The sequence below is a fragment of the Methylobacter sp. BBA5.1 genome, from assembly GCF_000746145.1.
In the GTDB taxonomy this organism is placed as follows: domain Bacteria; phylum Pseudomonadota; class Gammaproteobacteria; order Methylococcales; family Methylomonadaceae; genus Methylobacter; species Methylobacter marinus.
In genome coordinates this window covers 1-46451 of sequence record NZ_JQKS01000038.1, presented here as the reverse complement: position 1 = coordinate 46451, position 46451 = coordinate 1, and the positions used below count along the sequence as shown (strand labels likewise).

The 46451-nt window shown below is 52.2% G+C and carries 41 protein-coding genes and 1 tRNA gene; 21 read left to right on the top strand and 21 right to left on the bottom strand.

The genetic code is table 11. The annotated features are described in order from the left end of the window. The 6 genes from EK22_RS18935 to EK22_RS18910 form a co-directional block, all read right to left on the bottom strand. Positions 1–363, bottom strand: a 363-nt coding sequence (locus EK22_RS18935) for a DUF3450 family protein (RefSeq protein WP_235209453.1), incomplete at its 3' end; no start/stop codon positions are given. A gap of 90 nt (positions 364–453) precedes the next feature. Continuing rightward, positions 454–1644 carry a sialidase family protein gene (locus EK22_RS18930; RefSeq protein ID WP_036253545.1) on the bottom strand — a complete coding sequence of 397 codons (1191 nt, stop codon included), beginning with the start codon at positions 1642–1644 and terminating at the stop codon, positions 454–456. Positions 1645–1883: 239 nt separating this feature from the next. Next, complete coding sequence (locus tag EK22_RS18925) at positions 1884–4172, bottom strand: TonB-dependent receptor (protein ID WP_235209452.1); 2289 nt, start codon at positions 4170–4172, stop codon at positions 1884–1886. A 278-nt stretch (positions 4173–4450) separates the two neighbouring features. Next, positions 4451–6826 carry a TonB-dependent receptor gene (locus tag EK22_RS18920; RefSeq protein WP_036253539.1) on the bottom strand — a complete coding sequence of 792 codons (2376 nt, stop codon included), beginning with the start codon at positions 6824–6826 and terminating at the stop codon, positions 4451–4453. Positions 6827–7291: 465 nt separating this feature from the next. Beyond that, positions 7292–8176 carry an SEL1-like repeat protein gene (locus tag EK22_RS18915; RefSeq protein WP_020159547.1) on the bottom strand — a complete coding sequence of 295 codons (885 nt, stop codon included), beginning with the start codon at positions 8174–8176 and terminating at the stop codon, positions 7292–7294. A gap of 378 nt (positions 8177–8554) precedes the next feature. After that, a tRNA-Leu gene (locus EK22_RS18910) sits at positions 8555–8641 on the bottom strand. Between the two features lie 225 nt (positions 8642–8866). On the opposite strand from EK22_RS18910, the gene EK22_RS18905 reads away from it, so the two are divergent. The 4 genes from EK22_RS18905 to ftsH all read left to right on the top strand — a co-directional run bounded on the left by EK22_RS18905 (position 8867) and on the right by ftsH (position 13596). After that, positions 8867–9541 carry a DUF3047 domain-containing protein gene (locus EK22_RS18905; RefSeq protein WP_036253535.1) on the top strand — a complete coding sequence of 225 codons (675 nt, stop codon included), beginning with the start codon at positions 8867–8869 and terminating at the stop codon, positions 9539–9541. 7 nt (positions 9542–9548) lie between these two features. Continuing rightward, positions 9549–10523: an arsenosugar biosynthesis radical SAM (seleno)protein ArsS gene (arsS, locus tag EK22_RS18900; protein WP_036253532.1), complete on the top strand. Its 975-nt coding sequence runs from the start codon at positions 9549–9551 to the stop codon at positions 10521–10523. Positions 10524–10870: 347 nt separating this feature from the next. Next, a complete protein-coding gene (locus EK22_RS18895) occupies positions 10871–11575 on the top strand; it encodes a hypothetical protein (RefSeq protein ID WP_036253529.1) in 705 nt (234 codons plus the stop codon). Positions 11576–11697: 122 nt separating this feature from the next. Next, on the top strand, positions 11698–13596 hold the full coding sequence (ftsH, locus tag EK22_RS18890) for an ATP-dependent zinc metalloprotease FtsH (protein ID WP_036253526.1): 1899 nt from the start codon (positions 11698–11700) through the stop codon (positions 13594–13596). A 66-nt stretch (positions 13597–13662) separates the two neighbouring features. On the opposite strand, the gene EK22_RS18885 is transcribed toward ftsH, so the two are convergent. The 5 genes from EK22_RS18885 to EK22_RS18865 form a co-directional block, all read right to left on the bottom strand. Beyond that, positions 13663–15087, bottom strand: coding sequence for a sodium/proline symporter (locus tag EK22_RS18885; RefSeq protein ID WP_036253524.1), 1425 nt, complete (start codon positions 15085–15087; stop codon positions 13663–13665). A gap of 30 nt (positions 15088–15117) precedes the next feature. Further along, positions 15118–15525 carry an ectoine synthase gene (locus EK22_RS18880; protein ID WP_036253521.1) on the bottom strand — a complete coding sequence of 136 codons (408 nt, stop codon included), beginning with the start codon at positions 15523–15525 and terminating at the stop codon, positions 15118–15120. Then, the gene (ectB, locus tag EK22_RS18875; protein WP_036253518.1) at positions 15522–16799 is read right to left on the bottom strand and encodes a diaminobutyrate--2-oxoglutarate transaminase; all 1278 of its coding nucleotides are present in this window, start codon (positions 16797–16799) and stop codon (positions 15522–15524) included. Before ectB ends, EK22_RS18880 begins: the two co-directional genes overlap by 4 nt. Beyond that, entirely contained in the window at positions 16796–17326 is a 531-nt protein-coding gene (gene ectA / locus EK22_RS18870; protein WP_036253516.1) for a diaminobutyrate acetyltransferase, read from the bottom strand. The genes ectB and ectA overlap by 4 nt, the downstream gene beginning before the upstream one ends. Before the next feature lie 673 nt (positions 17327–17999). Next, positions 18000–18932 carry a serine hydrolase gene (locus EK22_RS18865; protein ID WP_152565150.1) on the bottom strand — a complete coding sequence of 311 codons (933 nt, stop codon included), beginning with the start codon at positions 18930–18932 and terminating at the stop codon, positions 18000–18002. A gap of 474 nt (positions 18933–19406) precedes the next feature. Between EK22_RS18865 and EK22_RS18855 the strand changes: the two genes are divergently transcribed. The 5 genes from EK22_RS18855 (at position 19407) to EK22_RS18835 (ending at position 26852) form a co-directional block, all read left to right on the top strand. Next, positions 19407–22658 (top strand): DEAD/DEAH box helicase, encoded by a 3252-nt coding sequence (locus tag EK22_RS18855; protein WP_051961972.1) that lies wholly within the window; start codon positions 19407–19409, stop codon positions 22656–22658. A gap of 137 nt (positions 22659–22795) precedes the next feature. Further along, positions 22796–24784, top strand: coding sequence for an integrase (locus tag EK22_RS18850; protein ID WP_235209451.1), 1989 nt, complete (start codon positions 22796–22798; stop codon positions 24782–24784). Then, entirely contained in the window at positions 24750–25439 is a 690-nt protein-coding gene (locus tag EK22_RS18845; RefSeq protein WP_036253510.1) for a TIGR04283 family arsenosugar biosynthesis glycosyltransferase, read from the top strand. Before EK22_RS18850 ends, EK22_RS18845 begins: the two co-directional genes overlap by 35 nt. Next, positions 25427–26218 carry a sterol desaturase family protein gene (locus EK22_RS18840; protein WP_036253508.1) on the top strand — a complete coding sequence of 264 codons (792 nt, stop codon included), beginning with the start codon at positions 25427–25429 and terminating at the stop codon, positions 26216–26218. The genes EK22_RS18845 and EK22_RS18840 overlap by 13 nt, the downstream gene beginning before the upstream one ends. A gap of 4 nt (positions 26219–26222) precedes the next feature. Further along, positions 26223–26852, top strand: coding sequence for a TIGR04282 family arsenosugar biosynthesis glycosyltransferase (locus EK22_RS18835; RefSeq protein WP_036253505.1), 630 nt, complete (start codon positions 26223–26225; stop codon positions 26850–26852). 689 nt (positions 26853–27541) lie between these two features. Here the strand turns inward: EK22_RS18835 and EK22_RS18830 are convergent. The 5 genes from EK22_RS18830 to amoA form a co-directional block, all read right to left on the bottom strand. Beyond that, positions 27542–28486, bottom strand: coding sequence for a hypothetical protein (locus EK22_RS18830; protein ID WP_036253502.1), 945 nt, complete (start codon positions 28484–28486; stop codon positions 27542–27544). 361 nt (positions 28487–28847) lie between these two features. Continuing rightward, on the bottom strand, positions 28848–30077 hold the full coding sequence (locus EK22_RS18825; protein WP_036253499.1) for an MFS transporter: 1230 nt from the start codon (positions 30075–30077) through the stop codon (positions 28848–28850). A 7-nt stretch (positions 30078–30084) separates the two neighbouring features. Beyond that, positions 30085–30858: a bacterial ammonia monooxygenase, subunit AmoC gene (gene amoC / locus EK22_RS18820; protein ID WP_036253497.1), complete on the bottom strand. Its 774-nt coding sequence runs from the start codon at positions 30856–30858 to the stop codon at positions 30085–30087. Between the two features lie 15 nt (positions 30859–30873). After that, the gene (gene amoB, locus EK22_RS18815; RefSeq protein WP_036253495.1) at positions 30874–32112 is read right to left on the bottom strand and encodes a bacterial ammonia monooxygenase, subunit AmoB; all 1239 of its coding nucleotides are present in this window, start codon (positions 32110–32112) and stop codon (positions 30874–30876) included. A gap of 12 nt (positions 32113–32124) precedes the next feature. Then, positions 32125–32877, bottom strand: coding sequence for a bacterial ammonia monooxygenase, subunit AmoA (gene amoA, locus EK22_RS18810; RefSeq protein WP_020159526.1), 753 nt, complete (start codon positions 32875–32877; stop codon positions 32125–32127). A 243-nt stretch (positions 32878–33120) separates the two neighbouring features. Between amoA and EK22_RS18805 the strand changes: the two genes are divergently transcribed. Beyond that, positions 33121–34056, top strand: coding sequence for a LysR family transcriptional regulator (locus EK22_RS18805; protein ID WP_036253493.1), 936 nt, complete (start codon positions 33121–33123; stop codon positions 34054–34056). On the opposite strand, the gene EK22_RS18800 is transcribed toward EK22_RS18805, so the two are convergent. Further along, positions 34053–35147 carry an L-dopachrome tautomerase-related protein gene (locus EK22_RS18800; protein WP_081917971.1) on the bottom strand — a complete coding sequence of 365 codons (1095 nt, stop codon included), beginning with the start codon at positions 35145–35147 and terminating at the stop codon, positions 34053–34055. The two genes, EK22_RS18805 and EK22_RS18800, sit on opposite strands and share 4 nt — an antisense overlap. Positions 35148–35209: 62 nt before the next feature. Between EK22_RS18800 and EK22_RS18795 the strand changes: the two genes are divergently transcribed. Continuing rightward, the gene (locus EK22_RS18795; RefSeq protein ID WP_235209450.1) at positions 35210–35866 is read left to right on the top strand and encodes a DUF924 family protein; all 657 of its coding nucleotides are present in this window, start codon (positions 35210–35212) and stop codon (positions 35864–35866) included. Between the two features lie 362 nt (positions 35867–36228). On the opposite strand, the gene EK22_RS18790 is transcribed toward EK22_RS18795, so the two are convergent. From EK22_RS18790 to EK22_RS18780, 3 genes are read right to left on the bottom strand one after another with little or no spacing between them, the layout of a single operon-like run. After that, on the bottom strand, positions 36229–36492 hold the full coding sequence (locus EK22_RS18790; protein ID WP_020159522.1) for a hypothetical protein: 264 nt from the start codon (positions 36490–36492) through the stop codon (positions 36229–36231). Continuing rightward, a complete protein-coding gene (locus tag EK22_RS25615) occupies positions 36413–36679 on the bottom strand; it encodes a hypothetical protein (RefSeq protein ID WP_369798231.1) in 267 nt (88 codons plus the stop codon). The genes EK22_RS18790 and EK22_RS25615 overlap by 80 nt, the downstream gene beginning before the upstream one ends. 23 nt (positions 36680–36702) lie before the next feature. Then, positions 36703–36966: a hypothetical protein gene (locus tag EK22_RS18780; protein ID WP_051961970.1), complete on the bottom strand. Its 264-nt coding sequence runs from the start codon at positions 36964–36966 to the stop codon at positions 36703–36705. 247 nt (positions 36967–37213) lie between these two features. Here EK22_RS18780 and EK22_RS18775 point away from each other — a divergent pair, with 247 nt between their 5' ends. Continuing rightward, complete coding sequence (locus tag EK22_RS18775; protein ID WP_036253488.1) at positions 37214–39121, top strand: DUF4034 domain-containing protein; 1908 nt, start codon at positions 37214–37216, stop codon at positions 39119–39121. Positions 39122–39299: 178 nt separating this feature from the next. Here the strand turns inward: EK22_RS18775 and EK22_RS18770 are convergent, their stop codons facing one another. Further along, positions 39300–39560 (bottom strand): hypothetical protein, encoded by a 261-nt coding sequence (locus tag EK22_RS18770; protein ID WP_036253484.1) that lies wholly within the window; start codon positions 39558–39560, stop codon positions 39300–39302. Positions 39561–40058: 498 nt separating this feature from the next. Between EK22_RS18770 and EK22_RS18765 the strand changes: the two genes are divergently transcribed. The 9 genes from EK22_RS18765 to EK22_RS18725 all read left to right on the top strand — a co-directional run bounded on the left by EK22_RS18765 (position 40059) and on the right by EK22_RS18725 (position 45987). Continuing rightward, positions 40059–40763 (top strand): hypothetical protein, encoded by a 705-nt coding sequence (locus EK22_RS18765; RefSeq protein ID WP_036253482.1) that lies wholly within the window; start codon positions 40059–40061, stop codon positions 40761–40763. Positions 40764–40833: 70 nt separating this feature from the next. Further along, entirely contained in the window at positions 40834–41427 is a 594-nt protein-coding gene (locus tag EK22_RS18760) for a HEPN domain-containing protein (protein ID WP_161786469.1), read from the top strand. A gap of 227 nt (positions 41428–41654) precedes the next feature. After that, positions 41655–42098: a Tse2 family ADP-ribosyltransferase toxin gene (locus tag EK22_RS18755; protein ID WP_036293082.1), complete on the top strand. Its 444-nt coding sequence runs from the start codon at positions 41655–41657 to the stop codon at positions 42096–42098. 11 nt (positions 42099–42109) lie between these two features. Then, a complete protein-coding gene (locus tag EK22_RS18750) occupies positions 42110–42349 on the top strand; it encodes a Tsi2 family anti-toxin (protein WP_036253474.1) in 240 nt (79 codons plus the stop codon). 539 nt (positions 42350–42888) lie between these two features. Next, a complete protein-coding gene (locus EK22_RS18745) occupies positions 42889–43347 on the top strand; it encodes a hypothetical protein (protein WP_020159513.1) in 459 nt (152 codons plus the stop codon). A gap of 125 nt (positions 43348–43472) precedes the next feature. Further along, complete coding sequence (locus EK22_RS18740; RefSeq protein ID WP_020159512.1) at positions 43473–44045, top strand: dihydrofolate reductase family protein; 573 nt, start codon at positions 43473–43475, stop codon at positions 44043–44045. A 25-nt stretch (positions 44046–44070) separates the two neighbouring features. After that, entirely contained in the window at positions 44071–44853 is a 783-nt protein-coding gene (blaOXA, locus tag EK22_RS18735) for a class D beta-lactamase (RefSeq protein WP_369798230.1), read from the top strand. Positions 44854–44960: 107 nt separating this feature from the next. Beyond that, complete coding sequence (locus tag EK22_RS18730; protein ID WP_152565148.1) at positions 44961–45425, top strand: hypothetical protein; 465 nt, start codon at positions 44961–44963, stop codon at positions 45423–45425. A gap of 103 nt (positions 45426–45528) precedes the next feature. Then, positions 45529–45987, top strand: coding sequence for a hypothetical protein (locus tag EK22_RS18725; protein ID WP_036253472.1), 459 nt, complete (start codon positions 45529–45531; stop codon positions 45985–45987). Positions 45988–46451 lie beyond the last annotated feature (464 nt).

The following is a 46451-nucleotide window of genomic DNA, read 5'->3' as shown; positions in this document are numbered from 1 at the left end:
CAGGAAAGGCAGGTCCATGCGCACGAACTGCTCCAGACTGTCGAGCATGTGCAGGATCAGCGGCACAATCTCCTGCTTGGTCACCTCGATGTCCTTCAGTTGTTGTTCCAGCGAGGTTTTTTCCTGCGCTTGCGAGGCGAGCAGGTCCTGCAGATGCCGGTTGTAAATCGTCAAGGCCGCCGTTTGCCGGGACACGGCGCGGTATTGGGCCAGCAACGGGTTGTCCGGGGCGCCGGGCGCCTCGGCCTGGGGTGCGGTGCTCGCGGCGCCCGCTGCGCTGACGGCCTGGCCGGGCGCGGCCAGCGCGCATAGCGCCAGCATAGCCGCGGCCAGGCAGGAAGGGGGTCGGCAAGAAATAAGCATAGATAGTCCAAATGATCGTATTAACAAATAAAAAGCATCAAAGTGCCGCGTTTGCGGCCAATGCGGATCTCTTAGATGGTGTGGGGCTCTTTATTCATCAATTGGTTTTAAATGATAGGTTTGCTGTTGAGGATGCCAGGAAAGATAAAACTTCCGCCCGTCACTGATCAGAAAAGGTTCATCAATCATTTCGGTTGTTTGCGCGATCACTTCGGGCTTGGTCCAGCTTTTCCCGGCATCAACGGATTTCATTAGCTGAATCAGGTTATGGCTGCCGTCAAACTCCTGCCACACGATCATCACGCGATCGCCTACTGCCAGGACATGCGGATGGCTGGCGCCGTCATTGCCAAAGTTAAGCGGCTCGGAAAAATGCTCGCCGGCGTCGTTTGAATACGCATAAAACAGGCCCTGCTGAGTGTCGGAATTGCTAAACCATACGGCGTGATAGCTATCGGTATCGGAAATGGAAAGCCCGGGGCCATGGTGAGGACAGGCATCTATCTTCCAGTTCTCATGACCTAAGTGCTGGATATCGCCCGGTGTGCTCCAGTCTGTAAATCGATTGATGCCGTGGTCGCGGATGCCGCCTTCAAAAATATGCCGCCAGACGATAACGGGCAGGTTGGCATTGTTAATGGCGGTATCCAGTCGACAGCATTGACAAGTATGCGCGGCGATTCTTTTGTTGGGATAAAAATGCTTGCCGCCGTCATCAGACCAGGTGTAGTACAAGGACGACCCCTCAAACGTCTGCCCTGCCTTTTTGGCCGTCTGGCCGTCTCGGGCATCCAGCCAGGCGACAAGAATCTCTCCGTTTTTGCCGACAGCCAGACTATCAAAACGATGACTGATGATCTCAAGATTGTCGTTTAGAGTCACTGGCTCAGAAAAATGTTTGCCGCCATCGATAGAGCGGCTAAAACGGATATTTCCACTATGGGGCTTGTCCAGTTTGTTCGTCCAGGTAAGATAAATGTTACCCTGCGCATCCAATTTTATTTTTGGACGGTATTCGCCCTTGGCGATGACCGGTTCAGGATCGGCGTTGACAAGCGTAGGGGAAGAAAAACTTACGCCGTTATCCAGGGATGACTGTACATAAAGATGATCATTGTTCGCCCAGGTAATCCATAACACGCCCTTATTGTCGAAAGTGGCCGTGACCGTATTGGCGCACTGACTGGAAGGCAGCGCATCGGAATCGGTACAGGCTGTCTGTTTTTCCGCATGCCCTTGCACGGACTTTTGCGTGCTATCGCCGGCGTGATCGGCCGTCATGTCGGTTGCGCATCCCGAAGCCGTGAATAGAACAAGAACAAGGCAAGAAGTAAGCGTTTTCATAGGCAATTGATATAAAGAGCAAAAATAAAAAGAAAGAATTCGCATTATAAAGATTCATTACTGGATTGGCTGGTTTTGTTGCCAAGCCACTTCACTAAGTCATCTCATCCAAAGAAAAATCAAATCCCGATTCGGCAGCGCATCCCTGCGTTGCCGGAACGTTTTGGCAGTCGGTCTCAATAGTCCAGAGCGGCCTTAACAAAAAAAGTTCGTTGCGGATAGGGATGATTTTCATAAGCATTGACATCAAAGAGATTATCGATCCCCGCCGACAGCGTACTCTTCAGTTTTGGATGCAGATTCAGCCGGTAATTGGTTCTAAGATCGACAAATGTCGACTCATCGGTGCCGCCGAATACGTTGGCCTCCGTATCCGAATTATCCAGTTGTTGGAAGGAATCGCTGCGGTAACGCACGCTGACCGACGAATCCCACGCCGGCATTATATGATAAGTTAGCGACGCGTTCGCCTGCAGTTTGGGGATGCGGTCCCATTGGCTGCCGACCAGATCCGTATTTCTTGAGTTTTTGGTGATCTGCTTGTCGATGTAGGTACCGTTCAGCATCAAGTCCAAAGGCAGATCGAAGATTTCGTTCTGCAAAAAGGTCAAATCCACGCCAATAGCTTCGGTTTGCTCGATGGGCAGGAACGTCGTGACGCTATCCGATCCGAAGTTCTGTATCGTGTAGGCAATTTCATTATTGATCTGGTCATAAAAGAAATTGGCGCGGATGTATCCCCGGGGAATATCGTACTGGGTCATGAAGTTATGGAAATAACCGTTTTCCGGCCCCAGATCCGGCGCGGAGATGCTTTGATTATTAAGCCTGGATACGCTGGCGAACAGCTCTTCGGCAATCGGGAAACGGTAGGCCTTGGAAAACGAGTAGCGGAATGTCCAGGCATTCGGTGAATACTCCAATGAAGCCTTGGGGGAAACCCGGGAAGCGTCGCGGTCGGCATAATTTTGAATATCGTTTTTCGAAAAATCGCGGACATGGCCATTGATGGATTGCCAGTGGTCGAATCGAGCCCCGGCCATGATGCTCCAGTCCGGCAGAAAGCGCCATTCCAGTTGTGAAAAAGCACTATTGGTCTGTGTTTCGCCGCCGCTGTCGGAACGGTGGCTGTCTTTACTTTGCTGCAGATAATTGTTGCTGTTAAAGACATCGATATTCAGGTGAGCGTGATTGAACTGATAGCCGGCCATGAACGACAGATCATCGCGGCCCAGAAAGTTGTCGGTGGCCAGTTTCAGGTCATAGGCCGCCCACCAGATATCAGTATCGGTTACCAGACCTTTGTTTTGGTTTAACGGATGATTGGGGTTCAGGTTGGAACTGACGGACCGGTCTTTAAAGGCGTCGTAATAACTGGCTGTGGTATCGATGCTCCAGTCCTCGGAGATTTTGCCTTTCAGATTGAGGCCGTAGTTTAAGGTATTTCGCTCCGACTCACCGACTGAAAAAGCCGAACCTGGCACGGTAAATGTTCTTCCGTTTTGAGTGAAAACGCCGCCATTAGCCAGGCTATTACTTGATAACCCTGCCGTTGTCCCCCCGCCCCATAACGTATTGCCTGAGGCGTCTTTCAACAGGCTTAACGGGTCATCCGTTTCGCCAAACCGTTGCTCATAGGCGATCGTGAACAAACCTTTCAAATCGTCAGTAAAATCGTAGCCCATTTTAAGCTTGAACAGGTCAGTGGCTTGCTGCGCTATGCCGTCATCGCCATACCAGATACCGGGCGCGCCCGTAGGCTGGTTTTCAAACAGCCCGCCGGCCGCGGCGATCCCAGCAGTACCGCTCGAGACACGGTTGGTACGGGGCGACTGCGGTTGCCCTTCATTCTCAAAGCGGTTGTAAGAGCCGAAAATGCTGAACTTGTCGAAACGGTTACCTGCTGAAATATTGGTCTTGTATCCGGTCAGCAGTTCATTGCGGCCGCCGCGGTGCATGTCCTGGAAGATCCCCATCGCATCCATATGGGCTTCAAACTGTTCCGGCATCCGGGTATTCAGATTGACCACGCCACCGAACGAAGCGCCGCCGTATTGCGCGGAAAACGGTCCATACAGCACTTCCACCGATTCGACCTCGCTCGGAGCGACCATCGACCATCGGGGCGCACCGTTATACCTGGTTTGTACCGGGTTGTGCAGCGGCATGCCGTCGGCGTAAACCGATGAATGTGTCGTCTGGAACGAATTCGATGCGCGTATACCCATGGTGCCGTTCGGGTCCCCGATGAAGCGCTTACGAATCAACACGCCGGGCGCGTATCTGACCGTATCCTCGACAGTGGTCGCATTAACCCGTGTTTCAATTTCTTCCGCGGTAGTGCTATATGAAGGCGTGGCCTGAGTCGTTGTTGGGAACAATGACTGCTGCACGGGGGCAGTGATCACCATATCTTCACCTTGATAGGGTTCCCCAGTATCGTTTTTTGGAGGTTCCGCAGCCATGGGACTGCTTAAATAACTTATTCCTAATATAAATATGCCTTTTTTCATTTTTTCTTATCCGGCGATGTATGAACAGGGTATGCCAAATTCAAGCAGCATATATGCCATTTTTTTAGCCTTGATTCTTAATGTTTGATAACTATGAACTTACCTGACTCTATTAGTAGGAAATTAACGCTAGCGCTAGAGGTTAGAAGTTCGCCAAAATAGGTTATTTGCCACAATCAGCGCGTTAAATAACACAGTTTAATTAATACAATGGTCCTCGACCTGCATCCCTAGTAAGCGTATTTCAGCTCGGCAAAGTAAGTGCGCTGGGGAAAGGGATGGAATATCCAGTAATTGTCGTTATTGACATTATCGATCCCCGCCGCAATGCTGACCTGCTTGGTCAACTCATAGCGTGCCCGCAAATCGACGACGAAGAAATCGGTCAAGCCAAAATATGTGGCGTGATTGACGTCGCTGTTATCCAGCTGGCCGTATTGCACGCTGCTGTAGCGCCCGCTTACCGACGTGCTCAGTTTCTCAATCGGATGATAGGTTATGGTGCCGGTCGCCCGCCATTCCGGGACTCTGGGCTGACGTTTATCGATGGTCGCGGGATTGGCGTCATTTTCGGTGATTCTGGAATCGGCCCAGGTCGCGCTGCCGGAAATATCCAGCCCCGCTATGCCGACATTTTGCATTTCTCCCGCCAACTCGATGCCGAACGTATTGATTTCATCGACGTTCTGCACGGTGTTAATGGCAGTGCCGTCAATCTTTCTGTATAGGGTGCTCGGCTGGCTGAAAATGGCGTCGCGGACCCGCTCATGGAACAGGCTAAGCCGCAGTCGGCCTTCATCCATAAAGTAGGTCGCCGCAAGCTCCGATGACAAGGCCTCCTCCGGTTTCAGACCGGCGTTGGCATTGATGACGGACTCGGTAAGCCCGGTCTGGATATTGACCGCCGCGGGCGTTATTTGATACAGCTCCGTTACCGTCGGAAAGCGGTAGGCCTGGCCGATGGCTGCCGTGGCCTGCCAGCGATCGTTCGGCTGCCATCTCAATGCGGCCTTGGGCGAAAACAGCAGATCGCTGCGGTTGTCCTGCTGAATGGTCACCAGGTTGCCGTCATCGACTGTTGCATTCAAGCCATCATAGGCATTCCAATTTTCAAGTCTGCCGCCCAGGGTCATGCGCCATTCCGGATTAAAATCCCAGACATCCTGCAGCCAGACGGCATTGGTTTCGGTTTTGCCTTCCGAGTTGCCTCGCAAACTGCCGTTAGCGCCGCTTTTCCACTCGCTGGTGTTATACACGGGGTTGTACAGCTCATAAAGATCATGATGATAGCCCAAGCTCACTTCATGCGCGCCCCAAGCGGTATCAGGCCGCCAGATGCCCCTGGCATCCACGGTGTGCCAGCCGGTATCGGTCAATTGGGTTTTTTGCCCCGCGCCGTCGGGCGGCGCCGTGGCTACGCCTGAGACTACGTTTTGCGCGGTAAGCGGCGAACGCTGGGTATCCTTGCCATACGTCACCAGACTGGCGTTCAGATCCCAATCGAACAGGCCGCCGGTGTCGGACCTGATCGACATGCCATGCGACCAGTGCATTTGATCAACAAGATTGTTGGCCAGTGATGCCGCACCGATATTGTATCGCTGCCCATCTATGTTGACACTGCCACTGTAGACCGGATTGCCGGCGGAATCGCGCAAAAAAGTATTGGCCCTGCCGTTGGCATCGTTTTGCCATAGGCCCAGGGTATAAGAGGCGCGTATGTCCGGGGTAAAATCATAAGCCAGTTTCCATTTGAAGGTATCCTGAACCGTGTGGTTGATATTGGTTTCGCCTAATACCACGCGTGGATTGTTTCTGACATCCCTGTTGGGAACAGCGCCTGTTATCACCGGCAGGCCGGCTACACTGCCCGTAGCTCTGGTAGCCGTGGCATAGGCAATCGGTTGGCTGTGGCTGTCCAGGTGGCTGACATCAAAACGCCAGGAGAAATTACCCATCCTATCGCCCAGACTGGCATTGTACTGCTGCGAATCGTAGGTATCTTCATGCCCGTATTGGCTGTAATCCTGCCAGGACGAGTTGATGCTGCCGCTGGCCTCGAATTTATCCGGCATGCGGGTGGTAATATCGATGACGCCGCCCATGGAATTGCCTGAATAGGCGGCCGAGAATGGCCCGTACATCACATCGATACGATCGATTTCCGTTGGCGACACCATGTTCCAGCGCGGCGATCCGGTATTGGAGTTGTTATTGCCCAGCAAGGACGACAGCAGGATGCCGTCGGCATAGATCAGCGTGCGGGCGCTGGCCGAAGTGCCTGAAGTACGCGAACCGACCGGTGCGTTGGTATCGCCGACATAACGCTTGCGCACTAAAATGCTGGGCAGATATTTGATGGCGTCTTCGGTATTGACGAGATTGTGGGTTTCGGTTAATTGTTCCTTGGTAACACTTTCCGTCGTGACCGGTATATTTTCTTTTTCCGCTTTGGACAATGATTTTGGTGGCGTGACGGTCACTTCCATGACCGGAAACTCTGCCGTGCTGTTTTCATTTTTGTTAATCGTTGCGCCTGGTTCTTCGGCATTTGCCGCTACGCTTATACAAATGAGTGGCCATGACAGCCAGCTATTTTTATACATAATTGCCCCTTATTTTTATTATTTTTTGTAAAACTGTAATTTCGAAGTTATCAGCATGAATGATGCCAGGATGAAAAATTATCGATAATTAAAGTGATTATTAATAAGATTAGCCTTGGTTATAGAGGCAAGCGGATTAAAAAATGTGAAATGACACAGTCAAATTGCGTTAAATAACATAGTTTAATTATTGCAGCGAGACAGATCCCATATAAAAAAAGTGGGATTTAATAACGTGGATAACCGCCCAGACCATGAGCAAGAAGAACAAAAGGCTTTTCGGCGGACATTAACCCGAAAGCGATTATGGCATGGCAATCTTCTGCCCGGCCTGAGTGCTTAGGATTTGGTCGTCAATAATGTACCTGTTTAAACGTAGGATGCGCCGACGCCAGGAGCGCCTGCTTGTGGTCGGCGCATCCTATGCAAGATACTAATTTCAGGAAGTCATTTTTAGCCCGGTTCTTAATAATATTCCCGCATCCACTCCGCCGCCAGCCTCTGGGCTTCGGTTATTTGCGCCGGGGTCATTTTTTCGGCCACGATATCCCGGTTTTGCTGCGCCGGCTCATCGCCGTTCGCGCCGGCGATATTAAAAAACATGTGGGCCTTCAGATAATCCTGCGGAACGCCTTCTCCGTTGTAATACATATTGCCCAAATTGAACTGGGCATCAACATGCCCTTGCTCAGCCGCTTTCAGATACCATTTGATGGCCAGGGCGTAATTTCGCGGCGTGCCTTGTCCGTTGGCATACATAGTCCCCAGATTGAACTGGGCGCCGCTATTGCCTTGCTCGGCCGCCTTCAGATACCACTCGATGGCCAGAGAGTAATTTTGCGGCGTGCCCTGCCCGTTGGCATACATGTTGCCCAAATTGAACTGCGCGCCGGCATTGCCCTGCTCAGCCGACTTGACATACCAGTTATAGGCCTGCGCGTAATCTTGCGGCGCACCCTGGCCATTGGCATACAGCGTACCCAGATTCAACTGCGCCTCCGGGAGATTTTGCTCGGCGGCTTTGGTGTACCATTTGAATGCCTGAGCGTAATCCTGATCCGTGCCGTCACCTTCGGCATAAAGCAAAGCTAAATTGAACTGCGCGCTGACATTATTTTGTTGCGCGGCCTTGGTATACCACTTGATCGCCTGGGTGAAATCCTGCTCTACGCCCTGCCCGTTGTCGTACATGATGCCGATGTTAAACTGCGCATCGCTGTTTCCTCGCTCCGCTTCTTTTCTGCAGGCGGCAAAATTTGCCTGATCATCCTTGTTTTCGTCAAAGCATTCGCCCCAGGCCTGGAGGGAGAATAGCGCCAAAAACCAGACAAGCAATGTTTTCTTCATCATTTAAACATCACCGTGAATCTAAAAAGCATCAGTGGATTCCTACCTGTTGGAAAAGCCATTAATCGATAGTTGTTAAAGTGATGCCGCGCCTTTATAAACAAGCACGTCATGAAACCTCGTCATGGTTTATATCTGACTATTCATCATCCGTTTCAGGTAAAGAACAGGGTCGGCAAGCACTGTCTAACATTTTTGTTCAGCGCATTCTCAGGTCATAACGTAGTTTTGGGGGGATATATTCAACCTGAAACCAAACAATATAATTAACAGTCATTAACTTGAACCAAAAAAGGTATTGATTCATCCAAAATCAACCGCAAATAATCCCAGGCATAAAAAAAGAGCTGTACAGAAGTCTGCAAGCCCTTGATCTGATTATGGTGCCTCGGGCCGGAGTCGAACCGGCACGGTGTTACCACCGAGGGATTTTAAGTCCCTTGCGTCTACCAATTTCGCCACCGAGGCATCGATAACGTTTGTGAAGCGCGTATTATATAGCAACAAAAAAAATAAACTAGCTCTGCATTGATTTTTTTTATAAAAAGTTCAATGTTTTTTTTAAAAATCATGTTGCCGATCCATTGTTGCAATAGTGCGCCGTGGCGGCAGCTATCAATTATTCGCCGAGCGGGCGTAAGCTTTTTTGTTCTGTAGCGACTTAAGTCATTAATATCCAATATCAGGCTAATAATGAATCTATTACCACGCAATATCCACAGACTTTCAATCGCCGGCGTCATGGCCCTGCTTTTCTCATCCATGGCGGCCGCGGAAAATAATCACAAGCTCATGGTCGGCCATTTTTCCGCCGGATCGCTGGCGCAATGGCAAAGCAAGGCTTTTGAAGGTCAGACTGAATACCGGCTGATCGATCTTGATGCCACAACAGTATTACAAGCCGTCAGCAACGGCAGCGCCTCCGGACTGTACAAGCCGCAGCGCATCGATTTGCACAAAACCCCCTTCATGAACTGGCGCTGGCGCATCGAGAACCGGCTCGGCCCTATCGACGAGCAGGAAAAATCCGGCGACGATTACGCCGCGCGCGTGTATGTCGTGGTCAGCGGCGGCCTGGCTTTCTGGCGCACCCGGGCCATCAATTATGTCTGGGCAAGCACCTCGTCTAAAGGTAAAATCTGGCCCAATGCCTTTGCCGGCGACCATGCCATCATGATTGCGCTTAGATCCTCCGATGATCCAACCGGCGTTTGGCAGACAGAAAAACGCAACATCCTTGCCGACCTGAAACAACAGTTCGGCGAAGACATCCAATATATTGACGCCGTTGCCCTCATGACCGATACCGACAACGCCCATGGCCAGGCAACAGCCTATTATGGCGATATATACTTCAGCACAGAGTAAACACACGATGCATGACACCTTACCGTACCTGGAACCCACCGATTTTCCCGCTATTACCCGTAACACGCTGGAAATATTGCAGGTTAACCTGGGCTATTTGTGCAACCTGAGTTGCACGCACTGCCATGTCAACGCCGGACCCAGCCGCACCGAGCTAATGGATAAGGCCACGATAGACCAGGTTCTGGACTTTATCGAAAAACACGGCATTCATACACTCGATTTAACCGGCGGCGCGCCGGAGATGAATCCGCATTTCAAATACCTGGTCAAGCGGGCGCGGGCCATGAACGTCACGGTAATCGACCGTTGCAACCTGGTTATCCTCCAGGAACTGGGGTTCGAGGATATGGCCCTGTTTCTTGCCGACAACCAGGTCGTCATCACCGCCTCGCTGCCCTGTTATCTCGAAAACAATGTCGACAAGCAACGCGGCAAGGGCACTTTCATGGCCAGCCTGGCGGCGCTGAAAAAACTGAACCGTTTCGGCTACGGCAAGCCGGATACCGGTCTTCAACTCAACCTGGTGTTCAATCCGCAAGGCACCCGCCTGCCGCCCGAACAACAGCCCCTGGAACAAGCCTATAAAAAACACCTGGGCGAAAACTACGACATCGTCTTTAACAAGCTGCTTGCCCTGACCAATATTCCCATTCAGCGTTTCGGCAGCACCTTGATCAGCAAAGGCCTGTTCAAGGATTATCTGCAACTGTTAAAAGACAACTACCGGCCCGAAAATCTCGACCATGTCATGTGCCGCAATACCTTGAGCATAGACTGGCAGGGCATGGTCTATGACTGCGACTTCAACCAGATGCTGCAACTGCCCTTAGGCGCAAACCCCGCCGGCAAAACCCGCCTGAGCGATTTAACCCGGCTCGCATTAACCGGCTCGCCCATTTCCGTGCGCCAGCATTGCTACGGTTGCACCGCCGGGCAAGGCAGTAGCTGCGGTGGTGCCTTGGGCCAAGCGGCTCAATAAATCCACCTGTCGGGCGAGATTGCGGCACCCGTGGGAGCGATGCCTTTATGCCCTTTAGGGTACACATCACGACTTGCGGCAGTCTTTAATCGCGATGAAGGCATCGCTCCCACAGAGGATCATAAAAAACGGGATGTTATTTTTAGCCGAATCCTTACCTTCATCAAGCCCGGGCCGCAATGGCTCGGCAGCCTTGCTTGATTCTCTGTCAGGCATCAGTACTTGTCCCGCAGAACTAACTGCGTAACGTCAGTTTCTTATCGTTTTTTATTGTCTAATCTGGCATTAAAAAACAAGTCGACTTTGCTGACGGTGCAAAGCCCCCATTACCCCTTTAAGGAGGCCACATGAGCGACCACGAAGCGGAATTCAAGCAGATAATCCGGACAATTATCTATGATGACAGTACTGTCGCCACCCTGCCGTGCCCCGATCAATATGTCGGCACGGCGGTTTATCAAGGCTCGGAACAAGGGTTTAAATACGAAGGACAGCCCGGTGCCGGCCTTTTCACGCAAAGGCTGGATTTACCCGAACATCTGAACCAATCGACCGGACCACGGCTGATCATTATTCTGGAAAGCCCGCATAAGGATGAATTCAACAAGCTGACCAAAGCCCCGATTGGACCCGCCAACGGCAAAACCGGCGAAAATATCCACTCTTTCCTAGCCTATGCGACCAAGGGCCTGGACGTTCGACACATTCCCGACCGACAGCCATTCGACCTGATCCTGATGAATGCCGTCCAGCATCAATGCTCGCTGGGCAAGTCGCCGCAAAAATACCGCACCGAAGTCTTTATGAAATGCTGGGACAATCCACTCATCGGCAAACGTTATTTCGTCAAACGGCTTCGCGATTACACGAAAGATTGCAAAGCCGTCGTGATCAACAGCTGCACCGCGTCGATCAGAGACCCGGTCGATGAAGCCATATCCGACACGATAAAAGACTCGAACTATTTCCGCCTGTGCCATCCTTCCAGCCCCTGGTGGGCCAGCGGCAAAACCTGGGCGCCGAAAAAACGCAAAAAGGCATCGGAACCTTGATGAGACGATAATCTTTACGCAAAAATCAAGGCCTGGAATTAAATGCGCCGGAGCGCGTCCAAAAACGTAATATCGAATGAAAGGCACGCCAGCTCACGCGCAATCATAACGGATCTGACACTATGGTTAATAAACAGCCTGCCAACAAGATTTCTCGGCCACAGCCCCCTCAGCAGCCACAACTTCCCTGGTGGCGCTATGTCCTGTGGCTCCTGATCGTGCTGGCGTTTTCGTGGCACTGGTATAACCTCGGCCAAAGCCAACAACCGCAAACGCTCTCTTATACCGCGTTTAAAGACAAAGTCCGCGCCAATGAGGTCGAGCAAGTCACGTTGCAGGGCGATCAGGTTTCCGGCAACTTGCGGCAAGACAGGGCCGAAGCCGAGCCAGATGGCCGGCAGGCGCCGAACCGCTTCGTGACCACGCTGCCGCCAGTGGATGATCCCGAGCTCATTGCCCTGCTTGAACAGCACGATGTGGAAGTGACTGCCGAATCGGAACAGACCGACTGGCTGGCCCGCGTCCTGATTGGCTTTCTTCCCTGGCTGTTGATCATCGGCCTGTTCTGGTACTCCAGCCGAAAAATGCAGGAACGCATGACCGGCGCCGAAGGCGGCGTTTTCAGCTTCGGCAAGTCCAAGGCCAAGCGCTTTCAGCAAGGGGAGTCCATGGTCACGTTTGACAATGTCGCCGGCCTGGAAAACGCCAAGCGCGACTTGCGGGAAATCACCAGCTACCTTAAGAACCCCGGGCACTACCGGAAACTGGGCGCCAATATCCCCAGAGGCATCCTGCTCATGGGCCCGCCGGGCACAGGCAAAACTCTGTTGGCCAAGGCCGTGGCCGGCGAGGCCGAAGCGACCTTCTTCAGCATCAGCGGTTCCGAGTTTATCGAAATGTTTGTCGGCGTCGGCGCCTCGCGCGTGCGCGATATGTTCGAAAGCGCGAAAAAGGAAGCGCCTTCCATCATTTTTATCGACGAGATCGACTCGGTCGGCCGGGCGCGCGGCACCGGGCTCGGCGGCGGCCATGACGAGCGGGAGCAGACCCTGAACCAGATACTGGGGGAAATGGACGGCTTCGAACCTCATCAAACGGTGGTCGTGCTGGCGGCCACCAACCGGCCCGACGTGCTCGATCCCGCCCTGCTGCGGCCGGGCCGCTTCGACCGCAAGATCACCCTGGACCTGCCCGATAAAAAGGCCCGCATCCAGATTATGGAAATCCATACCAAAGCGGTTCCATTGGCAAAAGACGTTGACCTGGAACGGCTGGCGGCGCTGACGGCCGGCTTCTCCGGCGCCGATCTCGAAAACCTGGTGAACGAGGCGGCCTTGATGGCCGGACGCGAGAACAAGGAGCAGGTCGACATGGCGTCGCTGCTTAATGCCCGGGACAAGATCGTGCTCGGCGGCAAGCGCGAAATGGTCATCGGCGAGGAAGAAAAAAAGCTGATCGCCTATCACGAGGCCGGGCACGCGGTCATAGCCAGCCTGCTGCCCAATGCCGACCCCCTGGACAAGGTGACCATCATTCCGCGCGGACATGCGCTGGGGGCGACCGAACAGATCCCCGAAGAAGAGCGGCACAACCTGCCGGAAAGCTACCTGCGCGACCGCATCGGCGTGATGCTGGGCGGCCGGATTTCCGAAAAGCTGGTGTTCGGCGAATTCAGTTCCGGCGCCGAGGAAGATCTCAAACAGGCCACCCGGCTGGCCCGCCACATGGTGACCCATTGGGGCATGAGCGCCAAGCTCGGCCCGGTCGCCTTCCGCCGGGGCGAGGAACACATCTTCCTGGGCCGGGAAATGACCCAGCAGCGCGATTTCAGCGAACATACCGCGCAGATCATCGACGATGAGATCCGCATGCTGGTTCACGGCATTGAAGATCAGATCACGGAACTGCTAAAGACACACCGCCCGAAACTGGAAGCCCTGGCCGCAACGCTGCTGGAGAAAGAGACCCTGGAAGCGCCCGAGATTCAGGCCATTATCGAAGCGAAAAGCCAGGCGGCCTGATGAAGCCATCGGTGAGAGGTAGTTGCGGGAAGCGTATTCTCTTGCCTCAGCGACTCACCGGCTTGGTCACAGGATTCTGGCCCGCTCCCCTCCCGTGTTTTCGAGCGTCCAGCCCATGGTTTTGCCGATGGCATACATCGCCATGCCCGACAGCATGGCGGGCATGATGCTATTGGCCAGCTGCGACAGGCCGAAATGACGCCAGAGCAGGAATACGGCGACGCCGACCAGCAGCATCGATATCGCCAGTTTCTCGTCGGGCTTGCCATCAAACGCATACACCAGCAATAAAGGCGCGAACGCCGATGCGAGCAGCCCCCAGGCGATCAGTACCAGACTCAGCACGCTGCGGCTGTCCGACAACGCGAAGCCCAGGGCGACCGCCACGACTGAAAGCGTCACCAGTTTGGTGATGAAAATCCCGGGAGTCCGTGCGCCGTGGAAATCGCGGGTAAACGCGGCGGTACAGGCAATGATCAGCGAGTCGACGGTGGACATGGTCGCGGCAAACAGCCCGGCCAGAAAAAGTCCGATCAGCACCGGCGGCAGCATCTCCATGGCCAGGGTGGGCAGCGCCAGTTCCGCATCGAACGCGGCCGATTCGGGCAACAGCAGGCGCGCCAGCATGCCCGCGGCGATGGTCAGCGAATAGAACATGACAAACCAGCTGTAATAATACAGGCGCATGCGCCCGATCGATTGCGGATGGTCGAGGCTGACGAAACGGATGACGATATGCGGCTGCCCCGCCACGCCAAAGCCGGCAAATACCCAACCGAGCACGAACAGTCCCTGCCCCCAGCCGTCCGTTTCCGGAAACCAGTTCATGTAAGTCGGCGATACCTGCAGCAGCGCCGGATAAACGCCGCCGAAACCGTCCAGTTGCAGCAGTCCGGCAAACACCATCACCAGCATGGCGGCGAGCATGACAAAGGATTGCGCCGCATCGGTCCAGATGGAGGCGCGAATGCCGCCCGCGAAACAGTAAAGGATCACCATGACGGCGCCGATCAGGGCTCCCGTCGAGGCGTCCCAACCGAACAACACGTGCAGCGCCTTACTGCCCGCCTTGAGCTGGGCGGCGGAATAAGCGCCCAGGAACAGGATCGTCAACGCGCCGGCAAGGCGTTGCAGCCAGCGGAAATCCGTGTCGTGCCAGCGCGCCAGCAAAGCCCCGAAGGAATGAATGCCGGGGCTTGCGCTAACCTCGCGCAAGCGGCGCATGATGCTGAGCGAAGCCGCCAGATCGCCGGCAATCCAGCCCAGCATGAGCCAGATCGACGACAACCCGGTGGAATAGGTCAGCCCTATCATGCCGATGAACATGAAGCCGCTGTTATTGGTGGCCACGGCGGACAGCCCGGCCAGCCAGGCCGGCACGCTCTTGCCGGCGGTCAGGTAATCCTCGGCGCTACCCTTGCTCTTTAACGCCGAGAGCATGCCTATCGCGACGAAGATCAGTAAAAAGAAAATAAAACTGGCAATGACCATGCAGCCCCTCCTGCTAGCCGCGGCCGGACGTTATTGCCCGTCCGCTATCTCTGCCCCCGGGCGATAGGCGCCGTCCTGATCATGGACCTCGCTGCCGGTAATCGGCGGCGTGAAGACACAAACCATGCGCATCGTGCTATGCGCCCGAAGCAGGTGGCGTTCGTTGCCGTTCAGGGCATAGACCGTGCCGGCCTTGATCGGATGGATCTTGCCGTTCTCGGTGGTTTCGACCTCGCCCTCGCCTTCGATGCAGTACACGGCTTCGAGGTGATGCTTGTACCATATCAGCGTTTCGGTGCCGGCATGGATTATGGTGTCGTGCAGGGAAAAGCCCAGCGCATCGTTGTTGAGCAGCAGACGGCGGCTTTCCCAGTTGCCGTTTTCAGCTTTGACATCGCGCTCGGTGCCGATGATGTCTTGCAGTGAACGTACGATCATGACAGGCTCCCGGCACGCAACGACTTGCGTTTTTCCAGCACGGCCTCGATCGACTTCTCGATGATAGCCAATCCCTCTGTGATGATCGCTTCGTCCATGGTCAGCGCCGGCAGGAACTTCAGCACCTGGCCGTTGGCTCCGGCCGTTTCGATCACCAGCCCCTGCTTGAATGCTTCTTCGGACACGGCGCCGGCGAAACCCGGATCGGCGAATTCGATGCCCCAGACCATGCCGACGCCGCGCAGTTCGCCGTTGATGGCCGGATGTTTGTCGACAATGGCCTGTAGACTTTCCCTGAAGATCTCGCCCTTGTGCCTGACGCCTTCGGCGAAATCCGGGGTATCCCAATATTCCAGAGCCTTGGTTGCGGCGACGAAGGCGAGATTATTGCCGCGGAACGTACCGGTATGCTCGCCCGGCTTCCATTGGTCCAGCTCCGGGCGCATCAGCAGCAGCGACAATGGCAGGCCCGCGCCGATGGATTTGGACACGGTCACCATGTCCGGCGTGATGCCGGCACGTTCGAAACTGAAAAAGGTGCCGGTGCGGCCGTTGCCCATCTGGATGTCGTCCAGGACCAGCAGAATGTCGAATTCGCGGCACAGCGACTCGAGTTCGCGCAGCCATGCGTCGCTGGCGACGTGTATGCCGCCCTCGCCCTGCACGGTTTCGACGATAATGGCCGCCGGCAGATCGATACCGCTGCTCTGGTCCATAAGGAAGCGGCGCAGGTAATCGATGGTATTGACATCCTGGCCGAAGTAGCCATCGTACGGCACGAAGGCGCTGTTATGGCGCACGCCGTAGGATTCGTCGCGGTAAAATGAATTGCCGGTGATCGCCAGCGAGCCCATGGACAGGCCGTGATAGGCATTGGTGAAAGCGATCACGTTGGAGCGCTGCTTGACCATGCGCGCCAGCTTGAGCGCGGTCTCGACCGCATTGGTTCCGGTCGGACCGGTAAACTGCACTTTGTATTCCAGGTTGCGCGGCGCGAAAATGGTATCGGCCAGCTTCTGCAGGAAAACCTTTTTGGCCACGGTCGCCTTGTCCAGGCCGTGGACGATGCCGTCATTCTGCAGATATTCGATGAGCGCCTGACTGATAGCCGGATTGTTATGGCCATAATTGAGCGTGCCTGCCCCAGCGAAAAAATCGATGTAGCGGTTGCCGCGCTCATCAAACATCTCCGATCCCCTGGCCGTGTCGAACACGGCCGGGAATGAGCGGATATAGCCGCGCACTTCGGATTCCATTTCTTCAAAAATTCTCATGATTGCTCCTGTATTGCTGTGTGAATCTGGAACGGTCCTACCCTGAGCAGGTTTTCCTGCTCATGGCCGCTGGGGAATAATGTCTTGGGGAAAATGCAGGCCTCGCTCATCGTTGTCTCGCAAGCTTTGGCTAACGAGGCAAACAACGCGCGGGACGCATCATTCGACGGATTGACCGTGGCTTCGACAAATCGGATATGTTCGAGACCGGGCCGTCTCAGCACATGATCGATCAATTGGCGGGCCACGCCCTGTCCGCGCAACGAAGACGCCACGGCAACTTGCCAGACGGCCAGCGTATCCGGCTTGCCGGGGGGGACATAGGCGGTGACGAAGGCGAGGATTTCGCCGTCGGCTTCAACGACCGCGCAGGTATCCGCGAAGTACTCGCACAGGAGCAGGTAACAGTATCTGGAGTTGTTATCCAGGGGCGGGCTCGCTTCCACCAGAGCTTGCATGGAAGGACCGTCAGTCATGACGGGAGGACGAAAAACGAGGTTATTAATTTGAGAGGATTGCCGCTTCAAGGCTTTCGAATAAGGGATAGTCGTTCACCATTTCTGAATAATTCATTCTTTTTCATGCTAACACATCAATCAGCGTCAAACAAACCGCCCCCATTCATGATCATAGCCATTCAAGCCCTCTTTGCCGCCAACAGACCGGAAAAATAAAAATACCTGAAAACGTTGGTATTTTACCAAAAAATGATTAAAAAAGACTCGACTATGCTTAAAACGTGCTAAAAACAAATTGTCCCGACATGCTGGTTTTGACTGGATTTGGTCAATCAATCTACGGCATAAATCACCTGCCCATAGCCGTTAGAATAAGGGCAAAAGTTAACGTTTTGCCCTTGATTTAATCTGATTTTAAAAATAACGTTTTTATGATTTTCTGTGGGAGCGATGCCTACATCGCGACTAAAGACCGCCGCAAGTCGCGATGTAGGCATCGCTCCCACGGGTGCCGTTTAAAGCAAGGCAGCGCATCCGGCGGAATAGCGAAGCGTATTCCGCCGGATGTTAATTTCCTACGGCACAATACGGCTTTGTCTATTGCGCCTTATCGCGTTAAGGATTCGGCTAAAAATAACATCCCGTTTTTATGATTCTCTGTGGGCGCCGACGACATCCCTGACAACTTGTTCACTGTCTGTATATCGCGGGTGTCGCGGTGCAACATCAGTTCGTATTTGCTTCAAATCAAAGGATAGCGCTGTTTCATATCGGCATAAACCAGGCGCGATACTGCGCGTATGACGTTGCTGCGGCTTTTTGCCCACTGGCCGTAGTTTTTGGCCCGATGTTGTTTTTCTATGATGCCGATAAACGTGTAGGGATAGGTATTGCCGTCCCTGCCTACCGCTTCCATGATCCCCATGTCGCCGCATAAACGCGCGGTCGTGCCGGTTTTATCGTAAACCCGGGTGGCTGACGGCACGATATCCACCCCCACGGAAATACGGTTTGACCGATGCATGCTCATCAGCCTTTTAAGCTCCTGGGAATAAGGCAGTTCATTGTGCCATAAAGCATAAAGAAAACGGCTGTAGTCTCTGGCCGAGGCTTTATTGCGATAGGTTCTGCCGTTATAGGGAATATACTCCCTGATCCGGGTTTGCTGAAAAATCCCCGGCGCATGACGCTTGAGGATTTTTTCGACTTCCATGGGGCGCTGATTCTTGGATTTGTTACTCAACAGGCGAATAAAAAAATTGGTGGCCTGATTATCGCTGTAGCGAATCATGGCTTCCATTTTCTGCCGCACGTTGCGAGGATAGTGATAATGCTTACTGTCGTATTTGCATTTATAGAAATAAGCCAATGCAATAAAGGGCTTGATCATGCTCGCGCTTTGATAAGCGCTGTCTTCATTGATGGAAACCAGTTTTTCCCTTTTGCTGAAATCGTAGACGGACCAGGCGGTTTTTTCGTCGGCCTTAATGATGCCGCGCCGGCGCAGGCTGCCGATGTAACTGTTAACCCTTTGTTGAAGATCGTCATGCCGTGACGCGGCCAAAACCCTATCGGGCTTGAGCGTGCCGACAGCCAGGAGCGGCAATGAAGCCAGCAGCATCATGCATCGACGGCGGCCAAGGTTGATATCAGGTGCTGTCTTGTTTTTCATCATTACTATTGTTATCGCGCAATCAAAGATTAATTAAAGTCGTCCGTACCTATCGGCTTTTTCGGCTAATAATTGCTGACTCATTAAATCAATTGTCGCATCAAATGTAAAACAAATGGCCGAGGTTGTGCCCAAACACAGTGACGCGGACCTTGCCTCCAGGCACGGGAGGAATTGCCGCCAACCGGCGGGCCGCGTTGCCGCGAGCGCGATTGCCTGAGACCACAAATCAAGGCTCGCCGGCGCGCGAACCAATCCGCACGGCGGCGCATCAGGCGACGCGACCGCCCTCCTCCTTTCTTGTCGCTCATCCGGCAAGGCAACCTGAAAACCGTGTCCCCATGAACCGTGAAACCGTGAAAATACGATGCGTTTTCCAACACCGCGATTGATTAGGGCTTGCACAACACCCTTCGCCTTCCCTATAGTTCTCACCTTTTTCAGTCTTTTTTCCCGCTCTTCCATTCGCGACTGTTCATGACTAAATCCAAACAACTGCCCCTTGCCGTTATTCGCCGTGCCTGTAGCCTGAGTTCTTATGAACGGGGACGCAGCTATTATGCAAAAGGCCAGGTCGTCAAACTGACCATCAGTAGCGAAGGAGCGCTTTTCGTGCAGATCAATTCATCGGTCAAAGGCAGCGTCAAAACGCCGTACAACCAGAATATCCGCATCGTCTGGCGTCCTGACTACAATAACGCGACCATTGAAGGCGACTGCTCCTGCCCGGTCGGTTATAACTGCAAGCACGTGGCCGCCGTCTGCCTGAAGTATCATGACTCGCTTCAATCGCCGGTATCCCCGGCCTCGGGCTCCAGTTGCCTGGACTGGCTGGCCAGCCTTGACCAGCGGGCTCAGCCACACAAGCCCCGTCAGGAATTTATCGCCTATGTCCTTAAGCCCGGCAAGCATGCCCATCAAGTCGCCGTTGAATTTCATGTCACCAAAGAAAAAAAGTCCGGCGACTTGAGCAAAGGCCGAAAAACCACGTTGAATAATTTACGCTACAGCTACGCCTACACGTCTTATATTCAGCCCGAGGATGAGGAAATCGCCTCATTGCTGTCCGCGTTTGGCCAGGGCTATGGCGGCGAACCAACGATCAAGGGCGCCGCGGGCGCGGTCGCTTTATCGAAACTGGTGCAGACGGGCCGACTGTACTGGCGGGACTTTGAGCGGACGCCGCCCCTGAAAGCGGCCGATGCCCGTGACTTAAGCCTGAGCTGGCGGCAGCAACAGGACAACGGCGCCTACGAACTGAATGTTGCCGTCGATCCTGAAGCCTTGCTGTTACTGGCTGATCCGCCCGCCTATCTGGACACGCAACAGGGCGTTATCGGCACGGTCAACATGCACAACCTGAGCACCGAGCAGTTGCGAAAAATGCTGTCGGCCCCGCTGATTCCGGCCGAGCAGGTGGAGGCGTTCAGTGAGCGCCTGATCATTGAACACCCCAACTTGCCCCTGCCGGCGCCGAAAAAGATCGAACTGACCGAAGCGCATGATCTTGAGCCTGTGCCGCGCCTGCTGCTGCTGGGTCATCCCGCGGACGACCTGCATTATCTTCATTTCATGGTGCTCGGCTTCCTGTACGGCGACTGGACGTTGTCGGCATTGAATCAGGAACCCTACAGCGTGGTGAAAACAGCCCAGGGTTTTTTGCGCATCAAACGCGATGCGGAAACCGAAAGCCTGGCCCTGAATCGCCTGGCCGAACTGGGCTTCAGTTCCACTGAAATAGCCGACCAGCGGGAACGGGTGTTCTTCAGTCCCGGCACAAACTCCCCGCTGGACAATGCCGCGCATTGGGGCGACTTCCTGCTGAACACGGTGCCAATGCTCGAACAGGAAGGCTGGATCATCGAGACCGACGAAAGCTTCCGGCTTAATTTCCAGGCCGCCCAGGATTGGGATGTCGAAATCAGCGAAAGTCCTTACGACTGGTTTGAAATGCGCTTCAATGTCGACATAGACGGCCAGCCGCTGCCTTTGCTGCCGTTGATCATGCCGGTGCTGGAGCATTACGACCTGGAAAACCTGCCCGACCGGCTCAACATTCCCGTCGGCGATCACCGTTACCTGACCCTGCCATCCGAAAAGATCAGGCCGTTCCTGGCCACCCTGATGGAACTGTTCAACAGCAGCACGCTGGCCGACGACGGCACGCTCAAGCTGTCGCGCTTCAATGCCGCCAGCTTGGCCGACCTGGAAATGCACAACTACGGCCTGTTCCGGCTGACCGGCGGCGAAGCGCTGCGCGAACTGGGCCGGAAGCTGAAAAACTTTACCGGCATCGAGCAGGCCGCCGCGCCCGCCAACCTGAAAGCGGAATTGCGCAATTACCAGCGGCACGGGCTCAACTGGCTGCAATTTCTGCGCGAATACCGGTTTGCCGGCATTCTGGCCGACGACATGGGTCTCGGCAAAACCGTGCAGACCCTCGCTCACCTGCTGCTGGAAAAACAAAGCGGCCGCATGACCGCGCCCTGCCTGATCATCGCGCCGACCAGCCTGATGAGCAACTGGCGGCGCGAGGCCGAACGCTTCACGCCCGACCTGAAAGTGCTGACCCTGCAGGGCGCCGAGCGCAAGCAATATTTCGACGAAATCAGCAGCCACGACCTGGTCCTCACCACCTATCCGCTGCTGCCCCGGGACGAGCATGCACTGCTCGAACAGGACTATTACTATCTGATTCTGGATGAGGCCCAGGTCATCAAAAATCCCCAGGCCAAGGCCGCCAGAATCGTCCGCCGTATCAAGGCCGACTACCGCCTGTGCCTGACCGGCACGCCGATGGAAAACCATCTGGGCGAACTCTGGGCGCAATTCGACTTCCTGATGCCGGGCTTCCTGGGTGACAACGCCGCCTTCAAAAGACTGTACCGCACGCCGATCGAAATCCATGGCGACAGCCGGCAGCGCGCGCGGTTGACGCAGCGCATCGCGCCGTTCATGCTGCGCCGCACCAAGCAGGATGTCGCGACCGAACTGCCGCCCAAGACCGAAATCATCCGTTCCGTGCCGCTGGGTGAAAAACAGGCGGCGCTGTACGAAAGCATCCGTCTGACCATGGAGAAAAAAGTCCGCGACGCGATCGCCCAGAAAGGTCTGTCGCGCAGCCACATCACCATCCTCGACGCCCTGCTGAAGCTGCGCCAGACCTGCTGCGACCCGCGCACGCTGCCGCTGGAAAGCGCCCAAAAAGTCAAGCAGTCGGCCAAGCTCGAGCTGCTGATGGAGATCCTGCCGGAACTGCTCGAAGAAGGCCGGCGCATACTGGTGTTCTCGCAATTCACGCGCATGATTGCCCTGATTGAAGATGAACTAAAAGCGCTGGACATTGCCTACAGCAAATTGACCGGCCAGACGCGCAAGCGCGAGGAAGCCATCGAGAAGTTTAAAAGCGGCGCCGTGGACGTGTTCCTGATCAGCCTGAAAGCCGGCGGCGTCGGCCTGAACCTGACCGAGGCCGACAGCGTGATCATTTACGATCCGTGGTGGAATCCGGCCGCCGAAACCCAGGCCGCCGACCGCGCCTACCGGATCGGCCAGGATAAGCCCGTGTTCGTCTACAAACTGATCACGGAAAATACGGTCGAAGAGAAAATACTCGCCATGCAGGAAAAAAAGCGCCAACTGGCCGAGGGCATCTACAAAGGCGGCACCAGGGAAGAATCGCCGCAGCTGACCGCCGAAGACCTGACGGCCTTGTTTGAGCCTTTATAAGCAATAGTAGGGTATGCATTGCATACCGTTTCCAAAATTTGCCGAGGCATCACGGCTCTGGCACGGTACTTTCACAGCCGCGTACCCTACGCCTTGTTTGAACCTTTAATCAGAGGTTGAAACCGATGAAAAACGACATGCCTGAAATTGAAGTTTTTCCCAACCGGGCCGCCGACTGGCCGCCCGCCGATGCCGGGCCCTGGTTTCGATCGCACCGGCTGCTCATTTTCGCCGGCACCTGCCTGCTCAGCGCCACCCTCGGCCTGATCTACAACTACAGTCGCCCGCCCATCTATCAGAGCAAGGCCACGCTGCTGACCTCGGCCATGACCGCCATCGACAAGACCAGTGCCGCGGCCGATATCCAGCATGTCGCCATACAACGGCAAATCCTGCTGGGCCAGGAACTGCTGGAAAAGACCCTGGAGCGGCTGAAGGCCTCCGACCAACTCGACCCGCAGCTGCAATTGACCGTGGAAGATATCCGGCAAGCGCTGCGCGTCGATCCGGTAGCCGAAACCAACCTGGTGGAAATGGTTGCCGAAGGCACGCATGCCTATACCCTGCCGATGCTGATCAATACCTGGATCGATGTCTACACGGCGGCCCGCGCCGAAGAAGTGGAAAACACCATCGGCGCCACGCGCCGGATCGTCGAGACCGAGCTTCAGGGACTCAGAGACAGAATCGATGTCGCGCGCCTTAAACTGGACGAATTCCGGCGCAACCACGACATCACCTCGACCGGCCGCGAGGAAAACGAGGCGGCGGCGCGCCTGAATGGCCTGAACAAGTCCCTGAATCAGGCCAGCGAGGACGAAGTCAAGGCCAAAGCCCGGCTCGATGCGGTCAGAAAGGCGATCGAGCGCGGACAGACCGTGGTGCCGCAAGAGAGCCAGAACAGCCTGCGGCATCTTGAGCAACGCGCCCAGCAACTGCGCGAACGCTTGGCCGAGCTGGACAAACGCTTCACGCGCGATTATCTGGCGCTGCAGCCGACACTGAAAGCCATCCCCGGACAGCTGGCCAAACTCGAAGCCGAAATCCAGAGCAAACGCAACTACGGCCGGGATATCGTGCTGGACGATGCCGAACAGAATTATGAAGCGGCCAGACAGACCGCCAAGGAAATACGCAGGCAACTGGACGACCATAAAAAGCAGGCCGCCGAATTCACCTCGCGCTTCGCAGAACACACCGCCTTGAAGACCGACCTGGAAGGGCTGGAAAAACTCTACCGCGAAACCCAGGAACGCCTGGTCCAGATCGAAACCAGCCACAAGGAGAAATACCCGCAAGTGCATGTGATCGAACGCGCCCAACTGTCGCTGATACCGATCAGTCCGCACTACACGCGCGATGCCTTTATCGCCGTTATCGGCTCGGTCCTGTTCGGAATTTTTTCGGTCTGGCTGTTCGAATACCTCACCCGCAAGCAACAACAGCAACAGGCCGGCATCACACTGTCCGGCATCCACATGTACGGCAATCTCAATCCAGACCGGCCGGATTTGCCGCACTATCCGGCCACGCCCATAGAGCAACAGGAAACGCCCCAGGCCCTGGAAAGTCCGGAGCTGCGCGAGCTGTCCGACCGCGACCTGCGGGATTTGCTGAACGCCGCCAATCTCAAAGGCAAACAGCTGATCGCGCTGCTGCTCAGCGGCCTGACGCTTGACGAGGCGGCCAGCCTTACCCCCGGGCGGATCGATTTGAGCCGGCAAGTCATCGAGCTCGACGCCGGCAGGACCCTGCCGGTCAACCCCTACCTGATGTCGTTATTCAAGCAGTCGGGCCACTATCCGGCCTGGCTGGCCGATCAGGCCGCAACGCCTGAAGACCTGGCCGCCATTCTCCACTATACTGTCATCGATGCCGGCTTATCGAATCCTAAGGAAATCGACGGAGACGCAATCCGGCACACCTATATCGTCTATCTGGTCCGCCAGGGCCTGCGCCTGTCCGAACTGGAACAGGTCGTCGGCAGGCTGGCGCCGACCGTGATTTCGAGTTACGGTGCCTACTCGCCGCCCCGGCCCGGCCACGGCATTGATAAAATTGAACGACTGCATCCGGTATTAGCGATTGACCATGAAGTTTTCCATCATCATCCCGACGCTGAATGAAGCACAAAACATCCAAGACTGCCTGGAGGCCCTTCAACCTTTACGAAACACCTGCGAAATCATCGTCGTCGACGGCGGCAGCGCCGACGGCACCCAGGCTATCGCCGAACTACTGGCCGACCGGGTCATCAGCGCGCCCAAGGGCCGCGCCCGGCAGATGAACGCCGGCGCGCAACAGGCGACGGGCGAGGTACTGCTGTTCCTGCATGCCGACACCGCCCTGCCGGACAATGCCACGGCGCTGCTCCGGCAACGGATCAACCGGCCGGCGCCGTGGGGGCGCTTCGACATCCGCTTGAGCGGCGATCATTTCATGCTGGCGATCATCGCCCGGATGATGAACTGGCGCTCCCGGCTGACCGGCATCGCCACCGGCGACCAGGTGATCTTTGTCACGCGCGAGGCGTTCACGGCGGCCGGCGGCTATCCCGACATCAGCCTGATGGAGGATATCGCCCTCAGCAAGACGCTGAACCGCATCAGCCCACCGCTGTGCCTGCCGGCCAAAGTGACCAGCTCGGGCCGGCGGTGGCTGCAGTCCGGCCTGTACAAGACCATACTGCTCATGTGGAGCCTGCGTTTACGTTATTTTCTTGGCGCGGACCCGCAAACACTGGCCCGGCTTTATAGCAAAGGACATTTATGGAAGCTCTGATTCGTCTGTCGGCAGCGCTCGGCATTTTTTTAACCATGATCGGCTGGGAAGGTTTAAGCCCCCGAAGGAAGCTGCATCTCAGCCGCCGGCAACGCTGGCCCATCAATCTGGGACTGGCCGCGTTCAACATGCTGATCATGCGGGTCACGCTGGGCGGCATTGCCTATCTGAGCGCCGTCCACGCCGCCGACAACGGCTGGGGGCTGCTGAACCTGTGGCACGCGCCGACCTGGCTGTCGGTCATCATCACGCTGCTGGTCCTGGATTTCGCCCTGTACTGTCAGCACATTATTACCCATAAATGGCCGCTGCTCTGGCGCCTGCACCAGATCCACCATACCGATCTGGAGTTCGACGCAACCACGGCCGTGCGCTTCCATCCGCTGGAAATCATGCTGTCGATGTTTTACAAGGTGGCCTGGATCTATCTGATCGGCGCCCATCCCATGAGCGTGATCGCCTTCGAGATTATCCTGAACGGTGCAGCCACTTTCAATCACAGCAACGTCAACATCCCGCCGGCCATCGACAAAAAGCTGCGCTGGCTGCTCATTACCCCCGACATGCATCGCGTGCATCATTCCACGATTCCGACCGAAACGGACAGCAACTACGGCTTTTCGATTTCATGGTGGGACAGGCTTTGCAAAACCTACACGCCCGACCCCAAATACGGCCACACGAATATGCCGATCGGCCTGAACGCCTACCGCAGCCAGAAGGACCTGAGCTTCACGCGCCTGCTGCTGTTGCCGTTTAAACCATTGAAACGCGGCTGATTGCATGACCTACCAGTATCCTGACACGGTATTAATGATCTTCTGCAAGGCGCCGGTTCCGGGCCAGGTGAAAACGCGGTTATCGCCGCCATTGACCGCCGCGCAGGCGGCCGGGATTCATATTGAACTCAGCGAAACAACGCTGAAACGGGCGACGCAAGGCCGGTTATGCCCGGTGCAACTATGGTGCGCGCCATCGATCGATGACGATTTTTTCAGCGCCTCGGCAGCCGCCTATGGTCTGGCACTGAGGCAGCAACAGGGCAGCGATCTGGGCGAGCGCATGCACCGGGCCTTCGAATCGGCGCTGGCGACCTATTCGCACGCCTTGCTCATGGGCTGCGACTGTCCGTCCTTGACCGGAGCCGATCTGGAACAAGCCGTAACGGCCTTGCGTCAGGATCATGACCTGGTCCTGGCGCCTGCCGAAGACGGCGGTTATGTCATGATCGGCCTGAACCGGCCCTGCCTCGAACTATTTACCGATGTGCACTGGGGCACATCGCAGGTATTGGAACAAACCCGGACCCGCATCAAACAATTGCATTTTCGCCATCATGAACTGGAAGAGCAATGGGATGTCGATACGGTGGAGGATCTGGCTCGTTACCGCGCCTCGCTCATATCAATTTAAAGCCCGTAGAGTATAAGGGTGTAAAAGTATGAGCGTGTGAAAGTATTCGATATTAAGAATTCAGGATTGGGCTAAAAATGACTTCCTGAAATTAGAATCCTGCATGGGATGTTCTGGCCAGAAGCAGGTGCTTGGCGACGCAGTGAAGCGCATCGCTCGCGAACTGGGTTGAATGGTTGCCCGGTTTCGGTATAGGCAAAGCGGATGCTGGCGATGAGCCAATAGGAGAATTATTGAATAGCCGCTCCCGGCCCAGGTTGTGTAAAAACGCAAAAATCGAGAAGGTGGTAAAGTGATTATTCTAAATGTTGAGCCAAACGCAGGTTAGTGTGGCGTCAACCATTGAGAAATTACTCATTTCTGACTGATCAGTGGTGTAATTTTCACTTCTGTCAAGTTCAGTTATACGTTTTTACACGGCTCGGACCCAAAAAAGACATCCGGCGGTACTGAGACACTTTAGACATGATTTTATCTATTGCTATGCGTTTCCCAAAATAGTTGCCGGATTTGTTCCATCCTAGTACTCAGTCAATTTAATTATGGCGGATAAACTGTAGGTGCGAATTCACTTGTGCCCTTTAGGGTATTCGCACTATTCGCATGCTATGGATACTCCGCAAATTTTACTCGTCAGAACAAGGCTGACTGAGTACTAGTTAACTTGGCTAAAATTTGAGAAGGTTATTTTATTCAATAAAAAGCTCAATACATTTTTCTCTGGCTGAGGCTGGAGCAAAAATAAAATCTTTATTTTCGGCGACTTCATTTCCTATGGCGCCATAAAGTTTTTCTTTTTCCATCTCCCAGCGTGTCTTGAAATAGTCGAGAAACAGTTCGGCCATATTCCAGCATTCCGATTCGAACGAAGTCTGCTCGCTGAAACTAAGCCCCGTTTCCCAATGCAGATAAGGCATTTTCGAAACCGGCTCGGTTAAATAATAACTGCTATAAACTTCAACTTTTCTGGACTCTTTGCGGATGATAATGAATAGAGGAATGCAGGGCAGGCCGTCGTAAACAAAAACGCCTAACGATCCTGTTATCTTATTTCCTATACGATTAATCACATCTTCTAGTGTAACTTTGAATAATTTGGAGTATTCGTTGAATTCGTGCGGGTTAAAGCCGGTCGTTTCCGTTGCGCGCAATTCGCCGATGCGGCAATCAGCTTTTAAAATCAACATCCTGAAATGCACGCCATTTTTTATCCCATTCTCCAGTTCCCGCGATTTGTTTTTGAAGCGAGGGTCGAAGGTGATCAGCCAATAGACATAATCCCCCGGTTTTAATCCTTGCATAATTTGGCTGAAATCGAATTCCTTATTGGTGATACCGGAAAATCCTCTTTTAACGGAATTCAGCAAAATACTATCGACGTACTTGGAAAGAGTTTCACGCAAACTTATTTCGGATTCCTTGTGCTCTTCAGCAACGATAAACCAGTGATGAAAGTAACCAACCGAAACGACGACGGATACGAACAGGCCAAATTCCGAAATGATTTTGAATATCCATTCATATTCTTGATAGGCAGGATTATGGACCAGCCCCTCAAATAACTTATAAATCGTAAATCCACCGAAAATTAGCACTAGCGATAAAAGCCATTTGAGCTTTTTAATAGTGGTCATGATTTGTGCCTATTTTGGAAAAAGGTCATCCTAAGTATCCTCCTCCGGTAATACATTGCCAATACCCTGGAGAGAGTCAATCAGCAATCCAATTCGGATGAAAATACAAAATGGCCGAATAATGACATCAACCACAATGCATTGAATAGACCAGCGGATGAAGGCATTTGATCAGAAATTTACGGTTTCGGCATCAATTACAAAGGTCCGGTTTTGGCACAACTACGTCAGTCAATCGACAGGCAAAAAGTGATCCAAACCGGTACTCCAAACCTTGTTTCCTTGGAAGTCTGCATGTGTATGCTTAGCTGACATCGATAATTTTCAGATTTGGTGCGGTAAAACTGACGATGATAAATGTTTAAACGCGAATCCTCAGGACAATGAGCGTTGCCAATAATGCGAATAGTCCCGAGCATAAAAACGCCAGATTGTAATTCCCGAGAACACTATGCAGAAAACCTGCCGAATAAGCGGCTAATGCCGCCCCCATTTGATGGGCGCAACAGATCCAGCCAAATACGACCCCAACATTGCGTTTACCGAATAAATCGGCGGTCAACGCTGAAGTGACCGGAACAGTGGAAAGCCAATTGAGGCCGTACACCACGGAAAACAGCATCAGTTCTGCGTTGGATTCGACAAACGGCAATCCGATCAAAGAGATGCCGCGTAACATGTAGTAACTCGCCAATAACCGACGATTGTTGAAGCGGTCGCACAGCCAGCCGGACAAGAGGGTCCCCAAGATGTCGGTTGCCCCCATCAAGCCTAGCGACATTGCCATGGTCATTTCGGTAAAACCATGCTCGATACCATGGGGGATCAGATGGGTTTGAAATAGCCCTGAGGTTGTAAAGCCGCAAATTGCAAAGCTCATCGCCAATAACCAAAACTGGCCTTGAACGATGACTGTAGGCATTGGATTAGATTCAGCCGTTGCAGTCCGGGTTGCCGCGTCATTCTGGCCCAAAGCCTTTAGTCCTTTCTGCGCAGGTTCGTCAACCAGCCATAATGCTGACGACGGCAACACCAACAAACCCATCACTCCCGTCAAGAGCAGAAGTGCAGGCCGCCAACCGTATACCATGTCAATCTGCATCACCCATGGCGTAAAGATAAGCTGCCCGGAGGAAAACGCCGCGCCGAGGATACCCAGCGCAAGACCGCGTCGTTCCACAAACCAGCGGTTGACCAAAGCAGAGCCCAACACAATTGAGGTGCCGCTGGCTCCGATGCCGGCGACGATCCCCCAGAGCACGTAGAACTGCCAAATTTCCTTAATGAGAGTGCACAGCCCCGCTGCCAAGATTAGCAGCGCAATACTGACCAAGCAGACACACTTTGCTCCATAGATATCCATCCATCGCCCCAGCCACGGCCCGGATAGACCAAACAACAACAAATTGAGGGATACTGCACCACTGATTGACGCGCGGCTCCAACCGAATTCATGTTCCAAGGCCAACATCAAGATGCCCGGTACGGCACGAAGCGCAGCGGCGACAAACAAGCACAGGAATGTCACCGCTAACACGACCCAAGCATAATGTAACCGGCGCGGTTGAGCGAGGGCCGCGGTTATGCCCATAATGGACTTACTCGGCATCTTCGATTTTGTCTAACAGTTCAATCAGCCGGGTAACCCCTTGCAGCAAGATGCCGCCGACGCCCAAAGCGAACCAAACGCCAATCACGAAACCCCAATGAATCGGAGCGGCAAAGAACTCCTCCCTAAACCAAAAGGTGTGTCCCCATTCATTAAAGCCCACACTGACCAATATCATGAACGGACCAAATACCGCTAACGTCAATGGTAATGAAATGCCTTTAGCATATAACGGTAAGCGGGTTCTGGCGTATAACCAAGCGCAACCGCCCAGAATGACATAGAGCGGAAAATTAAAATAAAACTCGATGATATGGTTGGCCGTAAACGGCGTGTCACGGATCGCCACCTGATGCCAGGAATTGTCTTGCTCGGCAAAATAACTGCCCGCCCAATACACCGCAAAGGTATAAATGCTGATCCACATGGTGAGGGTGAAATAGCGGCGAATTTCTTCCTTGGGTTCCAGTTGATCCAACTGCCGGTCACGTGACAGCCATAAGTAGCCCCAGAATCCGCCGGCAACCAAGGTAATAATAACGAGCTCGATATAAAACAGCCGCATCCAGTATTGCTCAAAAGCCGGCTCGGTGGAGTCCAGGCCGTGGGATACGGCAAATGCGCCCTGATACAATCTCAGGCCGATGTAGATGACAGACAATAAACCAAAGCCTTTCAAATAGCGGGGTAAATCGATCAGATACCAAGGCAATGATTTAATGCTTTCTGTCGATGACGTGACATGTTCAGATGTGGTAGCCATGTTAGTCTCCTAAAATTAACTGAATTTGGGTATGACGGCGGCGGAAATGCTGGAGATATAACGTTGGCCCAACAGTTCGTCATACAGGAAAAGTAATCCGCCAATGCGGCTGTCGGCATCCCGAATCAAGCCATCGAGTTTCTCGGATTCCCAGGCCGCATCGCGTGCGATAAGGGTAACCACCCGCTGCTCGCCCGGCTCTATCGGTTTGTCATCGTCGATACTCAGCCCTGGGCTTGTGATATCGTTATCACCTGTCATAACGCCGCTCAAACTCAAGGCAGGGTTTAAGAAGTGGACATTGGAGGTCGAGAATTCACCAATTCTTACCGGGCTTTGGCTGCGGTTGTCGACTTTGACTTGCAGTACCATGGACCGTTGTGCGACGTTGTATTCCGCTTTCAGCGTGTCGACGTTGACCGTGCCGGCATTGACCTGAGCCGGTAGCGGTAAAATTTGATCCAACCCGGCTTGCAACGGAATGGCATCCGGGTAGCGGTTGGCCGTGATCTCATTCAGAACCAGCACTAAAACCGGCACGCCTACCAGTATCAGCTTGGCGATCAGTTTGTCGTTTTTAGTGACGAGTTCATGCTCCAATCCAGCCTCCAACATGCGATAACGGCTGATGAACAAGGGCCGGCACACCCACCAGATCAACCAAGCGGCAGCCAGTAAGCCCCAAAACAGATGCAAGAAAATACCATTGCCCAGGCCGAAGCTTTCCATATCGATGGCTTCGCCGCTGATAGTCTTGATAGTGTTGCTAAAGTCAGAGGCTGCACCGCCAATTTCCAGCCAGGCGCCGGGCCCCATGACTTGTCCGGCATCCTTCAGGTTGAAAAATGGGTGGATATGATAACGCCCCGGTAAACGGCCCTTCAGAACCACCTTGAACTCGTAATCGCCACCGGGCTGTAACGCAACCGAGTTGACCCAAGGCTTACCGTTTAAATAACGCTCAGTCCGAATCAGAACCGGGCCGGGTGTGGAGATATTCAAAAATGAAGCCTCCGGCTTGGGGACGCTGATCGGCCAGTCTTCAGCGACATGGAACTTGCCGCTGACACTGACTTCATCATCGACATTGAATTTTTGCGTGGACCATTGCACGTCGTACCATTGTATCGTCCGCATGCGAATGAATGGCTCCAGCGCTTTTTCGCCGTGGGCCTGGGCGGATGACATCGGCAAACCGGACAATACAGTCAGACCGATTAAGGCTAGCAGCCAAAGTTTAAAAGTAGCTTTCATGACGGCTCCTCCTTAGATTTTGGTCAGGTATCGGGTGCTGGCAAACCACTTGCCGATATGCCACCATAAGGGGTACATCAGCGAACACAACAGCGCCGAACAAAAGGCTGACAAGGGTGTTGCGTATTGGCCGTAGGTTCGCAAGGTGCCGCGCTCGATGATGCGGAGGTATTCCGGCATGCCCGTGCGAATGTATTGAAAGCCGAACAAATCGGCAACGGTGAGCTGGCTATTGGCGTATTCGACCGGTTGGTGGAACATGCCGAAGATCGGCCAGTTGCTGGGGTAAAACAGCAAGGCAAACGCGGCGCCGCCAAAGATGGAGGTGATGGTCAGGCTGTTAGTTAACATTAACAAAGCGTCCAGAACCAAGGCTCCCGGTAGCATCGTAGCCGGCAACACCATGTTGATGGGGAAATAGTTCCAGTAGTGATAGGCAAATACGCGGGTAACCCAGGTGCCGAGCAATAACGCTGTGACACATAGGGTAGCCCCCAAAGGCAAACGAAACTTATCCCACAATACGGCTTGAACGGCGGCCGGAAACGTAATGCCGATCAACGGCGTCACCAAAGGCCACCATTGTCGATCTTTCCAATCGACCCAGAAGTCCCAATCGCCGACCGTGAGTGCGAAATGCAGGTGAAACGAACCGATGAATAAAAACAGCGCCAGGACCAAAATCAGATAGTCATAGGCGCGTGCCAGCCGGGCTTTTTCGCCCCGGTATGGCTTGAAGGTTGAAACAGGAATGTGTGCGGACATAGTGAATCCCTCTAAAGTCTTGTAATGAACGACAGTCGTCGCATGATCATTTGGACGCGTCGCCAGCCGAGGCTTGGCCTGAGGGGGTAAACCGTATAGGCTAGACGACACGCCTGAGGGATTAAGGTAGGTGAAAATCGTCCGGCTGTTAAATGTATAAGGTTCATCGCACCATCAAGACCGTTCATGCCGGTCATTCACGGTTTTTGTTACCATGAAGCCAATTTTTAGTGAGGATAGACCATGTCCAATCTCCGCAGCTTCGACTTGAACCTATTGTTGGCTTTCGATGTGCTGATGCAGGAACGCAATGTCACGCGGGCCGCCGAACGCATGTTTGTCACGCAATCGGCTATGAGTCATACCTTGCATCGCCTACGTCAACAGCTTGACGATCCGCTGCTGGTCAAAACGCCAAACGGCATGCAGCCCACTGATCGTGCATTGGCTTTAGTGGAACCGGTACGCAACTTGTTGCGGGAAATGGAAGGGCTACTGGAACCGCCGCAAGCCTTCGACCCGGCATCCAGTCAGCGTCGTTTTACGCTGGCCGCGACCGATTACATGGAATTTTTGCTGCTACCCGATTTATCCCGCTTAATCGAGCAAGCCGCCCCCGGTGTCGACATTCATATCAAACGTACCGAATCAGCATTTCCCATGATGCAATTGGAAAATGGCAGTCTGGATGTGGTGTTGGGTTTTGCCTCGGTACTCGAGCCCCCCGCGCATTTGATTTGTGAACATCTCTTTAAGGACCGCATGGCTTGTGCGGTACGTAAAAATCATCCCAAAATCTCCGCCAATCCGATTCTGGAGCACTATTTGGACGCTCCGCACATGCTCATTTCGCGAACAGGTAGCCAGGTCGGAGTCATCGATGCCAAATTGGCGGAACTGGGGCTGGAGCGTCGAATTAAGCTGATCGTGCCGCATTTCCTGTCTGCGCCTTTGATCGTTACGCAGACCGACATGATTTTGTCTTTACCTTATCGCCTGGCCGTGGCGTTTAGCAAAATGGTCGCATTGAATATTCTCCCGGTGCCCCTCGATTTGCCGGATTACGACTTGGTTATGATCTGGCACCCATTGCGAGAAAAAGATCCGGCCCATTGCTGGCTGCGCGAACAAATCGCAGCAATAGGCCGAATGATAGATTCGCTTGATATTGTGCTTTAACGTCCTGGCAGGCCGGCAGCCAGGGCTTTGACTTGCAACAAATAGTAAGGCGGTTTCGACTGGGCATCCCCACTGTTCAGCATGGCAGAGCGGTGCAATCGGTTGACCACCGCATACAACTGCCCATTGGGGCCAAAACTGAATGAATCGACCCAGGACAATCTTGGGTCCTGGGCGAGTTGTCGGTATTTGCGGTCAGAACCGATGATGCCAATGGCATTATTGGTGAGATCACCCAAATAAATATTATTCTGCTTGTCGATGCTGATACCGTCGGAAATGGGTTTGTCGCTATAACGCTCAACCCGGTTGGCGAGTTGCTCGGCGGTTAAACTCTCGTTAATCAGGTCGGCTGCTTTAATCCGGTAAAGACTGAGGCCATGCATCGGTCCAAAATAAACCCATTCGTTGGTCAAATCTTCGGTGATGGGATTCACCCCGATGTGCGGCCTGACTTTTTCGCCTGACGGGGTTGCTAACTGAATGGGCACGTTATCGATGATGAGATCGACATTTTCCGGGAGCACGCTGGCATGGCCTTCCAGCACACGCCGCGCGGCACCGGTATAGAGGTTGACCACAATCAATGCGGCGTTATTGCCACCCGCCGGGTCGCTAATAAAAGCGTGACTGTGTTGGGTATCCAAAGCAAAATCGTTGACGAACGCATCTTTGGGCGCGATAGGGGCAGGCAGGTAAATCAAACGCTGCAGTTTATTGGTTTTGGTATTCCAGCCGACCAGTTTCGGTGTCACGCCGCTGCGCATGCCATTGTCCAACATCCACACCACGCCATTGGCATCGGATCGTATGCCTAACACCGAGTCCAGCTTCAAGGCTGCAGTCGAGTCCGTGGCCGCCAAGTCGTGCGAAGGAAATGGCACCAGTTTTTGATCCTTATACTCAACGACCGTATATTCGGGTTGATAAAACGGGTGCTGGCTCATGATGACTCGTCCGTCAGCAGTCGCCGTCACATTGCCCGGACCCGTTTCCAGATTCGCTAACACGTCAAAATGCGAGCTATCATCTGCCAAAGCCTCGAGACTTGCCAATAACAGTGCGCAGGTCAATCGGGTGAGTTTTTTCATGTTATTCCCCTAATCTTGATTGAGTTCCAACACACAGTACCGAAGTACTGACGGGGTGTTAAATGATGTTTCCTCATGCTGCCATTTATAAAATTGATGGCTTGCTGGAGAGCAATAGGCGGCAGAATTTATGCAGTACGATGAGAAATATGAAAGGGCAAAAAATGAAAACAGTGCAACAAACACCGGATGACGTACTGACTTTTTGGTTTGAAGAGATTACACCCCAGCAATGGTGGACTCGCTCCGACGTCTTGGATCGGCAAATAGAGTCCCGCTTCGGTGCCTTGCACGTTGCCGCGGAACACTGTGAACTGTATGCTTGGCGAGAATCGGCGAAAGGTCGGCTGGCCGAAATCATTATTCTCGACCAATTTTCGCGCAATATTTATCGGGATCATCCAAAGGCTTTTGCTTGCGATAACCTCGCGTTGGCTTTGGCGCAAACAGCCGTTCAATTCAACGCCGACTACGAGTTGAATGCTATGCAGCGAGCCTTTCTCTACATGCCATACATGCACAGCGAATCGTTGCCGATACACACGCTTGCGGTATCACTGTTCAGCCAACCCGGAATGGAAGGCAACCTCGAGTTTGAGCTGAGGCATAAGGCAATCATTGAGCGTTTCGGCCGATATCCGCATCGGAATAAAATTCTAGGCCGCGTATCAACAGAAGACGAGATCGAGTTTCTGAAAACCCCGCAATCGTCGTTCTAAATGGTAATCCCCACTACAAAACGTGCTAGATATGAAGTAGAGCGGCCCTCGATCCAAGCTCGTCGTATTTAGTCAAGAAGCTCAAATGGCTGCAAATGAGATTAACCTGTCCATTGTTACCAACGTTTTGATTCGTGATGACAGTCCCTTAATGGCACATAGCGGCAGGTCAGCTAACCGTAAATTTATTAATTTCCAATGGCTGCTTTTATTGGAATAGTCTGTTTTTTTCTTGCCGGGTAAGGACAAGACATTACTGCCTTGCCCTCCCCTAAGAACGGTGCATGACAGTTTCCCGTCACACCGCTCAAGCCTTTATAAAGCCGAGTTAACGGCCCGGCAACCCGATTACCGTACTGGAGCTATTCAGCTTGTGCTACCATTCCAGCCCATATGAACGGATTCACCCGGCGTGATGCTTTACGCCGGGCAAAATAGTCGTCATAGGCGGGATCATAGGGCGATGCGTCAGCTTTGATCTTGATATGCCGAACAATCGCCACCGAGGCGGCGCTGAACAGGTCCAGCGGTATGGATTCTCCTTGCTTATCCTGAATCCGTGTCGAGAACACCCAATTTCGCAGCCCTTGGCGGCGGAAATAGCGGTTCCGCTTCCAGTGTGTCAATGGCCGTTCCTTTTAAACCGAGCCCGACCAGCCAAAGCGCAAAAATAATGAGCGCTGCAATCAACAACAGATTCGCGTGGCGGTCGGCGCTTATCCGGCTGTCTTGGGTTAAGTCCTTCCCGTAATGCGTGCTCTTCGTGTCTCGGAAGCCTTCTTCTATTGGCATGCGAGCACGATAATAATTCACGACCTCAACCGGCGTATAATCCTTCAGCGAAGGCGATATAACCAATAACCCGGGCTCTTTTTTGCGCGCTGCCTGTTGATATTGGGGTTACCAAGGCGACGGTCAATACGCTTAATTTTGTGTTTGATATAGGCTGGCCCGGAAAGCACTCGTCCCAGCGTCGTCAGTGATACCGAAACACCTTTCAAGCCGGCCTCTACGGCCGCCATGAGCGCTTTAAGCCGGGTTCGATGAAGTTCAGGAAGCGCCTGTTGGATCAGATTATGGAGTAAACTCATGGTCGACATAGGGCCTCTCCGGTAAAGCTGAAAGATTAAGATTTACAGCAGTGAGACCCGAAAAAAACCACTTTATCTATCAATTTATATCTATAGCAAATTGTTTTTTATGGCTATTTTGTGGGGATACCTCAGAGTCTGCCCCCTCCCTTTGATGTGCCCGCCGCCTCCGCGATGCAAATCCTGTTTCGCCAACACATTCCGCGAATCGGCCGGTTACTGATAGATAATCGTTAATTCTACAAGGAGATAACTCATGAGCGTTAATAAGAACGCCCCCCGGAAAAAGTTTTTGTCACCTACTTTATTGATCGTAGGCGGTATCGCCATTGTCTCATTATGGGCAGGCATGAATGCCGTATTCGAGGCCGGGTGGCTAAATTTAAAAAGCGTCAGCGGGGGTGACGCCTCGACAAAGACTATTGCCGACAAAACCCCATTGATCGCCACTATCGAACAGGAAACGGCGAAACTCCTCGACAAGCCGCGTACTTTCCTCTTGCCATCGGAAAAGGCCCTGGCCGCCAAAGCAGCTATCCAGCGCGGCGATTATGCGGCCGCCAATCAAATCAGTGCCGAGATGCTTGCTCGCAGCCAGTTACAAAACTGGCGTTTTTATCCCTTTCATCTTTTCATGGATAACATCATTCCCAGAGAAAAGAATGACGCTTTTTTAAAAAATATGAACGACTGGCTGAAGCAGGATAAAGAGTCCGCCATCGCATATATGATTCGCGCCCAGTATTATTTGAAGGCTGGTTGGCAGATGCGGGGCTATGACTTTGCCTCCAAAACGCAAGACGATCGTCTGCTTGCGTTTCGGAATTATTTAAAATTGGCGACCGAGGATGCGATCAAATCCATCCACGTGGATGCTAATAATCCTTTCGGCTATTTCATATTGCTCAAGATCATGTCCGCCAATGGCAATACGGACGCGATGGAAAACGCCTTTCAGGACTCGATAAAAAAATACCCCGACTATTACGCGCTTTATGCCTTGCGCCTTAAAACACTGATGCCCAAATGGGGCGGCTCGCCGGAAGCCATGTACGCCTTTACCGAACGTTATGCCGGCAAAGCCCCTGATCATTCTCCGCTCAAGCTGCTTTACGTGGAGCTTTATGCAAGCCTTCTTGATACGGCTCAGGTCGCCTGCAATTCAATCGAAGGCGAGGATCTGAAGCAATGCATTGATACCGTCATGAGTAAAATCATCAGTTCCACGCTGGCGGATCAGGTCTATGCCGCCTTGAATCTTTATAACAAGACCGACACTCATCAGTTTAACCTGGCACTAAGGCCTATTTTGCTGGATATGATAAAAACACGGGGAGGTGAACGCTATGCGGGCAATATTCTGCAATTGGCTGCCGACCGTATGGGGAGTCAAAATCAGTTGGTTGATAATAATGCCGGGCATAACAACTACATGCTTGACGAACTCACTGGCAAGACCTGGTACCGCAATGGCCACTATGAAAATGCCGAAAAAAAGTATAAAGAAGCCCTTGTCGATATTGACCACGCCCTTTTCCCCGATGAAGAGGAAAAGGCCATGGCTCTATCGGCAATTTATGATGATCTCTCCGATGTTTATAGCAAGACCTCGCAGTTTGTTAATGTGATCGCCTATCAGAATGCAGCGAGCGCGATGGGCGGAAATGCCTTCAATGAATACCGCTTCTTGAAGTGTCACGCTTATTACCGCTTGAAACTTTATGCCGCGGCTGTGCAGGAATGTACTGGCCTGATTGATAATGGGGCCGATATTCAAACCCGCTTTTGGCGTGGGAAGTCCTATAAGGCACTAGGACAGTCAGATGCCGCGCTGCAAGATTTTAGCGTTGTCGCGGCTTCTGAAGGTCGCAGTTACCAATCTTCCGCAGCGATTGAAATTTCCGTCATCCATGGCGAACGCAACGATATGGTGAATATGCTGGCGGCTCTCAATCAGTATTCGTTTCTTTTTGATGAAGAGACTCAAAGCAAAGAGGATCTTGCTGTCAGCTACAACAATCGCTGTTATGCGCATATGCGGCTAGGCCGACTGCAGGAGGCACTGGATGATTGTACCGCTTCCTTGAAATATGGCAGTCTGCCCGATGCCTATCAGAAACAGCAGGAGCTGATTAAGAAATTGATGCCAGCTGTCACAGGCTAATCCCCGCCGACCAAGGATCGTACATTCATACATCGCGGGGTGAGCCGAGTCGAAGTATCAAAGGGGGAAATCAATCGAGTCCCCCTTTGATTAAAGTGCGCCCAAAAGCACAGTTTTTTCGAGGTTCCTTAGGTTTATACCCGTTTTTTTTATGGTTTATTGAGTTGGATGACTCAGCCTATTCCTTCATGATTTCTTCGGCCGCAGCTTTTAATTTAGCTTCATCGGCTTGAACGGCTTTCATCATGTCATTTTTGGAATTTTTAGCAGCTGCAACTAATTCATCAACTGTTGTGTATTTACTTTTTAAAGTGTCGAAGGTTGGCGCAATCGAACCATTGTGACAAGCTTTACAACTATCTGATGCGCCAGCGATTGATAGGGATGGCATTAAGGTAACTAAAGCCGATGTCGTCATTGCTAACAGAAGTTTTTTCATTCTAAGTCTCCTCGGTTTTATAGAGTAGTTATTAATCTTAGAGATAAAGCTTGAACATTTTTTGATAGGGTTTTTAAATGTTCGGGCAATTAGACTCAGACACAGACGTTTTTATTCATCTGCAGAAAACTTTCTATCGGGCCTTAAATTTCAATGCATATTCTTTAAGATCTTTCGGGAATGCCATTATTTTTCGGTAAAACTGGATTAGCAAACCTGGCATTCCACCAAAGCAAGGCAACTGGCTGCTTTGGGTCGCTATGGATAGCTATCCATAGCGACCCAAACCGGTCTATTCATCCTATCTTTCAAATGTTAGTTTAGGCCAATATTTCGGTCATTCAGAACGTGGCTTTGGAATTATCCCGATCTGTTTATCATGCATAAATGTAGGTTAAACCGTTTAGAAAATCAGGCATTGAAGCTCATCTTGACAATAAACTGGACAAAGACATATGCTGGCCCGACCTAGATAATAACTTGTTATGACTTAAAACGATGGATTGGAAAGATCTAATAAAATACTCGAGTGTTCAGCTGAGAAAACACGATGATCATGACGTGCCTTGTGGTTTTGGTTCTGGCTGCCTTCTTGATCTCAAAGGAGGTCGTTTCTTATTAACTGTATTTCACGTTGCAAAAAAATCATCAAAATGGAGCGCCCAGGTAAAGTTCGATGATGAACTTCAAAAAATTGAAGTTTTGTTTTTAAATGAATTTAGTTATTTAGCTGATTTCTCTGGAGATAAAAAAACGATAAAAGATGTAGAATTCTCTTTCCATCCTGTTCGCCCAGATTTCAAGAGCTTTTATCACAATAGGAACTGGAAGGGTGAGACACTGGAACTTAAAGAAAGACCTGTGTTTTCGGTTGATGACATTAGCGAACCAAATAAAGATACGTACTATGGGTTCTCTGGTGATATCAAGCCTACATTATTTCCGGATTTAAATGCTTTTGAAACCACTCAACATATTTATCATGGATTGAAGTTTGATAGAGTGGAAAATGATATGTTGTACTTTAAATTGCCTGAAACGCATCCCGGACATGAAATGTTTCAAGGCTGTAGTGGTGCCCCCATTATTGGAGAAGACGGGAAGGTTGTAAGTCTTGTAAGTGGTGGCTGTGAAAAAACCAACGAGATTTACGGCTGTAATCTTATCAAATGTATAAGAACTTTAAATTATTTTCTGGGATAGTTTGTCATAACAATCGCATTCACACGGAATCGCTCCGCTACGCGATCCGGTGATGCGGGGCGTTATGCATATGAGAAACTCTGAATTTGATGAAGCTTTAGGGTACTGGACAGTCGGCATACAGTATCTTCATTTAGTTGAAACAGTTGCGAATGAAACCATCCAGCAAGGCAACCAGTTCGTCGTTGTCTCAGATGACGAAATTTCATTGGAGCGATACGCATCAGAGACAAAGTGGTCAGACCATAGTCTTGTTGTGCCTCTGCTATTCGATTTCTATCATGGCATTGAAGTCCTCCTGAAAGGGTTTCTTGCATCGAAAGGAAAGCTAGAAAAGAAGAACCATAAGCTCTCGGATTTATTGAAGCGATTTGAAGAACTCTTTCCCAACCATAGCTTGAGTACCTTGCTATCTCGTTACATTGCTAAGGAAAAACTGCCTGAGCCATTGGCTTCGTTCTGTTCCCAGTCGTCCATTTCCATCGATGATTATTACCAGGCGTTGAAGTATCCTGAAAGTACCAATGGCGCAATATATAGGCACACTCCCCTCAAATACAGAAGCAATGCAGGCCTCCCCTTCTTCAAAGGCTTGGTAATCGACATAAAGCAAGTAAGGCTCGATGCTGTGGCGCTCGGGAGGTCTATTTGTGCAATGGCATAACCAGCGAGTCAACTTGACCGCCAAAAACTACGCTCCTATCGTCGCTGCGCTTTTGTTGTCAAAGGCCATAAGATGCGCTAAACATAGGATGTGCTGAGGAACGAAGCGTATCTTTCGCGATTGATGCGCCTCCTTTCGTCGGCACATCCTATGGCTCTACCTTGCCGCGCGCAGCAGCCGGTTGCTTCCAACATTAGAATTAGGTAACAAGGAGAAAGGAGTTTGTGTTGAAAACAGATATTGATTTATTTCGCTCAGTAAGGGTTGAGCAGTTTCCCGATGGAGCAATCGTTGATGACAAAGCTGTACCAGAAATTTTATATCCAGATTTTGAGCCAAGGTTGCAATCTAATGGGCGTATGCGTGGAGCTGATGTTGTTTTGTCCAGTGATAAGGAGTGGGTGCATTCAGGAGGTGGTACATCCTTGTTTGACCGAGATAAAGTTTTTAAGGGTAATTCATGGTTTACATTCCCTATCCCTGAAGGTACGGTCATTCCTGAATCGCTGGTAATACGTTTTACTGGGTATAACTCCAGATTTCAGGCGAATCATTATCAGATTGAAAGTCGAGCTAACTTGATGCAGGTAAATGCTTATAAAGGCGCTTTAGATAATTTAGCTCGAAATGCTGTTGCACGAGCGATTGAATTATCGAAGCCTAGAAAATAGAGGAGACTAGAATGGCAAATTTAAGTGGAAGAGCTGTTTTTACTCTCGTGCAGGTGCTAAATGAAAAAATTGTGCGATTGGAAAAAGAAATTGAGTTGTTATCGCCAGATGACGAGCAATTGGCTGATTTAGAGGATGAGTTGTTGTCTTATTCTCTAGCGGAAGAGGAACTTCGTACGGCATATGAAGAATTTTTGAAAATAGCAGGCAATTACCCTCCTTATGAAGAGTTAGTTAAGGGGCGTTGCTAGGGGCTATCTCCAGATTAAGTAAAGACGGGGTCAGATCTTGCAATGCAGCATAAATAGGCTATAGTCGCACTCATGGCAAGACCACTCAGATTAGAATTAATGCGATAAGGCGCAATTCATAGGGCGCAATAGGCAAAGCCGTATTGCGCCGCAGGAAATTTAACATCCGGCTGAACACGCTTCGCTATTCCGCCCTACGCTCTCGCATTGAGGGCTTGAGGTTACATTTTATAAACAATCGGGCGCAGGAGCTTTTTCTCCGCGTAGCGGCTTCGTCCAACATGGCGCTCAACCGGAGCGCGGCCATTTGGCACTTTATAAATTTTTCAAACTTTCGTGGCCCGCACCCGGTTAGCTTCGCATTAGCATTAGAAAGGAATAACGATGGAGCAATTACCGGCGCAGGCATTTATTGCCGCGGGCGCTGTTTTAGCGGCCGTAATAGCAGGCGCATTTTCATTCCTTAGCTTGGTTATGTCGAAGGAGCAGAAGGTATCCGAGTTCCGACAGGATTGGATTAACTCTCTCCGCGAAGACATATGCAAATTCGTATCTGCGATTGTCCACTTAAGCGCGGTATACGAGGGCATAAAAAAAATGACCCCGAAGGTAAGAAGCGTTCGGATTTTTACGCCTCATTTTCTGAGATGCATGAACAAGCCCTTAGTTCATACACAGCCGTCATCCTGAGGGTCAATCCCGACGAGAAAGATAAGGAGCTTCGGAAAATCAATGACGAATTCCTGCGCTCACTGAAGGAGGTGAGACAGCACATGATGAAGGGCAGGCTGATTGAAGCGCGCACCGGGTGTGACCAATTGCGCGACAACTCCATATCCCTGCTTAAGAAAGAGTGGGAGCGAGTCAAGCGCGGCGAGAAGGCTTATCGAGCTTCAAAGGTCGTTGCGGCAGCTCTTTTTTTGGTGAGCTTTCCGCTGGCGCGATTGGTCTACTATCCGATTTTGAATCTACGGAAAAAGACCTGCCTTCAGCAGTAGAGTCCAGTAATGCTAACAAACCGCTGAACCAGACGCAGGAAAGCGGCGGAGTGCTTCCCGCGAACCAGCGGGGCGGCGCGGGTTAGCGGTGCGTTAGGCAGAAGCATGAGGCGAGTAAACAAGCTATGAAAACTCAGTACTACGCAGCCACAAGTCTTGACGGCTTCATCGCAACTGAAGATGACTCGTTGAACTGGCTTTTCCCCCTCGGGGATTTGAACAACTCCAGTTATCCAGAGTTCATCGCGGATGTGGGTGCATTGGCCATGGGGTCGGCAACTTATGAATGGATGGTGCGCAATGCAGATAAGGTTGCTGCTGAGGCTGGCTCGAAGTGGCCATATACTCAGCCAGCTTGGATATTTTCCACTCGCAAGCTTCCAGTAATCGCAGGCGCGGACATTCAATTCGTCAATGGAGATGTGCGCATCGTCCATGCTGCAATGCGGGCTGCTGCTGACAAAAAAAACATCTGGATAGTCGGTGGCGGTAATCTCGCTGGACAATTCTATGATGCCGGCCTGCTGGACGAAATGATCGTGCAGATCGGTTCAGCCACCCTCGTGAAGGGCAAGCCGCTTTTCCCCCGAAGGGTGTTAAGTCCGGTTTTGTGCTTGGTGTCTGTCCGTCAGATGAGCACCGGTATGGCAGAGTTGCGCTATGAAGTACATAAAGGCGATCCGGGCGGAGTAGCCTAATTCTGGCGTGATGCCAAGAAGGAATATCATGAAGCTACTCACCGCGTTACTCGCACTTTTTACCCTGCAAGGCTGCTCGACAAACTGGAAGGACAGCGCCGCAGTTGGGGAGTTATTCAAAAAAGCAGGCGTGACAGGAACTTTCGTACTATATGATGTCGATGCAGGCAGATTTGTCGGTCACAATCAGGCCCGTTCTATAGTGCGCTTCGTTCCTGCCTCTACCTTCAAGATTCCAAATAGCTTGATTGGCCTTTCTGTCGGAGCGGTAAATAGTGTTGATAATGTCCTGCCCTACGGTGGTAAGCCGCAGCCTTTCGATGCATGGGAAAAAGATATGGGATTGCGTGAGGCTATCGCGCTGTCCAATGTCCCTATCTACCAAGAGCTTGCCCGTCGCGTTGGCCTAGAGCGAATGCGCGCGAACGTCTCGAAGCTTGGCTATGGAAATAGGAATATAGGTGCGACCGTCGATACGTTCTGGCTTAAAGGACCGCTCAAGATTAGCGCAGTCGAGCAGGCCAGATTTCTGGCTAGGCTGGCTCAGAGCAAGCTGCCAATACGTGAGGATGTCCAAGAGAGTGTTCGAGAGATTGTCTATTTAGAGCAAGGTGATAATTGGCAACTGTATGGGAAAACGGGTTGGGAGAATGCGCCTGGCCGTGGTGTTGGCTGGTGGGTCGGATGGGTACAAAAAGATGATCGCGTGTATACCTTTGCATTAAATATCGACATTCAGGAGGCATCCGACGCAAGCAAACGTGTTGCGATTGGAAAAGCAAGCCTTGAAGCGCTGGGGATGCTGTGAGAGTTCAGGGCCTAAATCGGTGCCTCACCCTACCGCGTACCGCTCCGCGGCCCGCGTCGGGTGAACTTCGGCGGTATGTGTAAAAATCTATGAACATACCTGACAGCATGAAAGACGAATTAGGAGTGTGGAACAATGGACAAGGAATTGACCTTGAAAGCTGGATTAGTTGTTCGGGTAGTTTTTCCTTGGCTGTTGGCTATGTAACTATTTTCTGCCCTAAGTTCATTGAATTTGAAGACTATATTTTTCAAAGCGATGAACCGGTTGATGATCAATTTATTGAAAATATACGAGGTTTTGAAACCCGAGAAGGAAGCACTCCTGCGTCTGTGGAATGGGTAATAAATCATCTACATATAGCAGATTTACAATATCGTGGTTGTGAAGATATTTCTCCAGATAAGTTGATTGTATTAGGCAATGCACTAAAAGAAACCTACGAGGCAAGGCTAGCATACTTTTTCCCAAATAAGCCTTGCGTCGTTGAGTTTTATATTCCTGATAATCCAGAAGATTATGATGATTATCAATTATCTTTCTGGCAGAAAAAACACGAAGAAAATGCATAACAAACGCATAAACTCGGACCGCAAAAAGCTACGTTGCGCTCAGCTGTTTACGTCCGGTTATGCTTAACATTAGGCCACTTAACTTTCAACCAAGGAGCTTCAATTGAAAAAATCAGTAGCAATCATTGCCTACTCGCTGCTAGCAACCGCTGCGCTTGCAGGCGACCACGACGATCGCCAAACCCTCAAACTTTCCGAGGCTCAACGCGGTCATGTGCTTGAGGAAATGCGGGCTTTGTTATCCGGCACGCAAAACATCTTGGCCGCACTTTCCAAAGATGACATGGCAGCGGTTGCCCAACACGCCCGTCCTTTAGGTATGAGCATGGCGCATAAAGCCGAGGATCACCTCAAGGGTGTGTTGCCCAAAGAATTTATGGGGTTGGGCATGTCCTTGCATCAGGATTTTGATCAAATCGCTTCGGACGCGGAATCAAAAAAAGACCCTAAACTCACACTACGCCAATTGAGCGACTCCATGAGCAAATGCGTCGCGTGTCATGCGTCTTACCAAATTCGCACGGTGACAAAACCGCTTAGCCCCGGCCACAGTAAGCACTAACTCGATAAGGCGCAATTCATAAGGCGCAATAGGCAAAGCCGTATTGCGCCGCATGGAAATTAATCGAATGATTTTCTTCGTATTCTCGATGGCTGTTCCAGACCCCATTCTACCGCCTCCATAATCCCCATGGATGGGGTGAATGCAGAGAAATGACGGAATCATTTCCTGTCCTGGGAGGCATTCGTGACCTCGGCACACCGCTACGCTGCTCCTGCGTTGCCTACAGGGATGTAGGTACTTAGCGAGAGCAGGAGCGGAAGCTGCGCCTAAAGCGCCTACTGTTGGTGCTAAGCCACAGGGATGTGGCGAATGTCGAAAACGCAGGAGCAGTTTTCTACCTACCTCCTGCATGAGCCCCAGGGATGGGGTAAATGCAGATATTGCAGGAGCAAATATCTGCCCATGCAGCAACTGTGTTCAAAATCAAGCCTGATTGGCAAAATCAGGGTTCCACTCGCTGC

What these genes read in the sequence shown, in the direction of transcription:
- amoA (WP_020159526.1), bottom strand. Translation starts at nt 32,877, where the DNA reads ATGTCCGCACACATTCCTGTTTCAACCTTCAAGCCATACCGGGGCGAA.
- ectB (WP_036253518.1), bottom strand. Translation starts at nt 16,799, where the DNA reads ATGAGAATTTTTGAAGAAATGGAATCCGAAGTGCGCGGCTATATCCGC.
- arsS (WP_036253532.1), top strand. Translation starts at nt 9,549, where the DNA reads ATGCATGACACCTTACCGTACCTGGAACCCACCGATTTTCCCGCTATT.
- EK22_RS18850 (WP_235209451.1), top strand. Translation starts at nt 22,796, where the DNA reads ATGCCTGAAATTGAAGTTTTTCCCAACCGGGCCGCCGACTGGCCGCCC.
- EK22_RS18920 (WP_036253539.1), bottom strand. Translation starts at nt 6,826, where the DNA reads ATGTATAAAAATAGCTGGCTGTCATGGCCACTCATTTGTATAAGCGTA.
- EK22_RS18845 (WP_036253510.1), top strand. Translation starts at nt 24,750, where the DNA reads ATGAAGTTTTCCATCATCATCCCGACGCTGAATGAAGCACAAAACATC.
- EK22_RS18765 (WP_036253482.1), top strand. Translation starts at nt 40,059, where the DNA reads ATGGATTGGAAAGATCTAATAAAATACTCGAGTGTTCAGCTGAGAAAA.
- EK22_RS18905 (WP_036253535.1), top strand. Translation starts at nt 8,867, where the DNA reads ATGAATCTATTACCACGCAATATCCACAGACTTTCAATCGCCGGCGTC.
- EK22_RS18880 (WP_036253521.1), bottom strand. Translation starts at nt 15,525, where the DNA reads ATGATCGTACGTTCACTGCAAGACATCATCGGCACCGAGCGCGATGTC.
- amoC (WP_036253497.1), bottom strand. Translation starts at nt 30,858, where the DNA reads ATGGCTACCACATCTGAACATGTCACGTCATCGACAGAAAGCATTAAA.
- EK22_RS18780 (WP_051961970.1), bottom strand. Translation starts at nt 36,966, where the DNA reads ATGTCGACCATGAGTTTACTCCATAATCTGATCCAACAGGCGCTTCCT.
- EK22_RS18925 (WP_235209452.1), bottom strand. Translation starts at nt 4,172, where the DNA reads ATGGCTGCGGAACCTCCAAAAAACGATACTGGGGAACCCTATCAAGGT.
- EK22_RS18740 (WP_020159512.1), top strand. Translation starts at nt 43,473, where the DNA reads ATGAAAACTCAGTACTACGCAGCCACAAGTCTTGACGGCTTCATCGCA.
- EK22_RS18840 (WP_036253508.1), top strand. Translation starts at nt 25,427, where the DNA reads ATGGAAGCTCTGATTCGTCTGTCGGCAGCGCTCGGCATTTTTTTAACC.
- EK22_RS18895 (WP_036253529.1), top strand. Translation starts at nt 10,871, where the DNA reads ATGAGCGACCACGAAGCGGAATTCAAGCAGATAATCCGGACAATTATC.
- EK22_RS18915 (WP_020159547.1), bottom strand. Translation starts at nt 8,176, where the DNA reads ATGATGAAGAAAACATTGCTTGTCTGGTTTTTGGCGCTATTCTCCCTC.
- EK22_RS18800 (WP_081917971.1), bottom strand. Translation starts at nt 35,147, where the DNA reads ATGAAAAAACTCACCCGATTGACCTGCGCACTGTTATTGGCAAGTCTC.
- EK22_RS18805 (WP_036253493.1), top strand. Translation starts at nt 33,121, where the DNA reads ATGTCCAATCTCCGCAGCTTCGACTTGAACCTATTGTTGGCTTTCGAT.
- EK22_RS18750 (WP_036253474.1), top strand. Translation starts at nt 42,110, where the DNA reads ATGGCAAATTTAAGTGGAAGAGCTGTTTTTACTCTCGTGCAGGTGCTA.
- EK22_RS18830 (WP_036253502.1), bottom strand. Translation starts at nt 28,486, where the DNA reads ATGACCACTATTAAAAAGCTCAAATGGCTTTTATCGCTAGTGCTAATT.
- EK22_RS18795 (WP_235209450.1), top strand. Translation starts at nt 35,210, where the DNA reads ATGATGTTTCCTCATGCTGCCATTTATAAAATTGATGGCTTGCTGGAG.
- ftsH (WP_036253526.1), top strand. Translation starts at nt 11,698, where the DNA reads ATGGTTAATAAACAGCCTGCCAACAAGATTTCTCGGCCACAGCCCCCT.
- EK22_RS18745 (WP_020159513.1), top strand. Translation starts at nt 42,889, where the DNA reads ATGCAAATTCGTATCTGCGATTGTCCACTTAAGCGCGGTATACGAGGG.
- EK22_RS18930 (WP_036253545.1), bottom strand. Translation starts at nt 1,644, where the DNA reads ATGACGGCCGATCACGCCGGCGATAGCACGCAAAAGTCCGTGCAAGGG.
- EK22_RS18770 (WP_036253484.1), bottom strand. Translation starts at nt 39,560, where the DNA reads ATGAAAAAACTTCTGTTAGCAATGACGACATCGGCTTTAGTTACCTTA.
- EK22_RS18825 (WP_036253499.1), bottom strand. Translation starts at nt 30,077, where the DNA reads ATGGGCATAACCGCGGCCCTCGCTCAACCGCGCCGGTTACATTATGCT.
- EK22_RS18885 (WP_036253524.1), bottom strand. Translation starts at nt 15,087, where the DNA reads ATGGTCATTGCCAGTTTTATTTTCTTTTTACTGATCTTCGTCGCGATA.
- EK22_RS18855 (WP_051961972.1), top strand. Translation starts at nt 19,407, where the DNA reads ATGACTAAATCCAAACAACTGCCCCTTGCCGTTATTCGCCGTGCCTGT.
- EK22_RS18835 (WP_036253505.1), top strand. Translation starts at nt 26,223, where the DNA reads ATGACCTACCAGTATCCTGACACGGTATTAATGATCTTCTGCAAGGCG.
- EK22_RS18775 (WP_036253488.1), top strand. Translation starts at nt 37,214, where the DNA reads ATGAGCGTTAATAAGAACGCCCCCCGGAAAAAGTTTTTGTCACCTACT.
- EK22_RS18730 (WP_152565148.1), top strand. Translation starts at nt 44,961, where the DNA reads ATGAAAGACGAATTAGGAGTGTGGAACAATGGACAAGGAATTGACCTT.
- amoB (WP_036253495.1), bottom strand. Translation starts at nt 32,112, where the DNA reads ATGAAAGCTACTTTTAAACTTTGGCTGCTAGCCTTAATCGGTCTGACT.
- EK22_RS18865 (WP_152565150.1), bottom strand. Translation starts at nt 18,932, where the DNA reads ATGATGAAAAACAAGACAGCACCTGATATCAACCTTGGCCGCCGTCGA.
- EK22_RS18760 (WP_161786469.1), top strand. Translation starts at nt 40,834, where the DNA reads ATGAGAAACTCTGAATTTGATGAAGCTTTAGGGTACTGGACAGTCGGC.